The organism is Streptomyces sp. NPDC002623 (assembly GCF_053592635.1).
Window position 1 is genome coordinate 99,486 of sequence record NZ_JBSFWB010000004.1, and the last position, 57,455, is coordinate 156,940.

At 70.6% G+C, this 57,455-nt stretch carries 48 protein-coding genes and 2 pseudogenes; 25 read left to right on the top strand and 25 right to left on the bottom strand.

Annotated elements, in window-relative coordinates:
- From ACWD4O_RS08505 to ACWD4O_RS08520, 4 genes are all read left to right on the top strand, one after another.
- Positions 1-1,575: VWA domain-containing protein (locus tag ACWD4O_RS08505; RefSeq protein ID WP_451278712.1), on the top strand; the 1,575-nt coding region annotated here is incomplete at its 5' end.
- Between the two features lie 119 nt (positions 1,576-1,694).
- Complete coding sequence (gene metG / locus ACWD4O_RS08510; protein ID WP_451278714.1) at positions 1,695-3,416, top strand: methionine--tRNA ligase; 1,722 nt, start codon at positions 1,695-1,697, stop codon at positions 3,414-3,416.
- A gap of 133 nt (positions 3,417-3,549) precedes the next feature.
- Entirely contained in the window at positions 3,550-4,035 is a 486-nt protein-coding gene (locus ACWD4O_RS08515; RefSeq protein WP_451278716.1) for a hypothetical protein, read from the top strand.
- A gap of 107 nt (positions 4,036-4,142) precedes the next feature.
- On the top strand, positions 4,143-6,044 hold the full coding sequence (locus ACWD4O_RS08520) for a pentapeptide repeat-containing protein (RefSeq protein WP_451278718.1): 1,902 nt from the start codon (positions 4,143-4,145) through the stop codon (positions 6,042-6,044).
- A 66-nt stretch (positions 6,045-6,110) separates the two neighbouring features.
- On the opposite strand, the gene ACWD4O_RS08525 is transcribed toward ACWD4O_RS08520, so the two are convergent.
- Positions 6,111-6,320 carry a DUF397 domain-containing protein gene (locus ACWD4O_RS08525; RefSeq protein ID WP_451278720.1) on the bottom strand — a complete coding sequence of 70 codons (210 nt, stop codon included), beginning with the start codon at positions 6,318-6,320 and terminating at the stop codon, positions 6,111-6,113.
- Positions 6,317-7,195: a helix-turn-helix domain-containing protein gene (locus ACWD4O_RS08530; RefSeq protein ID WP_451278722.1), complete on the bottom strand. Its 879-nt coding sequence runs from the start codon at positions 7,193-7,195 to the stop codon at positions 6,317-6,319. Before ACWD4O_RS08530 ends, ACWD4O_RS08525 begins: the two co-directional genes overlap by 4 nt.
- Before the next feature lie 154 nt (positions 7,196-7,349).
- Between ACWD4O_RS08530 and ACWD4O_RS08535 the strand changes: the two genes are divergently transcribed.
- Complete coding sequence (locus ACWD4O_RS08535) at positions 7,350-7,823, top strand: ATP-binding protein (protein WP_451278724.1); 474 nt, start codon at positions 7,350-7,352, stop codon at positions 7,821-7,823.
- Positions 7,824-7,849: 26 nt separating this feature from the next.
- Here the strand turns inward: ACWD4O_RS08535 and ACWD4O_RS08540 are convergent.
- Positions 7,850-9,487: pseudogene (locus tag ACWD4O_RS08540) on the bottom strand (IS200/IS605 family accessory protein TnpB-related protein).
- Between the two features lie 399 nt (positions 9,488-9,886).
- Between ACWD4O_RS08540 and ACWD4O_RS08545 the strand changes: the two are divergent.
- A pseudogene (locus tag ACWD4O_RS08545) lies at positions 9,887-10,051 on the top strand (Uma2 family endonuclease); the annotation flags it as partial.
- A 79-nt stretch (positions 10,052-10,130) separates the two neighbouring features.
- Here ACWD4O_RS08545 and ACWD4O_RS08550 read toward each other — a convergent pair.
- On the bottom strand, positions 10,131-11,474 hold the full coding sequence (locus ACWD4O_RS08550) for a pectate lyase family protein (protein ID WP_451278726.1): 1,344 nt from the start codon (positions 11,472-11,474) through the stop codon (positions 10,131-10,133).
- Positions 11,475-11,671: 197 nt separating this feature from the next.
- On the opposite strand from ACWD4O_RS08550, the gene ACWD4O_RS08555 reads away from it, so the two are divergent.
- Positions 11,672-12,037, top strand: coding sequence for a PH domain-containing protein (locus ACWD4O_RS08555; protein WP_351905804.1), 366 nt, complete (start codon positions 11,672-11,674; stop codon positions 12,035-12,037).
- A gap of 49 nt (positions 12,038-12,086) precedes the next feature.
- Here the strand turns inward: ACWD4O_RS08555 and ACWD4O_RS08560 are convergent, their stop codons facing one another.
- From ACWD4O_RS08560 to ACWD4O_RS08570, 3 genes are read right to left on the bottom strand one after another with little or no spacing between them, the layout of a single operon-like run.
- Positions 12,087-13,970 carry a carbohydrate-binding domain-containing protein gene (locus tag ACWD4O_RS08560; RefSeq protein ID WP_451278729.1) on the bottom strand — a complete coding sequence of 628 codons (1,884 nt, stop codon included), beginning with the start codon at positions 13,968-13,970 and terminating at the stop codon, positions 12,087-12,089.
- On the bottom strand, positions 13,967-14,767 hold the full coding sequence (locus tag ACWD4O_RS08565) for a VTC domain-containing protein (protein ID WP_451278731.1): 801 nt from the start codon (positions 14,765-14,767) through the stop codon (positions 13,967-13,969). The genes ACWD4O_RS08560 and ACWD4O_RS08565 overlap by 4 nt, the downstream gene beginning before the upstream one ends.
- The gene (locus ACWD4O_RS08570) at positions 14,764-15,375 is read right to left on the bottom strand and encodes a DUF4956 domain-containing protein (RefSeq protein WP_451278733.1); all 612 of its coding nucleotides are present in this window, start codon (positions 15,373-15,375) and stop codon (positions 14,764-14,766) included. The genes ACWD4O_RS08565 and ACWD4O_RS08570 overlap by 4 nt, the downstream gene beginning before the upstream one ends.
- A 216-nt stretch (positions 15,376-15,591) precedes the next feature.
- On the opposite strand from ACWD4O_RS08570, the gene ACWD4O_RS08575 reads away from it, so the two are divergent.
- Positions 15,592-16,260 carry a hypothetical protein gene (locus ACWD4O_RS08575; RefSeq protein ID WP_451278735.1) on the top strand — a complete coding sequence of 223 codons (669 nt, stop codon included), beginning with the start codon at positions 15,592-15,594 and terminating at the stop codon, positions 16,258-16,260.
- 48 nt (positions 16,261-16,308) lie between these two features.
- Here ACWD4O_RS08575 and ACWD4O_RS08580 read toward each other — a convergent pair whose 3' ends face one another.
- Positions 16,309-17,337 carry a dioxygenase family protein gene (locus ACWD4O_RS08580; RefSeq protein ID WP_451278737.1) on the bottom strand — a complete coding sequence of 343 codons (1,029 nt, stop codon included), beginning with the start codon at positions 17,335-17,337 and terminating at the stop codon, positions 16,309-16,311.
- Positions 17,338-17,440: 103 nt separating this feature from the next.
- Positions 17,441-17,875: a hypothetical protein gene (locus ACWD4O_RS08585; RefSeq protein WP_451278739.1), complete on the bottom strand. Its 435-nt coding sequence runs from the start codon at positions 17,873-17,875 to the stop codon at positions 17,441-17,443.
- A gap of 233 nt (positions 17,876-18,108) precedes the next feature.
- On the opposite strand from ACWD4O_RS08585, the gene nadD reads away from it, so the two are divergent.
- The gene (nadD, locus tag ACWD4O_RS08590) at positions 18,109-18,690 is read left to right on the top strand and encodes a nicotinate-nucleotide adenylyltransferase (protein WP_451278741.1); all 582 of its coding nucleotides are present in this window, start codon (positions 18,109-18,111) and stop codon (positions 18,688-18,690) included.
- Here the strand turns inward: nadD and ACWD4O_RS08595 are convergent.
- Complete coding sequence (locus tag ACWD4O_RS08595) at positions 18,675-19,484, bottom strand: SIR2 family NAD-dependent protein deacylase (RefSeq protein ID WP_451278743.1); 810 nt, start codon at positions 19,482-19,484, stop codon at positions 18,675-18,677. The genes nadD and ACWD4O_RS08595 overlap by 16 nt on opposite strands.
- A 383-nt stretch (positions 19,485-19,867) precedes the next feature.
- A complete protein-coding gene (locus ACWD4O_RS08600) occupies positions 19,868-23,341 on the bottom strand; it encodes an ADP-ribosylglycohydrolase family protein (protein WP_451278745.1) in 3,474 nt (1,157 codons plus the stop codon).
- A gap of 261 nt (positions 23,342-23,602) precedes the next feature.
- Here ACWD4O_RS08600 and ACWD4O_RS08605 point away from each other — a divergent pair, with 261 nt between their 5' ends.
- Complete coding sequence (locus ACWD4O_RS08605) at positions 23,603-24,817, top strand: glycosyltransferase family 4 protein (protein ID WP_451278747.1); 1,215 nt, start codon at positions 23,603-23,605, stop codon at positions 24,815-24,817.
- Between the two features lies 1 nt (position 24,818).
- Here ACWD4O_RS08605 and ACWD4O_RS08610 read toward each other — a convergent pair whose 3' ends face one another.
- Both ACWD4O_RS08610 and aspS read right to left on the bottom strand, forming a co-directional pair.
- A complete protein-coding gene (locus ACWD4O_RS08610; protein ID WP_451278749.1) occupies positions 24,819-25,784 on the bottom strand; it encodes an intradiol ring-cleavage dioxygenase in 966 nt (321 codons plus the stop codon).
- A 117-nt stretch (positions 25,785-25,901) separates the two neighbouring features.
- Positions 25,902-27,665, bottom strand: a complete 1,764-nt coding sequence (gene aspS, locus ACWD4O_RS08615; protein ID WP_451278751.1) for an aspartate--tRNA ligase — start codon at positions 27,663-27,665, stop codon at positions 25,902-25,904.
- 189 nt (positions 27,666-27,854) lie between these two features.
- On the opposite strand from aspS, the gene ACWD4O_RS08620 reads away from it, so the two are divergent.
- The gene (locus tag ACWD4O_RS08620; protein WP_451278753.1) at positions 27,855-30,032 is read left to right on the top strand and encodes an ATP-binding SpoIIE family protein phosphatase; all 2,178 of its coding nucleotides are present in this window, start codon (positions 27,855-27,857) and stop codon (positions 30,030-30,032) included.
- Here the strand turns inward: ACWD4O_RS08620 and ACWD4O_RS08625 are convergent.
- Positions 29,978-31,048 (bottom strand): AI-2E family transporter, encoded by a 1,071-nt coding sequence (locus ACWD4O_RS08625; RefSeq protein ID WP_451278754.1) that lies wholly within the window; start codon positions 31,046-31,048, stop codon positions 29,978-29,980. The two genes, ACWD4O_RS08620 and ACWD4O_RS08625, sit on opposite strands and share 55 nt — an antisense overlap.
- A gap of 171 nt (positions 31,049-31,219) precedes the next feature.
- On the opposite strand from ACWD4O_RS08625, the gene ACWD4O_RS08630 reads away from it, so the two are divergent.
- The gene (locus ACWD4O_RS08630; RefSeq protein WP_451278755.1) at positions 31,220-32,113 is read left to right on the top strand and encodes a BRO-N domain-containing protein; all 894 of its coding nucleotides are present in this window, start codon (positions 31,220-31,222) and stop codon (positions 32,111-32,113) included.
- Positions 32,114-32,194: 81 nt separating this feature from the next.
- On the opposite strand, the gene ACWD4O_RS08635 is transcribed toward ACWD4O_RS08630, so the two are convergent.
- Both ACWD4O_RS08635 and ACWD4O_RS08640 read right to left on the bottom strand, forming a co-directional pair.
- Positions 32,195-33,175, bottom strand: a complete 981-nt coding sequence (locus ACWD4O_RS08635) for a pirin family protein (protein WP_451278756.1) — start codon at positions 33,173-33,175, stop codon at positions 32,195-32,197.
- A gap of 192 nt (positions 33,176-33,367) precedes the next feature.
- The gene (locus ACWD4O_RS08640) at positions 33,368-33,853 is read right to left on the bottom strand and encodes an SseB family protein (protein WP_351905766.1); all 486 of its coding nucleotides are present in this window, start codon (positions 33,851-33,853) and stop codon (positions 33,368-33,370) included.
- 191 nt (positions 33,854-34,044) lie between these two features.
- Here ACWD4O_RS08640 and ACWD4O_RS08645 point away from each other — a divergent pair, with 191 nt between their 5' ends.
- The 4 genes from ACWD4O_RS08645 (at position 34,045) to ACWD4O_RS08660 (ending at position 38,885) form a co-directional block, all read left to right on the top strand.
- On the top strand, positions 34,045-35,886 hold the full coding sequence (locus ACWD4O_RS08645; RefSeq protein ID WP_451278758.1) for an acyl-CoA dehydrogenase: 1,842 nt from the start codon (positions 34,045-34,047) through the stop codon (positions 35,884-35,886).
- Positions 35,887-35,996: 110 nt separating this feature from the next.
- Entirely contained in the window at positions 35,997-37,295 is a 1,299-nt protein-coding gene (locus ACWD4O_RS08650) for a M18 family aminopeptidase (protein ID WP_451278760.1), read from the top strand.
- A 214-nt stretch (positions 37,296-37,509) separates the two neighbouring features.
- Positions 37,510-38,658 carry a glycosyltransferase gene (locus tag ACWD4O_RS08655; RefSeq protein WP_451278762.1) on the top strand — a complete coding sequence of 383 codons (1,149 nt, stop codon included), beginning with the start codon at positions 37,510-37,512 and terminating at the stop codon, positions 38,656-38,658.
- Positions 38,659-38,720: 62 nt separating this feature from the next.
- Complete coding sequence (locus ACWD4O_RS08660; RefSeq protein WP_334578730.1) at positions 38,721-38,885, top strand: hypothetical protein; 165 nt, start codon at positions 38,721-38,723, stop codon at positions 38,883-38,885.
- Positions 38,886-39,001: 116 nt separating this feature from the next.
- Here ACWD4O_RS08660 and ACWD4O_RS08665 read toward each other — a convergent pair whose 3' ends face one another.
- On the bottom strand, positions 39,002-39,391 hold the full coding sequence (locus ACWD4O_RS08665; RefSeq protein WP_451278764.1) for a cupin domain-containing protein: 390 nt from the start codon (positions 39,389-39,391) through the stop codon (positions 39,002-39,004).
- A 52-nt stretch (positions 39,392-39,443) separates the two neighbouring features.
- On the opposite strand from ACWD4O_RS08665, the gene ACWD4O_RS08670 reads away from it, so the two are divergent.
- On the top strand, positions 39,444-40,445 hold the full coding sequence (locus ACWD4O_RS08670) for a helix-turn-helix domain-containing protein (protein WP_451278766.1): 1,002 nt from the start codon (positions 39,444-39,446) through the stop codon (positions 40,443-40,445).
- Positions 40,442-40,939: an LURP-one-related/scramblase family protein gene (locus ACWD4O_RS08675; protein ID WP_451278768.1), complete on the top strand. Its 498-nt coding sequence runs from the start codon at positions 40,442-40,444 to the stop codon at positions 40,937-40,939. Before ACWD4O_RS08670 ends, ACWD4O_RS08675 begins: the two co-directional genes overlap by 4 nt.
- A gap of 11 nt (positions 40,940-40,950) precedes the next feature.
- On the opposite strand, the gene ACWD4O_RS08680 is transcribed toward ACWD4O_RS08675, so the two are convergent.
- From ACWD4O_RS08680 to ACWD4O_RS08690, 3 genes are read right to left on the bottom strand one after another with little or no spacing between them, the layout of a single operon-like run.
- Positions 40,951-41,538: a hypothetical protein gene (locus ACWD4O_RS08680; RefSeq protein ID WP_451278770.1), complete on the bottom strand. Its 588-nt coding sequence runs from the start codon at positions 41,536-41,538 to the stop codon at positions 40,951-40,953.
- Positions 41,535-43,118 carry a sensor histidine kinase gene (locus tag ACWD4O_RS08685; protein ID WP_451278772.1) on the bottom strand — a complete coding sequence of 528 codons (1,584 nt, stop codon included), beginning with the start codon at positions 43,116-43,118 and terminating at the stop codon, positions 41,535-41,537. The genes ACWD4O_RS08680 and ACWD4O_RS08685 overlap by 4 nt, the downstream gene beginning before the upstream one ends.
- On the bottom strand, positions 43,115-43,804 hold the full coding sequence (locus tag ACWD4O_RS08690; protein ID WP_451278774.1) for a response regulator: 690 nt from the start codon (positions 43,802-43,804) through the stop codon (positions 43,115-43,117). Before ACWD4O_RS08690 ends, ACWD4O_RS08685 begins: the two co-directional genes overlap by 4 nt.
- A 171-nt stretch (positions 43,805-43,975) precedes the next feature.
- Here ACWD4O_RS08690 and ACWD4O_RS08695 point away from each other — a divergent pair, with 171 nt between their 5' ends.
- The 4 genes from ACWD4O_RS08695 to ACWD4O_RS08710 all read left to right on the top strand — a co-directional run bounded on the left by ACWD4O_RS08695 (position 43,976) and on the right by ACWD4O_RS08710 (position 48,342).
- Positions 43,976-44,863, top strand: a complete 888-nt coding sequence (locus ACWD4O_RS08695) for a hypothetical protein (RefSeq protein ID WP_451278776.1) — start codon at positions 43,976-43,978, stop codon at positions 44,861-44,863.
- Between the two features lie 79 nt (positions 44,864-44,942).
- The gene (locus tag ACWD4O_RS08700) at positions 44,943-46,310 is read left to right on the top strand and encodes a peptidoglycan-binding protein (RefSeq protein WP_451278778.1); all 1,368 of its coding nucleotides are present in this window, start codon (positions 44,943-44,945) and stop codon (positions 46,308-46,310) included.
- Positions 46,307-47,107 (top strand): ABC transporter ATP-binding protein, encoded by an 801-nt coding sequence (locus ACWD4O_RS08705; protein WP_451278780.1) that lies wholly within the window; start codon positions 46,307-46,309, stop codon positions 47,105-47,107. The genes ACWD4O_RS08700 and ACWD4O_RS08705 overlap by 4 nt, the downstream gene beginning before the upstream one ends.
- Before the next feature lie 47 nt (positions 47,108-47,154).
- A complete protein-coding gene (locus ACWD4O_RS08710; RefSeq protein WP_451278782.1) occupies positions 47,155-48,342 on the top strand; it encodes an ABC transporter permease in 1,188 nt (395 codons plus the stop codon).
- A gap of 116 nt (positions 48,343-48,458) precedes the next feature.
- Here the strand turns inward: ACWD4O_RS08710 and ACWD4O_RS08715 are convergent, their stop codons facing one another.
- Positions 48,459-49,265 (bottom strand): carbon-nitrogen family hydrolase, encoded by an 807-nt coding sequence (locus ACWD4O_RS08715; protein WP_451278784.1) that lies wholly within the window; start codon positions 49,263-49,265, stop codon positions 48,459-48,461.
- 203 nt (positions 49,266-49,468) lie between these two features.
- On the opposite strand from ACWD4O_RS08715, the gene ACWD4O_RS08720 reads away from it, so the two are divergent.
- Entirely contained in the window at positions 49,469-50,293 is an 825-nt protein-coding gene (locus ACWD4O_RS08720; protein ID WP_351905719.1) for a maleylpyruvate isomerase family mycothiol-dependent enzyme, read from the top strand.
- Between the two features lie 87 nt (positions 50,294-50,380).
- On the opposite strand, the gene ACWD4O_RS08725 is transcribed toward ACWD4O_RS08720, so the two are convergent.
- Positions 50,381-51,283 carry a D-alanyl-D-alanine carboxypeptidase family protein gene (locus ACWD4O_RS08725; RefSeq protein ID WP_451278787.1) on the bottom strand — a complete coding sequence of 301 codons (903 nt, stop codon included), beginning with the start codon at positions 51,281-51,283 and terminating at the stop codon, positions 50,381-50,383.
- A gap of 224 nt (positions 51,284-51,507) precedes the next feature.
- Here ACWD4O_RS08725 and ACWD4O_RS08730 point away from each other — a divergent pair, with 224 nt between their 5' ends.
- Positions 51,508-52,248: a GntR family transcriptional regulator gene (locus tag ACWD4O_RS08730; protein WP_451278789.1), complete on the top strand. Its 741-nt coding sequence runs from the start codon at positions 51,508-51,510 to the stop codon at positions 52,246-52,248.
- 62 nt (positions 52,249-52,310) lie between these two features.
- Positions 52,311-53,558, top strand: a complete 1,248-nt coding sequence (locus ACWD4O_RS08735; protein WP_358802749.1) for an MFS transporter — start codon at positions 52,311-52,313, stop codon at positions 53,556-53,558.
- 102 nt (positions 53,559-53,660) lie between these two features.
- Here ACWD4O_RS08735 and ACWD4O_RS08740 read toward each other — a convergent pair whose 3' ends face one another.
- From ACWD4O_RS08740 to pdhA, 3 genes are read right to left on the bottom strand one after another with little or no spacing between them, the layout of a single operon-like run.
- A complete protein-coding gene (locus ACWD4O_RS08740; RefSeq protein ID WP_451278791.1) occupies positions 53,661-55,178 on the bottom strand; it encodes a dihydrolipoamide acetyltransferase family protein in 1,518 nt (505 codons plus the stop codon).
- A 10-nt stretch (positions 55,179-55,188) separates the two neighbouring features.
- The gene (locus ACWD4O_RS08745) at positions 55,189-56,181 is read right to left on the bottom strand and encodes an alpha-ketoacid dehydrogenase subunit beta (RefSeq protein WP_451278793.1); all 993 of its coding nucleotides are present in this window, start codon (positions 56,179-56,181) and stop codon (positions 55,189-55,191) included.
- A 1-nt stretch (position 56,182) separates the two neighbouring features.
- On the bottom strand, positions 56,183-57,376 hold the full coding sequence (pdhA, locus tag ACWD4O_RS08750) for a pyruvate dehydrogenase (acetyl-transferring) E1 component subunit alpha (RefSeq protein ID WP_450946508.1): 1,194 nt from the start codon (positions 57,374-57,376) through the stop codon (positions 56,183-56,185).
- Positions 57,377-57,455 lie beyond the last annotated feature (79 nt).

The window sequence follows — 57,455 nt, forward strand, 5'->3', positions numbered from 1 at the left end:
CCGGCTGAGGCGGAAGCCGAGGCGGAGGTGACGCCGACGGCTGAGGCGGAAGCCGAGGCGGAGGTGACGCCGACGGCTGAGGCGGAAGCCGAGGCGGAGGTGACGCCGACGGCTGAGGCGGAAGCCGAGGCGACGGCCGAGGAGCCGGCAGCGGAGGCTCAGGCCGAGGCGCCGACAGCTGACTCCGAGGCTGAGGCCGAGCCTGTGGCTGTGGCCGAGGCCGAGGAGCCCGAGGCGGAAGCCGCCCCGGAGGCGACCGCAGAGGCGGCGGCGTCCGAGGAGCCCACGTCCGAAACGGCGACCGAGGTCGCCGAGCCCGAGGCGGAAGCCACGCCGGTCGCCGAGCCCGTCGCCGAGGTCGCCGAGCCCGAGACCGAGCCGGTCGTGGAGACGGCGGAGCCGGCGGCCGAGCCCGAGGCGGAGAAGCCCGCGCCGGAACCGACGGCCGAGACCACTCCCGAGCCCGAGGCAGAGGCAGAGGTCGAGGTCGAGGCCGCTCCGGAGGCCACAGCAGCCGCCGAGCCCGAGGTCGAGGCCGAGGTCGCCCCTGAGCCGGACCCGGAGCCCGAGCCTGCCGCCGCCGCCGAGGCGAAGCCCGAGGCCGAGCCGGTCGTCGAGGCAGAGGCGGAGCCCGAGCCGGTCGTGGCTGCCGTTGCCGAGGAGGCAGAGGCGGAGCCCGTTCCCGCGCCGGCCGCCGAGGCCGAGGCCGAGCCGGTCGCGAACGCCGTCGCCGAGGCGGCGGAGCCCGAGGCCGATGCGGAGGCCGCACCCGCCTCCGTCCCCACCCCCACCCCCGTCGCCGCGGTCGCCGATGGCGGGGACGCCCCACAGGGGCCACCCGCACCCGACGACGAAAGCGTCACGGGTGGTGCGGGTGGGAGCGCGGGGGCCGAGGGCGGAGCCGAGGCGGGGGTGGCGGGCAACACCCCCGACCTCCCCCCCGGTCTCGCCACCGCCTACGAAGCCGCAGCAGCAACCCTCGCCAACACCCACCTCACCGACGCCCGAGCCAAGCTCTACCTCGTCCTCGACCGCTCAGCGTCCATGCGTCCGTACTACAAGGACGGCTCCGCCCAGGCCCTCGCCGAGCAGACCCTCGCCCTCGCCGCCCACCTCGACCCCGAGGGCCCGGAGAAGACGAAGGTCCACGTCACCTTCTTCTCCACGGAGGTGGACGGCACCGGCGAACTCACCCTCGCCGACCACGAGAACAAGATCGACGACCTGCACGCAGGGCTCGGCCGCATGGGCCGCACCAGCTACCACGCCGCCGTCGAGGACGTCCTCACCCAGCACCAGAAGGAAGCCCCCGGCACCCCGGCCCTGGTCGTCTTCCAGACCGACGGCGCCCCGGACGCGAAGACCCCCGCCACCCAGGCCCTCACGGACGCCGCGAAGGCCCACCCCGCGGTGTTCTTCTCCTTCGTCGCCTTCGGTGACCCGGAGAACAAGGCGTTCGACTACCTCCGCAAGCTGAAGCTGGCCAACACGTCCCACTTCCTCGCCGGCGAGACCCCGCGCGAGCTCACGGACACGGAGGTCTACGAGGGCATCCTGGCGAACTGGCGCCCGTAGCCCCCGCTCAGTGGCCGCCCGTCTCCCACCCCGTAAAACGGGAGGCGGGCGGCCCACCCATGTCGGCTACGATTTCAAGTTCAAGCCTCACAAAAACGACCGACTGGGAGCAGCCTCCGATGGCTCGACACCTCATCACCAGCGCCCTTCCGTACATCAACGGAATCAAGCACCTGGGCAACATGGTGGGGTCCATGCTCCCGGCGGACGTGTACTCCCGGTACCTCCGCCAGCGCGGCCACGACGTCCTCTACATCTGCGCGACGGACGAGCACGGCACCCCGGCCGAACTCGCGGCCAAGGAGCAGGGGCTCCCGGTCGCCGAGTTCTGCGCCCAGGCGCACGACGCGCAGAAGGCCGTCTACGACGGATTCGCACTCGCGTTCGACTACTTCGGTCGCAGCTCCTCCGCCCAGAACGTGGACATCACGCAGCACTTCGCCCGCCGCCTGAACGAGAACGGCTTCATCGAAGAGCGCGCCATCCGCCAGGTGTACTCGCCCGCCGACGGCCGTTTCCTCCCGGACCGCTATGTGGAGGGCACCTGCCCGCACTGCGGCTACGACAAGGCCCGCGGCGACCAGTGCGAGAACTGCACCCGCGTCCTGGACCCCACGGACCTGATCAACCCCCGCTCGGCGATCTCGGGATCCACGGACCTCGAGGTCCGCGAGACCAAGCACCTCTTCCTCCTCCAGTCGAAGCTCCAGCACGAGGTCGAGGAATGGGTCGCCCGGCACGAGGCCGACTGGCCGCAGCTGGCCTCCTCCATCGCCCGCAAGTGGCTCACCGAGGGCCTGCACGACCGCGCCATCACCCGCGACCTGGACTGGGGCGTCCCGGTCCCGGCCGACACCTGGCCGGAGCTGGCGGCGGACGGCAAGGTCTTCTACGTGTGGTTCGACGCCCCGATCGAGTACATCGCGGCGACGAAGGAATGGTCGGACGCGGCGCCCGCCGGTGAGACCAGGGACTGGAAGTCCTGGTGGTACGAGGCGGACGACACCGTCCGCTACACGGAGTTCATGGCGAAGGACAACGTCCCGTTCCACACGGTGATGTTCCCGGCCACCGAGCTCGGCGTGCGCGAGCCGTGGAAGAAGGTCGACTACGTCAAGGCCTTCAACTGGCTGACGTACTACGGCGGCAAGTTCTCCACGTCCCAGAAGCGCGGCGTCTTCACCGACCAGGCCCTGGACATCCTCCCGGCGGACTACTGGCGCTACTTCCTCATCGCCAACGCCCCCGAGTCGGACGACTCCTCGTTCACCTGGGAGCACTTCACGGCCACGGTCAACAAGGACCTTGCCGACACCCTGGGCAACTTCGTCAACCGCGTCCTGTCCTTCTCCAAGAAGCGCTTCGGCGACGAGGTCCCGGCGGGCGACGCGCCCGGCGAGGCGGAGGCGAAGCTGGGCGAGCAGATCGCCGAGCTCCTCGCGGAGTACGAGTCCCAGATGGAGTCCCTCCAGTTCCGCAAGGCGGCTGCCGCCCTGCGCGCCCTGTGGTCGGCCGGCAACTCCTATCTGGAGGAGAAGGCCCCCTGGCTGGAGATCAAGACGGACAAGGACGCCGCGGCCCTCACCCTGCGCACGGCGATGAACCTGATCCACCTCTACGCGGTGGTCTCGGAGCCGTTCATCCCGTCGACGGCGAAGACCATGCGCGAGGCCTTCGCCCTGCCGGACGACACGGCGACCTGGATCACTGCGGACGAGGCCCGAGCCCTGACCGCCGTCCCCGCAGGCACCCCCTTCACCGTCCCCCCGGTCCTCTTCGCCAAGCTCACGGACGAGGACCTGGAGGCGTACAAGGAGCGCTTCGGCGGCACCGAGGGCTGACGTCTTCCCGGCAAGCCCCGCCAGGCAAGGACCTGGCGGGGAAGGGAAAACGAAGACGGAGAAGATGTAGAGGAAAAGACGAAGGTCTTCCCCCGGCTTCGGCATGTTCTCGCCAAGCCGTATGGTTTCCGCCATGGCAGTCCCCGAGGTCATTCCGATCGCCTATGAGCCGAAGCACCGCACCGAGTCCATCGGACGGTACGCGGACGGCCAGTTCCTCGCGTCGGTCACGTACGCCTTCCCCCAGGGTTTCCGTCTCGACGACGGCTGGGAAGAGCACAAACGCCTCTACACCGTGCTGCACACCTTCGACGCCGCGGGCCACTACCGCGACTCGGACATCTGGTGCGCCGGCACCTGGGCCGAGCAGCAGCGCAACCCGCACGGCGACGACTCGGTCCTCACCCGCGCCCGGGTCCGCCTGGCGACCCTGCTGCGCAGCCTGCCCCGCCGCTCCTACACGGACATCGCCGTCCGCCCCTTCCAACTCACCTACGAGAACGTCCTGTTCGGCCTCGTGATCCGCAAGGACGACGAGACCGAGGACGAGGACTGGGCAGAGCTCTACCCCGACCGCCTCGCCTTCGGCCCCCCGTGGAACGGCACCTACGACACCTGAGCGGGCATACTCCACGAGCACTGGTTCGACGACGGTGATCGCGGGGGCGAGAGAACGCTATGGACTTCACATCCTGGGCTGACTGGATACGCGCAGCGTTGGGCGCGGTGACGGCATACGCCGTGACGATGGCGGCCTGGCCGCTGGTCGTACGGGCAGCAGCCTTCCGCGACCCGCACCGGCACACGGGGCGCCGTATCGCTCTCGTGCCGCGCCGTGCCGCCCGCCCGCACACCGAGGACGTCCGTCGCAGACTGCGTGCCGCGCTGGCCCTGCGCCGGTATCTGGGAGTGGCCGCAGCGACCCCGTCCGACCAGCTCCTGCGCCGTCTCGTGGAGGCGGACCGCTCGGACCGTGTGCTGTCGGCAGGCCGCAGAGTGTGGAGTGTGGCGGTCCCGCTCACGCTGCTGCTTTGCGGCCTCCTGCTCGGGGCCTGGATGATCGTCTCCAAGTACTTCCGCGACGGTCCTTTCATGGAGATGCCAAGCTTCTATTCCGTCCTGGCCAGGCTCCTCGGCTCAGGCGGCTGGTACACGGACAGGGAGTCCTGCGCCTCCTGGTCCCTGCTGACCGGGTGCGAAGAGGGCAGTGAGCCCTGGTGGGACGGTGCCGAGTCGGGGCTGTTCTTCGGATTCGCCCTGTCCCTGCCCGTGGCTGCGTGGCGCATCCGGCGGACGGCGCTCCGCAGCTTCGACCTCTGGGCACGGCAGGAGCCTCCCCTGCTCGTCTGCCTGGACGTCCTGACCGCCTGCCGCGATGCCTTGCGCGTGCCGCCACCGGAAGCGACCGTCCTCGACCAGCGCTTGTCCGAACTGCGGGCCGCCCTACAGGACTTCGCGGTAGACGGCCTGCCTCTCGCCGCACAACGGCGGGCCGAGCTGGAGGAACACGTCGCTCGCGTGGGCGAGGCCCTGGGAGAGGCGGCGGGGCAGGTCCTGCGGGACGGGAACACGGCTCTGCCCGCCCTCGTAGACCTGCTGGCCACCGTCCAAGACCGGCTGCACGCCTCCCGGTGGTTCGTCCTGCTCGATCCCGCCCAGCTCGCCCCGGCCCCGACGCCCCCATCGCCGGCCGCGGCCGCACCCGCTGCCGACGCCGGTCGCTGGCAGCGCTACATGTGGATCGCCACGGCCATGCCGGCCGTTCCGGCCCTGCTGGCGCTCGTCTTCACCTATGTGACGATCAGCCAGGCCAGTGAGACGCTTGGTCTCACCAGACGAGACCAGGTGGCCACCACCTACAGCGAGACCGTCTCCAGCCTGGGCGACGACTCGGTCGACGTAAGGATCAGCAGCATCTACGCGCTGCAGCGCATCATGCGGGAGTCACCGAGCGAACAGCCGGCGATCGTCAAGATATTGAGCGCCTATGTCAGGGAGCGCGCGAAGATGCCGGTCAAGGCCACGGCCGACCGCCTGCGCAAGGATCCGAAGACACACGCCGCCGAGGACGTACAGGCAGCACTCGACGTGCTGGGGTCACGCACCCAGGTCGTGGACGGGGAGCCCTTCATCAACCTGCGCGACACCTTCCTGGTAGGCGCTGACCTCTACGGCCTCGACTTCGCCGACGCGGATCTGCAGGGCGCGGACCTGAGCAGGGCCGACATGCGGGAATGCGAGTTCCAGTATGTCTGGTTCAACAATGCGCGCATGGAGGAGACCTTGTTGAGCTCCGGGAACTTCACCGAAGCCGAATTCATCGGAACAGATCTCAGCGGAGCCTGGCTGGACGGCGCGTACCTCTACAGGGCGAATCTGACCGGCGCCATCCTCATCGGCGCGCACGCGCAGGCCTCGGAGGACGGCGCCCGCACCAACTTTGAATCGGCTGAACTGACCGGCGCGAACCTGACGAACGCGGATCTGACGGATGCCTACCTTACGAGTGCCGACCTCAGCAAGGACGAAACCCACCCGGCGACGGTAGTCAAGGGCGCGATCTTCACCGGCGCCGGCCTCGATGGCGTACGGCTGGACGGCGTCGATCGGACTACTGCCACCTGGTGAGCGGGAGCACGTGCTACTGCAGGACGCCTGCGGCATCAACCAGGCTCGGGCCACGAGCAGTTGAGGTCAGCTCCCCGACGCGTACGTCACAAAGTCCGCCCACGCTTCCGGGGCGAAGCCCAGGCGGGGGCCCTGGGTGTTCTTTGAGTCGCGGACGTGGATTATGCGGGGGGTGGTGGCAACCTCGACGCAGTCGTTGGGGTTGCTGGTGTCGCTGTAGCTGCTCTTGAACCACGCCAGCTCGGAAGGGTCCCCGGCAGAAGCCTCGCGGATCATGTCTCTCCCAGCAGTTGTTCGATGAAGGCCACTGACTCCCGTGCGGTCAGAGCCTCGGCCCGGATGATGCCATAGCGCAGTTCGAGGATCCTGAGCTGCCTTGGGTCGGAGACGGGACGGCCGCCGAACTCGTCGTCCATGCGACCAACCGCCGTTCCGTCCCCGAACTTCAGCACCTGGATCCGTCCGCCTGTACCAGGGTGGTCCCAGCGGTCCATCGGCATCACCTGAATTTCGACGTTCCGCAACTGCGCCAGCTCCAGCAGACGTTCGAATTGCCTACGCCTCACCATCTTGCCTCCGACTGGCCGCCTCAGCGTCGCCTCTTCCAAGACGAAGCTGAGCTCGGGAGCCGGTGAGCGCTGGTAGATGTCCCGCCTGGCCATGCGTGCAGCCACCGCCCGCTCCAACTCCTGCTCCGGAGGCGAAGGCCGCCGCGTCCGCAACAACGCCCACGCGTACTCCTCAGTCTGCAACAGGCCGTGCAGAGCATGGCTTCCGTACGAGAGAAGCTCGACCGCCTTGGCCTCCATCTTCGCCAAGTCTCGAACGGTCTTCGGATACCGGACCTTCCTCACGTCCTCCTTCATCGCCGAGATCAGCCCACCCGCCCCCAACACCTCGTCCGCCTTGTCCAGGAACTCAAGCTGTGGGATCCGCTTACCCCCCTCGATCTTGTAAACCATGTCCTCCCCGTACCCCACCGCCACCCCGAACTCGGCGGCCCGCATCCCCTTCGCCTCCCGACGCAGCTTCAACTGCCGCCCCACCGTCGCGACGACCGCCACACCCCAGTCGTCGTCCGGGTCCACCTCCCAGCCCGGCTCGTCCGCCTCGCTCTTGAGCCGACCCGTGTCGCCGTTGACCTGCTGCATTCCGCGCCCTCCGTCGTCCGTACGCGCCGCAACGCCCCGTACCCGTACAGCCCGCGCCGACAGCCCCGACAGCACCGGACAAACTCCGGACAGTCACGGTACGGACCGGCTGAGTCACTCCTCACGGTAAGCACACGCCGCCACGCTCAGTGATGTGAACCAGAAAAACTCCACCCAACTCCACCCCCGCACCCGTCACTTCAGCGTCCTGCTGTCCCCCACCCCACGCGGTGCCCGCCTCGCCCGTCTCCTCGCCACGGAGTGGCTACGCACCTGGGATCTACCGGCCGGACTCACCGACACCGCCGCACACCTCGTCGCCGAGCTCGCCTCGAACGCGGCGACCCACGGCCGGCTCCCCGGCCGCAGCTTCCGTCTCGCCCTCCACGCCACCACCGACGTACTCCGCATCGAAGTGGCGGACACGCGCGGTGACGACCTCCCGTGCCCCCAACCCCCGACCCCCGAGGCCGTTTCGGGGCGCGGCCTCCTCCTCGTCGAGGCCCTCGCCGACCGCTGGGGCGTGGAGCCCGGCCCGGTCCCCCGCAAAACCGTCTGGGCCGAACTGAGCCTTCAGACACCGGAGCACAAGGAACCGCGCTCCGGTGCGACCGGCGGTCTTTTCTAAGAACCACTGGGAGAAAGAAACCGTCCCTAAAGACTGAGCGGGAGTGAGTCCTGTTGCCAGGTCTCGTGCTCGGCCGAACGCCCCGGACGGTGTTGGGCGTTCTGGTTGCCCGCGTTCGCTCCGCGTCCGGCGCCGGCGGATCGTGTCCGTGGTCCGGGGATACGGGGGCGGGTTCCCTCACGCCCGGGGAAGCCTGGTCCGGCCTGGACGGTCCGATGCCCCACCGCATCGCTCCGGTGTGGTGGGGGCGGTGCCGTCCGTCGCCGGATCGGGTGTCCCTGGGCGCGCCTTCCGATCGCCACGGCGGCAGCGTCATGGCGGGTGGTCTGACGAGTCGTGCTGGTGAGGGGTTTCTGCCAGTGCTGGGCGCCCCAGCGGCTGGTGTAGGCCGGGTCCACGGCGATGATCGCGATCCCCGTGGCGTCGGCCATCGAGGCCAGCCGGGCGCGGAGTCTGCCGGTGGGCATGCCGGAGATCAGCTGCCGGAAGCGTTTCCTGCGGCCGTGCTTCTCCCGGGTCTTCTGCGCACCGAAGTCCAGGTCCTCCACCGCAATCGCCTTCACACCGCACGCCCGGGCCCAGTGCAGCAGGCGGGTCAGGGCGTGGCGGACCTGGGCGTCGCGGTGTCCGGCGGTGCCGGTCAGGTCGTAGAAGAAATGGCGCGGGGCGCCGGTCGGGTTGCCGTGGGTGTCCAGGTGCCAGGCGGCCAGGTGGTCGGCGTTCATGTCCACACCGATCACGCCGTGCGCGAGCGCGGCCTCCAACGGGATGGCGGGAGTGGGCGGGATCTGCCAGGAGGCGGTCAGATACCAGCGGTCCCGGCCGGTATCGAGGTGGATGCGGTAGGCGATCGCCCTGTCGGCCGCGACCCGGTTGGCCCACTCCTCGCGCCGGTGCGCGAACACGGCCCGGCAGGCCAGAACGTAGCGGCCATGCGGGGCGTTCGCCAGATACGCGAGCGGCGCGGGGAGCTTGATGCTCACCTCGCCGTCCGGGCTGATACGGATCGTCTCGTTGCCGTAGCGCTTGCCGGACTCACCGTCCGCCTGGCAGAACCAACGCTCCGCCTCCCACCGCCCCCGCCATCCGGACTCGGTCAGCCCGGCGGCGTCCAGGTGGTGGCGGGTGCGGGCCAGACGCTTGCCGCCGCGTACGACGTGGACGAGTCCGGCCTCACGGTCGGCCCGCGCACCGGCCAGCCGGTCCTGCAGGACCCGCACCCGCCGCGACTTCGCATGCCACTCCCGCGAGGACCGGTAACCCCCGGGTGCCTTCCTCGTCCCCTTCTGCCCGACCGGCAGCGACAGCCGGCCCTCGATGGTACGAACACCCGCTTCCAGGTTCTGGATGTGCGCCAACTGGCAGCGGCGGGCCAGTGCCCACTGGTCATGCGTGGCCTTGGTGATGCTGCCCGCCCACCGCGACGACGACAACGGCGTCAGCTCCCGCTTGCGCACCGCCCACGCCTCGGTGGAATGCGACAGGCCGTCCCGGCAACGCGCCTTGAGGTCCTTGGAGGCCAGCGACCCCAGATGTGCACCCACCAGACGCAACACCTGCTCATCGTCCGGTGTCAGCTGCTTGAGGCGGGTCCGGACAGCCACACCGCTCGGACCGGACGCGACGAACGGCTCCCCCACCCCGTCACCCCCGCCCGATACCACCGAAGAACCCTGTCGCCATGGCAAACGAGCACCACCCAGGAAGGTCACGCATTCGAGGCGAGAACGTCAGTTCCCCGCCAAAACAGCGACCCCACGGCCGAGATACACGACACGACACCGCCCACCCACACTCACTCCCGCTCACCAGAACACTCTTGAACGCACTCCAGCGTCAGCAGCTCCAACCCCTGCACCGCCCGGTCGCCTTCCTGGCCCACCGCCCAGCTCCCACCACTCCCGCCGTACCGCGCCCCCGAGCCGCCACCGACCGTCCGGCACCGGCTCCGGAACTGCGACGGCTGTGACCGGGGAATCCGCGCGGCCGAGCCCGGACTGTGTCGCGACTGCGCAGACAAGGAGCGGGCGCCATGACCGCCTCGGACAACGCGCAGCAGGGCGCCTCCCACCGGCACCGGAGCCGTCCTCACTGACATCCACTCCACGCCCGACGGCCCCCGCTACGCCACCCGCAAGGACTTCGTCTACGGCGAGGACGTCACCATCGCCGACTGGACGATCTCGACCCAGAACCTGCCGCGCTACGGAGGCGGGGCGGGCGAGTGAATCGTGTTCGCGCGTCGCTTCCGGCAGGGACGCGAGGGCCGGGGGCTCGTGGTCTCCCGGCCCTCGCGCGATTTTGGGGTTACTGCAGGACGCCTGCGCCCGTGGTCGTGGACAGGGTCGTCGGCAGGTTCTTTGCTGACGTCTCCAGGCCCGCGGTGAGGGTCGGGGTCCAGTTGACCGTCGTCTTCAGGTCCTTCGACGAAGCGGCGTTGTACGCGGCGACGACGTCCGTGACCGTGCCGTTGACGACGTTGCCGGAGCCCTTGACCGAGCCGGTGCCGTCGCCGCTGAGGAGCTTGGCGATCTTGCCGCCGGTCGGCACCTTCCAGTAGTTGTTCTCGGCGACGACCTGGGCCTTGGCGCGGGAGTTGATGCTGTACTGCGTCGCGTAGCCGTTGAGGGTCGTGACGTCGTAGTAGTTGTTGTAGATGTGCACCTGGCCGACGCGGGCCAGCGGGGCGCGCTGGACGATGCCCTTCCAGATGTTGTGGTGGATGGACACCCGCAGCTTGCCGGCCGGCTCGCTGTCGCTGCTGCCGATCAGCATCGTCTTGTCGTGGTTGGTGAACTGGTTGCGGGACACCGTCACCAGGTCCGAGCTCTTGGTGATGTCCAGGGCGCCGTCGTGGATCTGGTACTCGCGGCCGTAGTACTTGGGGTTGGCGCTGTCCAGGTGGGGTGCGTCGGTGAACGTGTTGTGGTCGGCCCACACGTGGGTCGCGCCGCGCAGGGTGACGGAGTCGTAGTTGGAGTTCCAGTTGCCGTCGTCGCCGTCGGTCGGGTCCCACTGCGGGAAGCAGTCCTCGGTGGCGCCGAAGGTCAGGTTGCGGACGACGACGTTGTCCACGTTCTGGATCTGGAGCATGCCGCCGGAGATCCCGGCGGCCGTGCCCGGCACGCCCACGATGCTCGTGTTGGCGGGCACCTTGAAGACGATGTTCTTCGCCTGCTTGGTCTGCGCGGCGGCGCGCGCCTTCTCCTGGGTGCCGGAGGGCAGCTTGGAGGTGCCGTAGGAGGCGGGGTCGTACGCCTTCAGGTAGGCCGAGAGCGAGTAGCCCGTGCCCGACGCGTAGTTGGCGCAGGTCAGCTCCTTGCCCGCGTCGTCGGTGTTGGCGTCGATGGTGCCCTTGACCTTGATGATCCGCGGGGTGGTGTCGGACGCGGAGCCCAGCGCCTTCACGAGCTGGGCGCGGGTGGAGACGGTGAAGGTGTGTGCGGCGTCGGCCTTGGCGCCACCGGTCGTGCCCGTGCCGGAGGAGGCCCAGCCGTCCTTCGCGGCGAGCGTCTGGTGGTACAGGTCGACGGTCCCGGCGTTCGCGTTCATCACGACGACGCCGGCGCCGACGGCCGCGGCCACCGCGGCGGCGGAGATCACGAGGGTGCGGCGCGAGCGGAGGGACCGGCGGTGGGAGGTAACTGCCACGGGGGATCCTTACGGGGAGGAGCGGGCTTACGTCCTGTCAGTGGTCGCCGCCGTGTGAAGAGTTGCCGCCCGTCAAGAATTTTTTCTGCCGACTCGTGCGCCGCCCGCTCAAACGCCTTCACGATTCCCTCACCTGCCCCTTAAGGTGCCGCGAGGGGGGCAAACGCCGCCCATGGGGACGAACTTGGGGGACATCCATGGCACTTTTCGGGAACGCGCACCCGATCGATCCGGCGCAGGCCCAGCAGGACTACGCGCGGCTGCTGGGGCAGGGTGAGCAGGTCCAGGCCGCCTTCCTGCTGATCCGGGACACCATCATGTTCACGGACCGTCGGCTGATCCTCGTCGACAAGCAGGGGATCACCGGCAAGAAGACGGAGTACCACTCCATCCCGTACCGCAGCATCACCCACTTCGCGGTGGAGACCGCCGGCACCTTCGACCTGGACGCGGAGCTGAAGATCTGGGTCTCCGGCTCGTCCGTGCCGATCGAGAAGACGTTCACGAAGGGCGTGGACATCTACGAGGTGCAGGCGATCCTCACGCAGTTCGTGGCGAAGTAGAGAAGCAGAGAAGTAGCGCCGGTCCTTCAGGGAGCGGGGGCCGCCGGTGTCACTGGCGGCCTCCGCCCGGACCGCCACCGCCGCCGCCCCCGCCGAACCCGCCGCCCTCCGGGGCCTGGCCGGCCGTCGCCGTGCCGATCTGCTGCGCCGAGCCGAGCGTGCCCGGCTTCGCCGCGAGGCCGCCCGTGCCGTCGGCGCCTTCGGCACCGGTCGGCGCTGTTCCGCCGGAGTAGATCCGGTACTCCTTCCCGGACGTGATCGCGGACGACGAGAAGACGACGTTCTGGATCTGCTTGGACGTGACGTACGTGGCCACGACCTTGCCGTCGGCGTCGACCACGTGCAGGGTCGTGCCCGCCGGGACGGAGGAGTCGAGGGTCGCCGACAGCCAGCCCTGCGCCGAGTCCTCGTCGGGGGCGACGACCATGCTCGAACTGCCGGCGGCGAGCAGGGTGCCGCCGCTGACGCGGAAGTCCCCGTTGACGTCGAGCGCGCCGTTGCCGCCCCGCTGGGGGCCGTTGACGACGACCGTGCCGCCGCTGATCTCGGCGGTGCCGTTGGAGTCGAGGCCGTCGCCCTCGGAGTCGACGAGCAGCGTGCCGCCGGTGACCGTCAGCTTGAACGCGCCGACGTTCTCACCGCCGCCCCCGCCACCCCCGCCGCCCGGACCGCCACCCCCGCCTTCCTGGGAACTCCCGCTGCTGCCGGACGCGTTGATGCCGTCGTCGCTGGCGACGAGCGAGACCGCCCCGCCGCTCACGACGATGTCGGCGCCTTCCAGGCCCTCTTGCGCCTTCGTGACCTTCAACGTGCCCTTGTCGATGACGAGGTCGCCCTCGGCGTGCACCCCGTCGTCGCCGCTCGCGGCCGACACCGTGGCCCCGGCGAAGTGGACGGCGCCGTCGCTGTGCACGGCGTCGTCGGCGGCGTCCACCGCGATCGTCCCGCCCGCCAGGACGTCGATGACGCCCGCCTTCAGCCCCTTGGCCGAGACGTCGTCGGAGGGCTCGGCGCCGCTCCCGCCCCCGCTGCCGACGGTCAGCCGGCCGCCGGAGACGACGAGGTCGGTGGCCGCGTCGACGCCGTCGCCCTTGGCGGTGACGTCGACCGCGCCGCCCGCCACGGACACGTATCCGGAGTCCGCGTCGTCGGCGTTGTCGGCCTTGAGCCCGTCGCCGCCCGCGTCGACGGTGAGCGTGCCGCCCTGGACGACCAGGTAGTCCTTGCCCCGGACGCCGTCGTCGGCGGCGGTGACCCGCACCGTCCCGGAGGCTAGGACCAGCCCGTCCTTGCTCGCGATCCCGTCGGCGCCGTTTCCGCGCACGGTGAGCGTGCCGGCGCCCGCGAGCGTCAGGTCGCCGGCGCTGAACAGGGCGGCGTTGACCTCGGCGTCGTCGGCGTAGGAGTCGGCGTCGGAGAGGGTGTTCGCGCTGCCGTCGGCGAGGACGACGACCAGTTCGTCCACCGCGGTGGCCGCGACGGCCGCACCACTGGAGCTGGAGATCTTCGCCCCGTCGAGGAGCAGCTTCACCGTCGCGTCGGGCGCGTCGACGACGATCCGCCCGTCGGTGAGCGTGCCGCTGAGCCGGTAGACGCCGGCCGCGGTGATGGTCACCGTGGAGCCGTCGGCCTTGGCGCCCGCGCCGCCGACGGTGGCCGAGTCGCCGTCGAGCGTGATGTCCACGGCGCCCGATACATCGGCGTCGGCGTCGTGGGCCTTCTTGTTCGCGGCGAGCACGGCGGCGGCGCTCTGCGTACCGTCGACGGCGACGCCCGCCGAGCTCGACGCGGACGCCCCGGAACCGCCGTCGGCCTCCTCGGAGCCGCCCGACGAGCAGCCGACGAGCGCGGCGCAGGCCAGGGCTGCGGAGGCCAGGGCGGCGGAGGCGAGGCCGGCGGCCGACTTCCGCCGAACCGTTGTTCTGATGCTCATCCGGGGCTCCCGTCGAGGGCGGTGGGGAAGTGGCGCCGCAGGACCGGCAGCCAGCGGTGGGCGGGGAGTTCGGGGCGCAGGGCGGCGAGGCCGGTGCCGTACTTGGAGACCGTGCAGGGCCGGTGGCCGAGCGACCACAGCAGCCGGTCGGCGCCGGACCCGGCCCGTCCGGCCTTCGTCTCGACGACGGCCCGGTCGGCGGCGCCCAGTGCCCGGGATCCGTCCGGCAGGGCCCAGCGCAGCCCGGTGTCGACGGTCACCCGGCTGCCGTCGTCGGGCAGCAGCAGGGTCGTGCGCCGGTATGTCGTGGTCAGCGCGGGCCGGAGGCGGAAGCCGCGGGAGTCGATGCCGGCGGCGGCGAGGACGGCGTCGACGAAGGCACGGCCGGCGCCGTCGAGACCGTGGTCGTCGCCCTCGTCGCCCTCGTACGGGATCCGCTGTTTGACGGTCGTTCCGCGCGGTCCGTGGGTCTTGACCTCCAGGAAGTCGAGCCCGGAGTCGAGGTAGCTGCGGATCCGCACCTTGAAGCGGCGGCGGCGACCGCGCGCCGCGCCCAGGTAGGCGTCGAGCTGCGGGGTGTCGAAGTAGCGGGAGCGATACCCGAAGTCGCGCTCCCCGGCGATCTCCAGGACCCGTACGTCCGTGTCGAGCCCGCCGAGCACGAACGGCAGGTCGGGGAGGGGGAGTACGTATTTGCGGTCCAGGCGGGTCAACAGCTCGGCCTGTGCGACGAGTTCGTCGAGTCCGACGGGTCGCAGGGCGCCGACGGCCGTGCCGAGGGAGTCGAGCGCGGTCACGCCCGCACCCCGGGCCGCGGCCGCGCGGACTCCACGGCCGAGGGGGCGGCGGCCCGCGCCTTGCCCGGCAGCACGTATCTGACCTCGACCTGGGTGATGTCGTTGACGAGGTCGATGCTCTTGACGGACAGGTTCACCACCCGCCCGCCCAGCAGCACTTCGAGGTGTGCGCGCAGGGCGTCCTCGTCGGTGTACGCGGAGTCGAGACGCAGGCTGCGCGAGCGGTGCCGGGCGAAGAGGCGGGGGTGGTCGGCGACGAACAGCGTGCCGACGATCAGCGCCGTGAGGGAGACGGGCAGCGCCGTCGCCTTCTCGGGGATGCCGTTGAGCAGGCCGATGGCCAGCGCCGAGAAGTAGTAGGCGATCTCGTGCTGGGCGATCTCGTACGACCGCAGCCGAATGATCGACAACACCCCGAACAGGCCCATCCCCAGCCCGATGCCCACCGAGGCGGAGCTCAGCGTCATCGCCACGGCGAGCACGCCGACGTTGATGCCGAGGAACGCGGTGATCATGTCCCGGCGGTGGTGGCGGGGGAAGTACACGCCGAAGGCCAGGACGGAGATGGCGACGAGGTCCGTGACCACGAGGACCGTTTGGGTGCTCATGACACGACGATGGGAGAGCTTCCTGTGCCCTGCCTTGGAGATTCCTTAAGCGACTTTGAGAAGTGCAGAGAAAGTCCGGAGGAAGTTCAGATGAAGTGTGGAGAAACTACAGGTGGATTCTTTGCAGTTGACAGACCTCCATCTGTTTCGCCCGACGGCGGCGCGCGCCCGTGGCGTTGCGGACCGTACGGCCGCCCGGTCTGCTACGACTGCCCGGTGGACCTCATCGAGCAGCACCTGCGCCTCCTCGTGGACGTCTTCGGCGTGCCGTCCGCCCCGTTCTCGCTGGCCGGCGGCTATGCCCTGGAAGCCCACGGCCTGCTCCGACGCCCGCACGCGAACGTGGACCTGGCCACGGAGAGCGCCGAGCCGATGGCGGAGATCGCCCGGACACTGGGGGAAGAGCTGACGGGCCGGGGGCGTGAGGCGACCGTCCAGGACACGGACCCGCTGTCGGCGCGGCTGACGGTCCTGGACCCGGGGACGGGCATCGCGCTGCATCTCGCCCTGCACAAGGAGACCCTGTGGAGCCCGCCCGTGCCGACGGTCTACGGCGAGACGCTGTCTCTGCCGGACGCTGTGGGCACGAAGATCCGGGCGCTGTACGACCGCGGTCTGGCGGTGGACCTGATCGACGCCCGGGCCGCGGCGGCCCGCTTCAGCCACCCGGACCTGGAGGAACTGGCCCGCCGACACGCGCGGGACGCGTTCGATCTGCCCACGCTGCAGACCCGGCTGGAGGGCACGGACCACTACCCGGACACGGCGTTCACGCGGTACGGACTCACGGAGCCCGACATCGTCGACCTGCGGGCGTGGGCCCAGTCCTGGTCAACGGACATCGCGGAACGACTGCTGGAGGAGGGGGCGTCACCGGACGAGTGACCGGGACGCCCCCTGCCGCGAATCGGCTGAGCGACTCAGCCGGCTGATTCAGCTGGCCGAGGCCGAAGCCGTCGCGGACTCCGTGCTGGACGCGCTCGGCTGGGAGGCGTCGTCGGTGCCCTCGTGGGTCGCGTCGGGCTCGACGCCCATGGTGATCGACCCGATGACACCCTTGGCGATGTTCTTCTTGTTGTACTTCAGCTTGAGCAGACCGCCCTGGACACCGCTCTGGTCGTAGATCGTGTCCTCGGTGAGGGTCGTGCGCTCGGTGGTGCTGGTGGAGTACGGCTCCACCGTGGCCGAGAGGAGCACGGACTCCTCGTCGAAGAAGAACTGACCGGTGTGGCAGGTGTTCCCGCCCTCGTAACCGGCGTCGGTCCACTCGCCGTTCACATGCACCTTGGTGTGGATGTGCACGGTGCGGCCGCGGTACCAGCCCGGGAAGATCGTCTTGAAGGTGACCAGGCCGTGCTTGTCGGTCTTCCAGGTGCCGCGCAGGTAGCGCTCGTCGTCGGTGGGCTCCTCGTGCCCGCCGCCACCGCCGCCACCGCCGGCCGGCGGCTCACCGGTGGGGGTGCCGGTGGGGACGTCGGTCGGCGTGCCGGAGGGCGCGTCGGTCGGCGCGGTGCCGCCACCGCCACCGGTGGACAGGCTCTCGTAGCCGGAGTAGATGCCGAGCGCGTCGCAGTGCCACACGTCGACGGCGGCGTTCGCGATGGGCTTGCAGGTCTCGGAGTCGATCACCTTGAGGGCGAGGGTGAGCGGGATGCCCTCCTTGTCCTCGGTGATGTCCTTGCGGATCTTGTCCGCGTCGATGTAGTACGGGCCCTCGGTGGTCTCGGAGGTGAGCTTGTAGCACTCACCGGCGCTGGCCGAGGCCTTGGCGGGCTTGCCCGTGGCCTTCTTCTCCCCGGCGAAGGCGCCGGCGGCGAGCGCACCGCCCGCACCGACGGCGACAGCCGCACCCGCACCAGCGACGACGACCTTGCGGCGGGTCAGATCACGCTTGTGCTTGGGGCCTTGCTGGTCGTCCGCGACGCTCTGCTCGTTGTCGTTGTTCTCGATGTTTCCCGTCATGAGCGCGAAACTAGGCAGCGGCCCTGTCAAACCCGTGGGAAAGGCCTGTGGAATTCCATGGCCAGGCAAAAAGGCTTCGGACGGGGGCCCGTTTTCGGCCGACTCATGATATTGAATCCGCCAAGGCAAGCCTTGCCTTACTGAATTCCGGGTCGGGTCCCAGTGCCGCGCGCGCCGTCCGGAGATGGTCCAGGCCCTCCTTCGCCACCCGTGTCACCTCCGCGTACTCCGCCGCCGTGCGGGCCTGCGCCAGCTGGGCTCGCGCCGTGCGATGGCACTGCGCCGCGCTGGTCAGCGCCTGGCCCGCCGTCTCGTCCGCCCGCGCCCAGGCCCGCACGTCCGGGGGGACCAGGCCGCCGCCCAGCCGGACGAGCCAGTGGTTCGCCTCCGCCTCCGCGTCCAGGTCGGACGGACGACGGCTGCGCCGGGCGCGCCGCTGAGCCACCACCCCCACCACCGCGCCGACGATCAGCAGCACCGAAAGCATGATCATGAACCCCGTGGATCCCATCGACCCGATCGATCCCATCGATCCCATCGCCGGCTTCCTCCCTCGCCCCGCCGACCCATGTCGACGCTTGTCGGCCCTTTGTCTGCCCTCTTCCCCTATGAGACGACAGGCCGCTGTGGGCGCACCCCGGGATCCCTGTGCGCTTCCGGTGAGGTCTCCAGGTGGGGACGACACCCGTGGCGGACGTAGGATGACCTGCCGTCAAACCACGGGTGAGCAGGGCGTGTTGCGGTAGCGGACGCATTGGGGGGTGCGCCGGCATGCGGATCGGCATCATGGGCGGAACCTTCGATCCGATACACCACGCCCATCTGCACAACGCCGTCATCGCCGCGTCCGCCCACGGCCTCGACCACGTCGTGCTCGTGCCCACCGGCGAGCCCTGCCACAAGGACCCCCGCGCGGTGTCGCCGGCCGCGGACCGGCTCGCCATGGCGGAGCTCGCCTGCCGGCCCAACCCACTGCTCTCCGTCAGCCGGGTCGAGACCGACCGTCCCGGGCCCAGTTACACCGCGCCCACGCTCCGGGCGTTCCGCCGGGCGCTCGGGCCTGCCGCCGAGCTGTTCCTCATCGTCGGGACCGACGCCGCCGAGGGCATCTCGCAGTGGTACGAGGCCGAGACGATCCCCCGGCTCGCCCGGCTGATCGTGTGCGGGCGGGCCGACCACGTACCGGACCCGGCCCGGCTGCCCCGGTCGGGGCTGTACGTTCCCGCGTCCCCGTGGCGGATCTCGTCCACCCAGATACGCGCCCGCGTACGCGCCGGCCGCCCCGTCCGCTACCTGGTCCCGGACGGCGTCGCCGCGTACATCGCCGAGCGCGGCCTCTATGCCGTCGACTGAGCCAGTGCCGTCAGGCCCGCGTCGGAGTCGGTCACCGGGACGACCAGCGCATCGCGGGCCCGCATGACGCGCAGGGCCGGGTCCGTCGGGGGGCCGCACTGCAGCCAGAACGTGCGCCGGTCCGGTCGCGCGGTCCGCTCCAGGGCCTGGCGCAGGGGGATGTCCCAGCTGGCCGACCAGCCGCAGACCAGCAGATCGCACGCGCCGAGCACGGTCTCCAGGAAGGCCTCGATGACGGGGTGGTAGGTGGCGAAGCCGCACGAGGTGTCACGGATGCGGATGTCGAGGTAGTCGCCGTGCAGCTTGACCAGCTCGCGGCCACGCGTCCGGGCCGCGATCCGCCGCGTCGCCGCCGCGATCCCGCCGAGCTCCAGGGCGACCTCGGCCGGTGCGCCGGCCTCGCCCAGCGCCGTCTCCAGGAGGCGGTCGAAGTTCGTCGTCAGGACGGGTCCCAGCAGGCCGTCGGCGACCATCGCGGCGAGGGCGCGGTGGGCGGGGGTGGGGCGGGTGGGACCGCCGTCCGGCCGTCGGTCGAAGTGGCGGCTGGGCAGGGCGAGGGTGTCATGGGAGACGTCGCCCTCGCTCTGCAGCATGCGGATGTAGTTGGGGAACGCGCCGTGCCGGCCGAGATACCAGTCGACGGGGTCGCCGTCGATGTCCTCGCCCCGCCGCGCGGCGATACCCCGCAGCAGTTCCTGCCCGGTCGACACCCCCGCCGAAGCGGACACCCCGGCCCCGGCCAACACCGCCACGGCCCGACCGCCCCCGACGATCCCCCGCGCCACCCATGCCATGGACGCAACCCGCGGCTTCCAGGGGCCCCCGGAACCCGGGGAACCCACGGAGAACCCGGTGCCTGGGGAGCCCGCGGGAATCCCGGAACCCGGGGAACCCGGGGAAATCCCGGAGCCCGCGGAGAACCCGGAACCCGCGGAACCCGCGGAAATCCCAGAACCCGGGGAGACCCCGGGCCCGGGGCCCGCGGGAACGTCCGTGCCTGCGGAGACCGCCGGCATCTCGGACGCCCCCAGGGCCGAAGTGCCGCCGCCGGGGACCCCCGAGCCCTCGGCTCCCTCCGAACCCCCGGCCCCCTCCGAGCCCCCGGCTCCCTCCGAACCCTCAGCCCCCTCCGAGCCCCCGGCTCCCTCCGAACCCTCAGCCCCCTCCGAGCCCCCGCTCATGAAGTCCCCGGGCGGTATCGGACGCACCGCATGTCCGCCAGCCTTCCGGCCTGGGTCTCGGCCTGGGCTTCCTCCTCGAAGCGCACCGTCGGCCACCAGGGCAGGCCCGTCGCCCCGTCCGGGTCCCGGCCGCCCAGTACTCCGCCGGCCAGGGCCGCCACCGTGTCGGTGTCGCCGCCGAGCAGGACCGCGCGCAGCAGGGCCTCGGCCAGGCCTTCGCCGCCCGCGGGACCCTCCCCCCGCGTCAGTACGTACGCCACCGCCGCGGCCGTCTCCCCGGCGGCGAGGCCGATGCCCTCGGCCGGGGGACGCCAACGGCCGTCCAGCGCGTCGAGGAACTCCCGGAGGCCGCCCGCGCCGGTGAAGTGGCGCAGGGCCCACTCGGCCTCTTCGCGGCCGGCGTCCAGGACGGTGTCGAGGCTCACCGACTCCACGGACCAGGCGGCCAGCGCGGCCAGCACACAGGCCGCGGCGATGGACTCCTCGTCGGCGTGCGTGGCCCTGGCCAGGGATTCCGCGTGGCGGCGGCGCAGGTCGGGGCGGGAGACGGGGACGGCCCAGCCCACCGGCATGACCCGCATCGCCGCCCCGTTGGTGCCACGTCGCCCGGACGGCGCCGAGTCCGGGGGGCGGCCGGTGGCGCGGAAGTGGTCGAGGGCCGCCGTCGTCGTGGGGCCGATGCCCCGCATACCGGCCGCGGCCCGGTCGGCGAGCAGGGCGAGGAACCCCTCGGCCGAGACCGTCCCCCGCCCTGCCTCGTCCGTCAGATAGCCCGCCACCAGCAGCGTCTGTTCCGTGTCGTCCGATGTGCAGCCGCGCGGCCAGTCGCCCTCCCACTGCGCGGCCGGGAGTTCCGCCACCCGGTCCCGCTCGATCAGGGACGGATGCTTCCCCTCCCAGGGCACGCCCAGCGCGTCCCCCGCGGCGAAGGCGCGCAGCGCGCCCGCGATACGGCGGGCGTCGGCCGGCCGGACCTCGGGACAGCGCAGGTAGAGGCTGTGGAAGCTGTCGTGTTCGATGACCGAGCGCACCTCCTCGACCGTGCCGAGCCAGCCCGCGTCGTCGCCGAGGGCACGCTGCACACGGGACTTCGTGATCCGGCCGTGGACGACGTCGTAGGGCACGCCGAGCCGGTGGAACTCGCTCAGGGCCTGGTCGGCGAGCCGGTCCGCGTCGGCGAGCCGGCCGTCGAGGACGGCGGCCTCCGCGCGGCCGCGGGCGGTCTTGGCCAGCAGGAGTTCCTCGCCCAGGTCGCGGGCGGCGACCGCGGCCGCGGTGAAGCAGCGCTCCGCCTCGGCGGGATCCGCCAGCTGGAGCGCGGCGAGGCCGAGCCCGTTCGTGGCGTGGGCGGCGCCCCGCGCGTCCGCTATGGCACGGCGGATCCGCAGCGCGTCGCCCTGTCCGGCGCGGGCGTCCAGCGGACGGTCGTCCGCCTCCGCGACGACGGCCTCGTCCACCCGCAGATTGGCGTGGCTCACCGGGTCCCACTCCGTCTCGGGCAGAGCGGCCAGCTGCTGCCGGGCGAGCCGCAGCTGCTCCTTGGCGCGCTCCATCCCGCCGGAGAAGAACTCCAGCTCGGCGAGGAGGACGTGCCAGCGGCAGAGCTGGTTGGCGTCGCCGTCCGCGCCGAGCAGCGCCAGGCCCTCCTCGGTGAGCGCCCGCCCCTCGTCGAACCTGCCGAGGAACAGCCGGAGCTCACCCGCCCGGTAGAGGACGGGCAGCCGCGCCGGGCCGGCGCCGGCCCGGGTCAGGGCCTCGGTGGAGCACTCCATCGCCTGGTCGAAGTCGCCGCGCACAAAGGCGAGGTCCGCTCTCAGCAGCAGTGCGTGGGCGGAGTCCTGGGGAAGGCCGGCGAGCACCTGTTCGGCCTGTTCCCAGTGGCCGAGCGCGATCTCGCCCTTGGCGACCAGATAGGAGCAGGCCCGGGCGAGGGGTTCCGGCGCCGGTTCCATGCTGCCGTGCAGCACGATCAGGGCCCGGCAGCGGTCGAAGCGGCTGGTGGCGAGCGCGCGCTCCATCTCCGTACGCCATTCGCCCATGCCCCCGGCCGCGTCGAGCCTGCCGCGGTGGTAGACCCGCTCCAGCCGTGCGGTGAAGTCGTCGGCGGGCATGGCGTCATAGTAGGCAGCGAGGGCGGCGTGGGCCTGGGAACTCGCGCCGGGGTCCATCCGCGACAGCGCCCTGCGCAGCAGCGCGTGCACGGCGAACCGGCCGGCGGCGCCCTCCTCGCGGTAGGGGGTGACGAAGGAGAAGCCGGTGATGCGGCGGAATATCGCCGTCGAGGTCGGGAAGTCGAGCCGTGCGCCGAGGTGGTCGAAGACCTCCCGGCCGAAGGAGCGGGCGGCGGCCACCGCGAGCACGGCTTCGACGACGTCGGGCCCGACCCTGGACAGCAGCCGGGCGGCCAGTTCGCGTTCCTTGGTCAGCAGTTCGCGGGTGCCGGCCAGCTCCGTGGCGCGCAGCGGGCTGCCCTCGGCCGCCGCGGCCAGCGCCACGTCCGCGCAGAGCGCGAGCACCAGCGGGTGCACCTGGTCCGGTTCGACGGAGGCGTATGCCACGAGGGCCGCGCGCAGTTCGGGGTCGTCCACGCCGGACTCGGCCAGATAGCGGTGGGCGAAGCCGGCGTGCAGCGGACCCAGGGGCACGAGTTCGACGTACTCCTCGGGGATCGGGTCGAGCAACGCCTCGTGCCAGCGCGGCGGGGTGCGGCCGGCCATGACCACGAGGACGCCGTCCCCCAGCGGCAGGTTTCCGAGCAGGGTCCGGATCCAGCGGGGGCCCGCGGTGTCGACGAGGAGCGGGTGGCCGGCCTGGGCGACCTCGCCCGCGAACGACTCGTAGGTGTCGAAGAGCAGCGCGATCCGCCGGGGGCCGCGCCGGGACGCGAGGGCCGCCCGCAGGTCCTGGGCGAAGAACCGCGGCAGCTGGTCGGCGAGATCGGGGTCCGGCGGCAGCGCCATGACCTCCGCGATCACCTCCCGCGGCACATGCCTGCGGATGCGGCGCTGTTCCAGCAGGCCGGAGAGCCGGCCGCGGACGGACTCCACGAGGGCGGTGCCGATCTGGAAGGCGGGCACCTGCAGCAACGCGTCCGCGACGACGGCGGCGAAAGCCAGCTCGGAGCGCGGAAAGACGTCCTCGATCAACGACCGGACGTCGGCTCCCGACTTGTGCAGATAGGCGATGGCCGCGAAATCAAAACCGGGCGTCCTGATTCCGTACCGCTCGAGTTGCCGTTTGAGCATGAAAAGGGCGCTGAAACATTCCTGAGGACGATTCTCCCCGGACGGCGCGGCGCCGAAGTCGAGAAAGGCGTGCGGGATGCGCACCGCGTCGGGCGTCCCCTCGATCGCGTCCACGAAGTGCTCCTCCGGGACCGTGCGCAGCCGTTCCCACTGCTCGGCGGGGAGCCGCAGGCAGCATCTGCTTTCGAACAGGCGTAACAGGGACGTCTTTCCGGCGCCGCCCACCGCCCAATAAAATGTGATCGTTCGCGGCGGCGGATCCTCGTTGACCCGTTCTATGAAACGGCGACTGAGTTCATAGCGGTCCGCGAAGATCCGTACTGCCGATCGTCGAGCCCGGTTCGTGTCATCGAATATCGACAAGGCCCCTCCCCCCGTCGCAGGCATCGTGAGGTTACCGCCGGAAAGTCCCGTACGGGAGACGGCACTTGTCGCACGGAAAGGGCGCGCGAGCGCCCCCGTCAGTTGCGAGGTGGCCGGTTGAGAGTGCTCTTCGTTCCCACGTTCACGCAGTTGCCCGGCAGCGGGCGGGCCCGCGCGAGCGACGCCATGGGATTCGGGGTGACCTGCTCCGACGCCCTCGTCCGCGGGCTCGCCGCGCACGGCGATGACGTCGACGTCCTCGCCGTGGCGCCCACCGCGCACCAGACCGCCTGGACGGCACGGTGTCTGGAAGCGTTCGACGCGGCGGTGCGCGGTCCGCGCCGGCCCGACGCCGTCCTCGCGTTCCACGCGTTCTGGCCGTTCACCTGCGACCTGCGCCGCATCCTCGACGACGCCGGCGCCCGTCTCCCCCTGGTCACCTACACCCATGGCACCCACTGGGATCCCACCGACCTGTTCCGCTTCGAGCGCTACCCGCGGCTGCGCTGGGCCGACCTGGGCAATCTGCTCGCCGCCGACCGGGTGCTGCTGGTCAGCGACTGTCTGCACCAGACCCTGCTGTCCTCGCTGGCCGAGGCCGGCCCGGTCGCCGCGAAGGAGCTCACCGCCCGGCTGCGCCCGGTCGGCCTGCCCCTGGACCTGGCCCGCATCGACGCCGCCCGACCGCCGGAGCACGGGGAAAGCGAGGGGAGCGAGGGGAGCAATCGTGACAGCGACAGCGGTGACGGTGGCGATGGCGGTGGCGGTGGCGGTGGCGGTGGCGTGACCATTGTCTTCAACCACGCGCCCATCCCCGCGAAACGGCCGGAACTCTTCGTCGCCGCGGCCGACGAGGTGCTGCGCCGCACCTCCGCCCGCTTCGTCGTCACCCGGCACTTCCCCGCCGGCGGGCCGGCCGGCACGGCCCTGCGGGAGCTGTGCCGCCGGTACCCCGGCCGGGTCACGCTCGGCGAGGACCTCTCGCTCGACGCCTACTTCCGCACCCTGTGGCAGTCCGACATCCAGGTCAGCACCGCCCTCCACGAGAGCCTCGGCGTGGCGACCCTGGAGGCCATGGCCACCGAGACCTGCCCGCTGCTGCCCGCCACCGGCGCCTATCCCGAGATCACGGACGGCGACCCGGACGTGCTCTACGACCGTCCCGAGGACGTCGCCGACCGGCTCTGCGCCCTGGTCGCGGACCCCGCCCACCGCCGGCGCACCGCCCGCCGCCACAGCGCCCGGACGCGTACGGCATACGCGCCGGAACGGGTGGCGGGGGCGGTGCGCGAGGTGCTGGCGGAGGCGATCGCGGAAGTGCGGGAGACCCCCGGCTGAGCTACGAGGCCGAGGCCGACGGGGATGCCGACGCCGATGCGCTGGGCGCCGGCGGGGTGTCCTGGCCGTCCTCGGTCACGTCCGGATCCACGCCGACCGTGATCGACCCGCGGACGCCCCTCGAGATGTCCCGCTTGTCGTAACGCAGCTTCAGCAGACCGCCCTGGACACCGCTCTGGTCGTAGATCGTGTCCTCGGTGAGGGTGGTGCGCTCGGCGGTGTTGCTCGCGTACGGCTCCACCACCGCGGAGGCCAGCACGGACTCCTCGTCGAAGAAGAACTGACCGGTGTGGCAGGTGTTCCCGCCCTCGTAACCGGCGTCGGTCCACTCGCCGTTCACATGCACCTTGACGTGGATGTGCACGGTACGGCCGCGGTACCAGCCCGGGAACACCGTCTTGAAGGTGACCTGGCCGTGCCGGTCCGTGCGCCAGGTGCCGCGCAGATAGCGGGTGTCGTCCGTGGGCTCCGCGTGGCCGCCGCCGGGAGGCGCGCCCGTGGGTGCGCCGGTGGGCGCGTCGGTCGGGGGCTCGCCGGTCGGCGCGGGGCCGCCGCCTCCGCCGCCGCCGTTGCCCATGTCCTCGTAGCCCGAGTACACGCCCGCCGCGTCGCAGTGCCAGATGTCGACGGCCGCGTTCCGGACCGGTTTGCAGCTCTCCGAGTCGATCACCTTCAGGGCGAGGGAGAGCGGAATGCCCTCGCGGTCCTCCGTGACATCGCGCCGGAGCTTGTCGGCGTCGATGTAGTAGGGGCCTTCGGTGGTCTCGGTGGTGAGCCGGTAGCAGACGCCGTCCTCGACCGGCGGCGTGCCCCGGTCGCCTCGGCCGCCGCGGCCGTCCTTGCCGAGCGCGTCGGCCGCGAACGCCGTGCCGCCGAGACCCGCTGCGGCGATACCGCCCGCGCCCACGGCCACGACCTTGCGACGCGTTAAGTCCTGTTCACTGTGTGGTTTCTGAGTTCCCGTCATGAGGCCCGGACGCTAGGGACGAAACCTGTCAGGAGCATAAGGAAGAGCTGTCAGTTGCCGTGGAAAACGAATGTGGCCCGGAACCGACGTCGGTTCCGGGCCATATCCATGGGCGTACTACTTCGGCTGCGGCTTGCGCACCGTGAGGTGCAGCTCCCTCAGCCGGGCCTCCTCCAGCTCCGTCGGCGCGCCCATCATCAGGTCCTGGGCGTTGCCGTTGAGCGGGAAGGCGATGGTCTCGCGGATGTTCGGCTCGTCGGCGAGGAGCATCACGATGCGGTCGACGCCGGGGGCGATGCCGCCGTGCGGCGGGGCGCCGAAGCGGAAGGCGCGCAGCATGCCGGCGAACTTGTCCTCGACGGTCTCACGGTCGTAGCCGGCGATCTCGAAGGCCTTGAGCATGATCTCGGGCTCGTGGTTCCGGATCGCGCCGGAGGACAGCTCGACTCCGTTGCAGACGATGTCGTACTGCCAGCCGAGGATGTCCAGCGGGTCCTGGGTCTCCAGGGCCTCCAGACCGCCCTGCGGCATCGAGAACGGGTTGTGCGAGAAGTCGATCTTCCCGGTCTCCTCGTCCTTCTCGTACATCGGGAAGTCGACGATCCAGCAGAAGCGGAAGACGCCCTCCTCGAAGTGCCCGGCGCGCTTGGCGGCCTCGACCCGCACCGCGCCCATGATCTTCGAGACCTCGTCGAACTCGCCCGCGCCGAAGAACACCGCGTGACCGGCGGCCAGCGAGAGGCGCTTGGTCAGCTCGGCGACGTTCTCCTCGGTGAGGAACTTCGCGATCGGGCCGGTCAGGGAACCGTCCTCGGCGACCCGGACCCAGGCCAGACCCTTCGCGCCCTGCGAGACCGCGAAGTCACCGAGCTGGTCGAAGAACTTCCGCGACTGCGCGGCGACGTCCGGCACCGGCAGGGCCCGCACATGCTTGCCGGCGAAGGCCTTGAACTCCGAGCCCTCGAAGATGTCGGTGATGTCGGCGAGCTCCAGCCGGGCCCGCAGGTCCGGCTTGTCGGAGCCGTACTTCAGCATCGACTCGCGGAACGGGATCCGCGGGAAGGGGGAGGTGACATGGCGACCGCCGCCGAACTCCTCGAACAGCTCCGTCATGAGCTTCTCGATCGGCTGGAAGACGTCCTCCTGCTCGACGAAGCTCATCTCGACGTCGAGCTGGTAGAACTCGCCCGGCGAACGGTCCGCGCGCGCGTCCTCGTCACGGAAGCAGGGCGCGATCTGGAAGTAGCGGTCGAAGCCCGAGATCATCAGCAGCTGCTTGAACTGCTGCGGAGCCTGGGGGAGGGCGTAGAACCGGCCCGGGTTCAGCCGGGACGGCACGACGAAGTCCCGCGCGCCCTCGGGGGACGTGGCCGACAGGATCGGCGTGGCCATCTCGTTGAAGCCCAGCGCCGTCATCTTGTGGCGGATCGCCGAGATGACCGACGTCCGCAGCAGGATGTTGCGGTGCATGCGCTCACGGCGCAGGTCCAGGAAGCGGTACTCCAGGCGCCGCTCCTCGTTGACCCCGTCCTCGGCGTTGATCGTGAAGGGCAGCGGAGCGGCCGCGCCGAGCAGCTCGACCTCGCCGACCTCCACCTCGATCTCACCGGTCGACAGGTCCGCGTTCACGTTCTCGGATCCACGGGAAACGACCTTGCCGTCGACGCGGACCGTCGACTCCTTGGTCAGCTTGTCGAGCGCCTCGTACGCGGACGTGCCCGGACGGGCGACGAGCTGCGTGATGCCGTAGTGGTCGCGCAGATCGATGAAGAGGATGCCGCCCAGGTCGCGCCGATTGTGCAGCCAGCCGCTCAGCCGGACGTCGGTGCCGACGTCAGAGGCGCGGAGCTCGCCGCAGGTGTGGGACCTGTACCGATGCATCGTCGTTCATCCAGTCTTCGCGGATCGGGGGGCACGTGCCGGGCACGTTTCACGTGAAACAACCCCAGCCTACCGGGCACGCCAAGATCACCTCCCCTCAATACCGGCCCGGCGATCACAAGGAGATCAAGGAGACGAGGCGGCAGTCTTCGGTGGCACTCTTCGTTGTCATCTTCCTAAAGTGGGGCAATGCGCACTGGTGAGCCACTGCCCGCCGTGGGGGAGGTCCTCGCCGCCCTCGCGACCGGTCTCTGGCACTGGGACACCGCCACCGGGCTGGTCACGGTCGACGCCGAGGCAGCCCGGCTGCTCGGGCTGCCCGCGAAGCAGACGGTCCTCACGGAGGCCCAGACCCGGGCCCGGCTGCACCCCGTCGACTGGAACGAGATCACCGGAGTGGTCCAGCTCGCCGTCGCCGAGGGCACCCTCGCCGAGGTCCGGATCCGGATCATGGACGACCAGGGGCGGGTCGTCCGGGTCGTCCGCAGCCGCTCCAAGCCGTCCTTCGACCCGGTGAAGAAGGTGTACGAGCTGATCGGCACCCTCCAGGAGGTCACCGAGCCGACCCCGGGCACCCCCGCCGGACGGACCGCCGTCACCGGCGACTGGCGGCGCTCCCGGGAGGCGTTCCTGCTGGACGCGGGCCGTGCGCTGGCGGAGGCGCGGTCCACGGAGGAGGTGCTGCGGGTCGCGGCGGCCCTGTCGATGCCGGGCTTCTCACCGGACGGACTGGCCGTCTTCGGCGTCGAGGGCGACCGGCTGACGATCATCGGCCACCACGGGCAGGAGCCCGGCGACGAGGGCCCCTTCAGCCAGATGTCCATCCATACGGACTATCCGGCCGCCGAGGTCGTGCGCACCGGCCGGGCCGTGTATCTGTCCTCCCCCGGGCAGTACAAGGAGCGCTATCCCCTCACCTGGCCGCTGGCCTCGCACTTCGGCCGCCACTCATGGGCGTTTCTGCCGCTGACGGTGGCCGGTCGCACGATGGGCGCCTGGATGGCCGGTTTCGCCTACCCGGTCGCGTTCACCCCGGACGAGCGGTCCGTGCTGACGACGGTCGCGAGGATGCTCGCCCAAGCCCTCACCCGCGCGAGCGCGGCGGAGACCCAACGCGAGCTGACCGACGGCCTGCAGCGCTCCATGCTCCCCAGCCTCGGCCCCGAGATACCGGGCATGACACTCGCCGCCCGCTATATACCGACCGGCGGCGGCCTCCAGGTCGGCGGCGACTGGTACGACATGATCCCGCTGCCGGGGGGCGCCTCCCGGACGAAGTCCGGGGGAGGGGGGTTCGCCCTGGTCATCGGCGACGTCCAGGGCCACGACGTCCGCGCGGCGAGTCTCATGGGCCAGCTGCGCATCGCCCTGCGCGCCTACGCCGCCGAGGGCCACCGCCCCGACGCCGTCCTCTCCCGCTCCTCCGCCTTCCTGCACGGCCTCACCGACGCGGAGGGCGGCACCGACCTGCGCTTCGCGACCTGTCTGTACATCGAGGTCGACCCGGTGAGCGGGGTCCTGGAGACCGCCAGGGCCGGCCACCTCGACCCGGCGATCCGGATGGCCGACGGGACCGTACTGGTCCGCGCCACCGCCGGAGGCCTGCCGCTGGGCATCGACCCGGACGCCGACTACCCCACCACCCGGCTCGCCCTGGAACCCGGCGAGGCGCTGATGATGTGCACCGACGGCCTGCTGGAGACCGGCGGCCACGACCTGGACACCGGCTGGCAGCGCATCCGCAAGACCCTGGAGACGCACGAGGGCGACCTCGAGGAACTGGCGGACGCCTTGGTCCAGGCGGTGCACGGCCCCTCCTCGCACCACACCACCGGCCCCCTGTCCGACCGCCGCGAGGACGACATCGCCGTCCTGCTGCTCTGCCGCCAGGGCGTGGGCGGCTGCGGTCCGGGCGCCGCCCCGCCGGTCGCACAGCCGGTGCGCCGCTCGATGCTCACGGTCGCGCAGGCCGAGCCCGAGCAGATCGCCGTGGCCCGGCAGCAACTGCGCGAGCTGCTGCACGACTGGACCTGCGAGGACCAGCTCGACTCGGCGGTCCTGCTGGTCTCCGAGACCCTGACGAACGTCCTCGTCCACACCGACGCCGACGCCCTGCTCGTCGCCGAGGTCATCGGCACGCCCGGCGAACGCCGGCTGCGCATCGAGGTCACCGACACCAGCGACGACCTCCCCCACAAGCGTCGCCCCGGCGAACTGGCCTCCTCGGGCCGCGGCCTGGTCCTGATCGAACTCCTCGCGGACACCTGGGGGGTGGCGCCGAGGGGAGACGGCAAGAGCATCTGGTTCGAGCTCTACGAACCCGGCGACTCGGAAGAGAGCGGCGGCGGCTCGGCCGTCGGGGCGTAACGCTCGCGCAGTTCGTGCAGCACCGCGAAGGCGGCGGCGGTGACCGGCACGGCGAGCAGCATGCCCAGCACCCCCGCGACGGAGGCCCCGGCGGTGATGGTGACCATGACGACCGCGGGGTGCATCTGCACGGTCCGGCTCTGGATCACCGGCTGCAGCACATGCCCCTCCAGCACCTGCACGGCGAGCACCACCCCGAGCACCCACAGCGCGATGACGAAGCCCCGGTCGGCGAGCGCGACCAGCACGGCGACGGCCCCGGAGACGAAAGCGCCGAGATAGGGGATGTACGCCCCGACGAAGACGAGGGCGCCCAGTCCGACCGCCCCCGGCACATCGAGCACCAGCAGCCCGACGGTGATGCAGACGGCGTCGATGAACGCGATGAACGTCGTCCCGCGCATGAACCCCTCGACGGCCCGGAACGCCCGCCGGGCCATCGCCTCCAGGGTGTCGCCGGTGCCGCGCGGAGCGAGCGAACGCAGACCGTCGACGGCCCGGTGCGAGTCACGCAGAAAGAAGAAGACGAGAAACAGCGCGAGGACGGCCACCGCGAGGCTCTCGCCGACGACGCTCACCCCGCTGATGACGTTGGACGCGGCCGTCCCCCCGAACTTGGTCAGCAACTCCTTGGCGTTGGAGGCGAGGTCGTCCACGGAGGTGCCGGCGGCCCCGAACCGAGCGGCGAGATCCTGCCCGGCGTTCTTGAGCGAAGCGACGATCTGATCCCCGGTCTCGATCAGCGCGGCGACGACGATGTACACGGCCCCGCCGACGATCGCGACGACCGCGACACACGTCAGCCCGGCCGACACCGACCGCGGCACCCCCGCCTTCACCAACCTCCGGTGCAACGGCCCGAGCAGAGCGGTCCCGAGCAACGCGAGCAACACGGGAGTGACGGCGGTACGCAACTCCGAGCAGAGCAGAACCCCCACATACCCGACGCCGGACGCGAGCAGAACCACGCCACACCAGGCGGCGAACCGACGCACGGGAAGGGGGAGCAGATGCACGGGTTCAGCGGATCACGGGCGGCGACAGCTGTCCTGCGCGGACGGCCGCTTGGGTGACGCTCTGTCATGTGTATGCAGAATCGATGCATCAATCCTTTCGGATGAACATCCTTGCTACATACGTGCGTTACCCCTGCATATGCCTAGCTTTCGAGGCGGAGGTGATGCTCGATGTACGAGCAGAACAACACACTGCCGCCGAACAAGTCGGCGGCACAGCAGGACGCGATCGAGATCAGTGACTTCGTGTACGCGGCGACAGGCGCGCGGGTACGGAGGCTGACCATGCCCGACGGCACACACTGGTTCCCGGCCGTCGACGTGTGCAGGAACCTGGGCTACGCACACGTCGGATCCGCTCTGCGGAACATCGCGGACGCGACCAACTTCGCAAGTATCGAGAGTGTGCTCCTGAAGCACACTCTCAGCATTCCCGCAGGTCGGGAGTGGCGACGAGACATGAATCTCGTCAATCTCCCAGGCCTGATCCGCTTGGTCAACGGCTGCACGAAGCCGGAGTCCCAGCCCTTCAAGGCCTGGGTCTCGGAAGTCATCGCCACCATCCAACGCGACGGCTCCTACTCTCTGGAGCCGGCCGCCGTGCAGCCCTCTCCCACCGGCGGCACGGCGTACGTCATGCCGCAACAGGTCACCGACGCCCTCGTCGCACTCGAACAGCGCAGCATCCGGACGGAGAACCTGCTGCAGCAGATCAACAACACCCAGCACGCGATGGTCGAGGTGCTCCAGGGCATCGCCCAGACACTCCGATCCCCGAACGACCGCTCTCGCCCTGTCCAAGCGCCCGAGCTGACGCCCGAGCAGCTCCTGATCAACTGGAAGACCAGGAACCTCGTCGTCACCGAGGACATCCACACGGTGGCCGCCCACATCGTCCCGGCACTGCTGCACGGCGGCGCCGACTACAACGTGGTGGAGATCGCCGTCTGCACCGGGCTGACGCCCGCCCGCGTCCAGGACGCCCTGGAGATGCTGGTCGAGCAGGGCTGCGTGCGACAGGTGGGCTGCGCTCCGGACGGCTCGGCGTTCTACGTGCTGCCGTAACCCGGTAGCACCGAACACAAGACAGGCCCGAAGTCGCAAACCAGAGTTGCGGCTTCGGGCCCTGTCGTAACGTACCGGAACTCACGCGCCCTGCGGGCCGCCCTCGCCCATTCCGTGCACCGCCGGGATCGTTCCCAGGCGTCCCTTCTGGAAGTCCTCGAACGCCTGCTGCAGCTCGTCCTTGGTGTTCATGACGAACGGGCCGTAGTGCGCCATCGGCTCACGGATCGGCTGCCCGCCCAACAGCACGACCTCCAGGTCCGGCGTGTTCGAGTCCTGCCGCTCGTCCGCGCGGACCGTCAGCGAGGAGCCCGCGCCGAAGACCGCCGTCTGCCCCATGTGGATCGGACGCCGCTCCGCGCCCACCGCGCCCTTGCCCGCCAGCACGTACGCGAGACCGTTGAAGTCCTCGCGCCACGGCAGGGTGAGCTCGGCGCCCGGCGCGAGCGTCGCGTGGACCATGGTGATCGGGGTGTGGGTGATGCCGGGCCCGGCGTGGCCGTCCAGCTCGCCGGCGATGACGCGCAGGAGCGCGCCGCCGTCCGGGGTGGTGAGGAGCTGCACATGGCCGCCGCGGATGTCCTGGTACCGCGGCGCCATCATCTTGTCCTTGGCCGGCAGGTTCACCCACAGCTGGAGGCCGTGGAAGAGACCGCCGGACATGACCAGCGACTCCGGCGGCGCCTCGATGTGGAGCAGGCCCGAACCGGCCGTCATCCACTGGGTGTCGCCGTTGGTGATGGTGCCGCCGCCGCCCTGGCTGTCCTGGTGGTCGAAGATGCCGTCGATGATGTAGGTGACGGTCTCGAAGCCGCGGTGCGGGTGCCAGGGCGTGCCCTTGGGCTCGCCCGGCGCGTACTCCACCTCGCCCATCTGGTCCATCATGATGAACGGGTCGAGGTGACGGTAGTTGATCCCGGCGAACGCACGGCGTACCGGGAAGCCCTCGCCCTCGAAGCCGCTGGGCGCGGTCGTGACGGTGAGCACAGGGCGTGCCACGGCGTCCGCCGGTGCGATGACGCGCGGCAGGGTCAACGGGTTCTCGACGGTCACTGCGGGCATGTCCGTACCTCCTTGGGCGACGTGCGTCCACTTTAGTTGAGCATTGAACTTTCTGCTACCCGTAACGACGGAAGCCCGGAGGACATTCCCTCCGGGCCGCGCGGCCGATCTCGACAAAGTTGTGGGAACCCTATGGCATGCCTGTGACAGCCAGGGGGCGGGAGCGTTCGGGGAGCGGACCCGGGAAGGTCCTCAGCCGTACATCCGCCGCATGGCAAATTCGACCATCTGTTCGACGGCCTTGGCGTCGAACACCATCCGGTGCTCGCCCTCCATGTCGAGGACGAAGCCGTAGCCGGTGGGCAGGAGGTCGATGACCTCGGCCCCCGTGATCACGAAGTACTTGGACTCCTTGCCCGCGTACCGGCGCAGTTCCTTGAGGCTGGTGAACATCGGGATCACCGGCTGCTGGGTGTTGTGCAGGGCGAGGAAGCCGGGGTTGTCGCCGCGCGGGCAGTAGACCTTGGACGTCGCGAAGACCTGCTGGAAGTCCTCGGCGGCCAACTGCCCGGTGGTGAAGGCCCGTACCGCGTCCGCGAGGGACGGCGGGGACGGCTCCGGGTAGAGCGGCGGCTGCTGGCCGTACCCGCCATGACCGCCGGGCATCTGCTGCTGCGGCGGCGGGGCGTACTGCTGCTGCGCTGCGCCCCCGTCCATGGGCTGGCCGTATCCGTACATGAGCGCAAGCGTACCGAGACGGGTCCGCCGCCGGGCCAGGTAGACCCTTCTCACACTTGGCCGAGTAGGGGTTGCGACTTATTACCGACGGGTAGCATCATCGTAGGTACTTGCTACTTGTTGGTACGTGAACTAGCGCGAGGATCCACCAGTGCCTCGCCGATCTCTCTACGGATCATGGAGCCGTCGCCATGGGGCACTACAAGTCGAATCTCCGCGACATCGAGTTCAACCTCTTCGAAGTACTGGGACGCGACAAGCTGTACGGCACCGGCCCGTTCGAGGAGATGGACACCGAGACCGCGAAAAGCATCCTCGACGAGCTGACCCGCCTCTCGGAGAACGAGCTGGCCGAGTCCTTCGCCGACGCCGACCGCAACCCGCCGGTCTTCGACCCGGAGACCAACACCGCGCCGGTCCCCGCGTCCTTCAAGAAGAGCTACCAGGCGTTCATGGACTCCGAGTACTGGCGGCTCGGCCTGCCCGAGGAGATCGGCGGCACCACCGCCCCGCCGTCGCTGATCTGGGCGTACGCGGAACTGATCCTCGGCGCGAACCCGGCCGTGTGGATGTACTCCTCCGGCCCGGCGTTCGCCGGCATCCTCTTCGACGAGGGCAATGACGTCCAGAAGAAGATCGCGCAGCTCGCCGTCGACCGGCAGTGGGGCTCCACGATGGTCCTCACCGAGCCGGACGCCGGCTCGGACGTCGGCGCCGGCCGCACGAAGGCGGTCCAGCAGGAGGACGGCTCCTGGCACATCGAGGGCGTCAAGCGCTTCATCACGTCCGGCGAGCACGACATGTCGGAGAACATCCTCCACTACGTCCTCGCCCGCCCCGAGGGCGCCGGCCCCGGCACCAAGGGCCTGTCCCTCTTCATGGTCCCGAAGACGCTCTTCGACTTCGAGACCGGCGAGCTGGGCGAGCGCAACGGCGTCTACGCCACGAACGTCGAGCACAAGATGGGCCTGAAGGCCTCCAACACCTGCGAGATGACGTTCGGCGACCAGCACCCCGCCAAGGGCTGGCTGATCGGCGACAAGCACGACGGCATCCGCCAGATGTTCCGCATCATCGAGTTCGCCCGGATGATGGTCGGCACGAAGGCGATCTCCACGCTGTCGACGGGCTACCTCAACGCGCTGGAGTACGCCAAGGAGCGCGTCCAGGGTTCCGACCTCGCGGCCTTCGGCGACAAGGCCGCGCCCAAGGTCACCATCACCCACCACCCCGACGTGCGCCGCTCGCTGATCACGCAGAAGGCGTACGCGGAGGGCATGCGCGCCCTCGTCCTCTACACGGCCTCCGTCCAGGACGCGATCGCCGTGAAGGAGGCGAACGGCGAGGACGCGAAGACCGAGCACGCGCTCAACGACCTGCTCCTGCCGATCGTCAAGGGCTACGGCTCCGAGAAGGGCTACGAGCAGCTCGCGCAGTCCCTGCAGACCTTCGGCGGCTCCGGCTTCCTGCAGGAGTACCCGATCGAGCAGTACATCCGCGACGCCAAGATCGACACCCTGTACGAGGGCACCACCGCGATCCAGGGCCAGGACTTCTTCTTCCGGAAGATCGTCCGCAACCAGGGCGCGGCGCTGAACTCCCTCGCCGAGGACATCAAGAAGTTCCTGGCGCTCGGGACGGGCGGCGAGGAGCTGTCCTCGGCCCGTGAGCACCTGGCGAAGGCGGCCGTCGAGCTGGAGGCCATCGTCGGCCTGATGCTCACCGACCTCGCCGCCACCGAGCAGGACGTCAAGAACATCTACAAGGTGGGTCTGAACACCACCCGCCTGCTGCTCGCCTCCGGTGACGTGATCGTCGGCTATCTGCTCCTCAAGGGCGCGGCGGTCGCCGCCGAGAAGCTGGAGACGGCCTCGACGAAGGCGGTGTCCTCCAAAGATGTGGCGTTCTACACCGGCAAGATCGCCGCGGCGAAGTTCTTCGCGGCCAACGTGCTGCCGGGCGTCACGCTGGCCCGCAAGATCGCCGCGGACGTCGAGCTCGACCTGATGGAGCTGGACGAGGCGGCCTTCTAAGGCTCATCCTCCGGCCCCCTCCCGCAACCGGGCAACACTCCACATCGTCCTCACGAGGGCCCGCTCCCATCGCCGGGAGCGGGCTCTCGTACGTCGTTAAGGTGAACACCATGAGCGAACCCCACCGCTTCGACCGCGGCCACACCGACGATCTCATGACGTTCCTGACGGCGAGCCCGTCACCGTACCACGCCGTGGCGAACGCGGCCGAGCGCCTCGAGAAGGCCGGTTTCCGACAGGTCTCGGAGACGGACGCCTGGGACGGCACGTCGGGCGGCCGGTATGTACTGCGCGGGGGCGCGATCGTGGCCTGGTACGTCCCCGAGGGCGCCACTCCCCACACACCGTTCCGGATCATCGGCGCGCACACCGACTCCCCGAACCTGCGCGTCAAGCCGCTGCCCGACACCGGCACGCAGGGCTGGCGCCAGGTGGCCGTGGAGATCTACGGCGGCCCGTTGCTCAACTCCTGGCTCGACCGTGACCTGGGGCTGGCCGGCCGGCTGACCCTGCGCGACGGCTCGACCCGCCTCGTCGACGTGGGCCGTCCGCTCCTGCGGGTCCCCCAACTGGCCATCCACCTCGACCGGTCGGTCAACAACGACGGCCTCAAGCTCGACAAGCAGCGCCACCTCCAGCCCGTCTGGGGCCTGGGCAACGACGTGCGCGACGGCGACCTCATCGCCTTCCTGGAGCAGGAGTCCGGGCTCGCTCCGGGCCAGGTCACCGGCTGGGACCTGATGGTGCACTCCGTGGAGCCGCCCGCCTACCTGGGCCGCGACCAGGAGCTGGTGGCCGGCCCGCGCATGGACAACCTGCTGTCGGTGCACGCCGGCACGGCGGCGCTGACGGCGGTGGCGACCGGCGGTCAGAAGCTGCCGTACATCCCGGTGCTGGCCGCCTTCGACCACGAGGAGAACGGCTCGCAGTCGGACACGGGCGCGGACGGACCGCTGCTGGGCAATGTGCTGGAACGTTCGGTCTTCGCGCGCGGAGGCTCGTTCGAGGACCGGGCGAGAGCCTTCGCGGGCACTGTCTGTCTGTCCTCCGACACCGGTCACGCCGTCCACCCCAACTACGCGGAGCGGCACGACCCGACGCATCACCCGCGGGTCAACGGCGGGCCGATCCTCAAGGTCAACGTCAACAACCGGTACGCGACGGACGGCACCGGGCGCGCGATCTTCGCCGCCGCCTGCGAGAAGGCGGGCGTGCCGTTCCAGTCCTTCGTCTCCAACAACTCCATGCCCTGCGGCACGACCATCGGCCCGATCACCGCTGCCCGGCACGGCATCCGCACGGTCGACATCGGCGTGGCCATCCTGTCGATGCACAGCGCACGGGAGCTGTGCGGCGACGCCGACCCGTACCTGCTGGCCAACGCCCTGGTGGCGTTCCTGGAGGGCTAGGGCACCCGGATGCGGTGGCCGGGACCTCCGGCCACCGCCGACGTCCGACGATCCGCAGGGTGTCTGACGACCCGACAGATGGGACATCTTTAAGCATTTTGTAAGACTGGGGACCTTGTGCCCTTGTGTGAATATCGTGAAGACTTCGAGGCCTTGAGGCCCGGGGGGTGGAGCTACCGGGCCGGCACACCAGTACCTCGGGGGGACGCGCACCGTGCTCGAACTCGCGGCCTCCCACGGCCCGCGGCCGCGCCGTGCGCGCCGACACGCCGCCCGCCGCGCCCACGCCGCCCCCGAGGCGCCGGACGGCAGACCGCGCCTCGCGGTCCTGATACCGGCCCACAACGAGGCGGACCGCATCGCCGCCGCCGTCGAGGGCCTGTGGGACCAGACCCGACGGCCGGACCTCATCGTCGTGGTCTGCGACAACTGCACCGACGAAACCGCCGAGATCGCCGCCGCCCACGGAGCGCAGGTCTTCCACACCGAGGGCAACACCCACAAGAAGGCCGGCGCGCTCAACCAGGCCATCGCCTGGATCCTGCCCCACATGGACGACCGGGACCTGCTGCTCGTCCAGGACGCCGACACCGTCCTCAACCCGTGGTTCGCCGAGACCGCCCTCGCCACCTTCAACCGCAAGGTCGGCGCCGTCGGCGGCGTCTTCTACGGCGAGGCCGGCGGCGGCTTCCTCGGCCTGCTCCAGCGCATGGAGTTCCACCGTTACGCGTGGGAACTGGAGCGCACCGGCGGCAAGGCGCAGGTCCTCACCGGCACCGGCACCATGTTCCGCGCCCGCGTCCTGCGCGAGGTGCGCGCCGCCCGCCGCGCCGGGGTCATCGGCGGCGGCACCGGCTACTACAGCCTCGCCTCGCTCACCGAGGACGACGAGATGACCAAGGCGGTCAAGACCCTCGGCTACCGCGCCATGTCCCCGGCGGGCTGCGAGGTCACCACCGAGGTCATGCCCAGCCTGGGCAAACTGTGGCACCAGCGGCTGCGCTGGCAGCGCGGCGCCCTGGAGAACCTGCGCGACTACGGCTGGACCAAGGTCACCGCCCGCTACTTCCTCCAGCAGTTCCTGATGGGCTTCGGCGCGCTGTCGTTCCTGATCTACCTCGTCTACATGACGACGTACACGACGCTGTACGGCTGGCCCGGCTTCTCGCCGTTCTGGACGGCGATCGGCCTGATCTTCGTGGTCGAGAAGACCGTCTCCGTACGCCGCGCCGGGCCCAGGGCCGTCCTGGTCGCGGCGCTGATGATCCCGGAGATGCTCTACGACCTCTTCCAGCACGCCGTCTACTTCTCCTCGCTGTGGGGGCTGTTGCGCCGCAGCGAGGAGAAGTGGGTGGCCACCTGATCCCGCCCCCCACGCATCCACCCCGAACCCACCCCGAACCACATCCCGCTAGGAGAAGCACGATGTACGGAAGAGTGATCGGCGCCGGCACCACCGGCGCGGGCGGCGCCACGCTGGCGGCCACCGGTCTGTGGCTGAACAGCATGGCGCTGCTCGTCACGGCCACCACCCTGGTGGCCGCGGGCATGGCCCTCTACAAGCTGGCCCCGCGCCCACGCCGCCGCTGACCCCCGCACTTTCGGGGGGCCGTTCAGGGAGTCAGCACCGTCCCGGCCGGCTGTGGTCGCAGGTCAGGGAGAAGAAGGTGCGGGAAATCCACTCCCCGGTCGGCTCCCCGGAACGCTCAGAGCGCGTGACCCGTCGTCGCGTCCACATGCGCCGGGACGGCCTCGTGGCGGTCGCCGACCGTTGAGGTGCCGGTCGGTTCGAGCAGGAGGATCTCGGTGGCCACGGGCGCGTACGGCTTGTGCTCGATGCCACGCGGGACCGTGAAGACGGAGCCCTTGGGAAGAGTCACGGTGCGCTCGCCCTCCGCCTCGCGCAGGGAGATCCGGAGCTCCCCCTCCAGGACCAGAAAGAACTCGTCCGTGTCGTCGTGGACGTGCCAGAGGTGCTCGCCCTCGACGTGGGTGACACGGACGTCGTAGTCGTTGACGGTGGTGACGATGCGGGGGCTCCACTGCTCGGTGAACGAGGCGAGGGCGGCGGGGAGGGAGACGGGTTCGCTGGTCATGTCCCTCATCGTGGGGCTGCCCCTGGAGTCCGGCGAGTGCTAGGAATCGCACATGCCGCAAGGATCCTCGCACCGCACCCCGCACAGAGTGGCCGTCGTCGTCGACGAGGGGACGAATCCCTTCGAGGTCGGCGTCGCCACCGAACTGTTCGGGCTCCCGAGGCCCGAACTCGGACTGCCCGGACCGCTGTACACGGTCACGCTCTGCGCGCCCACCCCCGACGTGCGGATGAACCACGGCTTCTTCACCGTCACCGGAGTGCCGGGGCTGGACGCCGTGGACGACGCGGACACCCTCGTCGTGCCCGGCCGCCCCGACAACGTCGTACCGCGCGGGGACGACGTCCTCGACGCGATCCGGCGCACCCACGCGCGCGGGGCACGGGTCATGAGCCTGTGCACCGGCAGCTTCGCGCTCGCCGAGGCGGGGCTGCTGGACGGCCGCCGCGCCACCACGCACTGGATGTGGGCCGACCTCTTCCGCACGCTGCATCCCGGCGTACGGCTCGAACCCGACGTCCTCTTCATCGACGAGGGCGACATCCTGACCGCCGCCGGCAGCGCCGCCGCGCTCGACCTCGGGCTGTACGTCGTACGGCGGGACCACGGCGCGGAGATCGCCAACGCGGTGTCGCGCCGGCTGGTGTTCGCCGCGCACCGCGACGGCGGCCAGCGGCAGTTCGTGGAACGGCCGCTGCCTGACGTGCCCGACGAGTCGCTGGCACCCCTGCTGACCTGGGCACGGAAGCGGCTGGGGGAGCCGCTGACGGTGGCGGGGATGGCGGCCCGCGCGGCCGTCTCCCCCGCCACCCTGCACCGCAGGTTCCGCGCCCAGCTCGGCACGACCCCGCTGGCCTGGCTCACCGGGGAACGGGTCGCGCTCGCCTGCCGGCTGATCGAGCGCGGCGAGGAGCGGCTGGACGTGGTGGCGGCGAGGGCCGGGCTGGGGACGGCCGCCAACCTGCGCGCACGCGTGCGGCGCGAGACCGGACTCAGCCCATCGGCCTACAGACGGCGTTTCGGACCGGCTGCCGGGGAACCGGTGACGACATGAGATTCCTCGTACGCGACCGGCTCCTCGGCATCGGTGACGACTACTGGATCGAGGACGACCGAGGCGACAGGGTGTACCTGGTCGACGGCAAGGCGATGCGGCTGCGGGACACCTTCGAACTGAAGGACACCAGCGGGCGGGTCCTGATCGACATCCGCCAGAAGATGTTCGCCCTGCGGGACACCATGGTGATCGAACGGGACGGCGCGCCGCTGGCCACCATCCGGCGCAAGCGGCTGTCGCTGCTGCGCAACCACTATCGGGTCGCCCTGGCGGACGGCCGCACCGAACTCGACGTCAGCGGCAAGATCCTCGCCCGGGAGTTCGCGGTCGAGTACGACGGCGAACTGCTGGCCGTCGTCTCCCGGCGGTGGCTGCACATCCGGGACACGTACGGCGTCGACGTCGTCCGGGAGGACGCGGATCCGGCGCTGCTCATCGCGGTGGCGGTGTGCGTGATCCACCTGGCCGAGAAGGAGCGGGGGCACGACTGACACCGGGAGGGCTAGGAGGCTTCTCGGGGGCACGCGGCGTCCGACTGAGTCATCGTCCATCCGTCCCCGAGCACCTGGACGATCGTGGGTGCGGAGGCGGTTTCCGCATCACCGCCGGAAGGAGCCGCGACGGCGCCGTCGCCCTGGTTCACTTCCGCAGGCTGCGCGGCGACCGGCTCGGCCGTGACAGCCACCGTGCAGGCCAACTGCAGCATGGCCGGATGACTGAGCGGAGGAACGCCCTCGGGGAGCTGGACGGAGATGGTGAGATCGCCCCCGATCGCGACGTCCGGTGTGTCCGTCAGGCGGGGCAGTTCCGTGGTGGCCGTCCCGGCCTCGCCCGCGGTCGGTCCGCCGAACAGCAGGCGTACGACGACCCCGAGGTCCCCGCGGTCGTCGACCTCGCGGGGGTAGGGCGTCAGATCGCCGTCGTGCAGGAAATAGAGGCGGATGACGCTGGGCACCTTCGGGCGCGGAGGAGCCATGCCGCTCGCCGGCGGGCCGGCCCGGATGACGTCGGACGGGGGGACCCCGCACGCCGCCAGCGTGAGCACGGCCGTGAGCCCGACCAGCAGCGCCGGTACGCGCGAGCCCTTCACCGGTCGCCGCCTCCTGTGGCATCGACGGCGTCGTCAGCGTCGGGGTCGGCTGCGGCGTCGGCGTCGGCTGCGGAGTCGCGGTGCAGGGGGAGTTCGACCGTGAACGCCGAACCGCCCCCGGCCGGATTCGCCGCACTGATGCGTCCGCCGTGCAGACGAACGTTCTCCGCCGTGATGGCCAGGCCCAGTCCGCTGCTCTCGCTCCGGGTCCGTGAGGTGCTCGCCTTGTAGAAACGTTCGAAGATATGCGGCATGGCGTCCTCGGCGATCCCCGGTCCGTCGTCGGTCACTGTGATCACGGCCCACGCCACGTCCGCCCGCTCCTCCCGCACGCCCAGGGTCAGCCGCACCGGCGGCGCCCCGTGCCGCAGCGCGTTGCCGACCAGATTGGCCATCACCACGTCGAGCCGGCGCGGATCCACGCGCGCCCTGAGCACGCCCGGTGGGGGCAGCCGGGTCTCCACCCGGTCCTGCCAGCCCCGGGCGGAGAGGGTGCGCCGTACGGACTCGGCCAGGTCGATCTCGTCCAGGTTGAGTTCGGCCGCGCCCGCGTCGAAGCGGGAGACCTCCATCAGGTCTCCCACCAGCCCGCTCAGCCGACTCGTTCCCTCGCTGATGAGCCGCAGCGCGTCACTCGTCTCGTGGTCCAGGTTCAGCGCCTTCTCGTCGAGTACGTCGGTGACCGCCGACATCGCCGCCAGCGGCGTCCGCAGTTCATGGGAGACGTCCGCGACGAAGCGGCGCGCCTGGGCCTCCAGACGGCGCAACTCCGCGACCGACTGCTCCAGTGCGGCCGCCGTGTCGTTGAAGGACCGCGAGAGGTCGGCCAGCTCGTCGGAACCGTTGACGGCCAGCCGGACGTCGAGGTGCCCCTCGGCCATCCGGTCCGTGGCCCGGCGCAACGCCCGCACGGGGCGGAGCACGCCGCTCGCGGCCAGCAGCGCCAGGCCGACGGCGAGGCCCAGGGTCACCAGGGTGGCGCGCTCGATGCCGCTGACCATCGCTTCGACGTAGGCCTGTTCGGTGTCCTGCGGCACCACCAGGTACAGCACGAGCCCCGAGAGCCTGGACTCCGTGCCCTCGCCGGGGTTGTACGTGACCGGCATTCCGACGACGAGAAAGGGACGCCCGTCGGCGCTCACCCGCTGGAACACCGCGGCGCGCTCGGCCCGTACGGACCGGAGCAGTCCCGGACTCAGCTTGTCGAACTCGGGACTCGGCGCGGCGGCGCGGAGGCCGCCGTACGTGGCCATGACCCGCCACCCCTGTGACTGGTTGGCCTGGAGCAGCTGGTCCACCACCCTCTGCAGGTCCGACTGGCCCGGCTCCGGCGGGGCGTAGGCAGCCACGGCGTTGTGAACGCCGGTGCGGAACTGCTGGATGACGGAGTCCTGGCTCTGCTGCAGCACCCCCGTGCGCGCCTCCCGGAAGGCGAGGGCTCCGGTGCTCAGGGCACTGGTCACAGCCACCAGGGCGAAGGCCGCCACCAGGCGGCGGCGCAGTCCGCCCCACGCCGGCGGGACGCGCGCCAGGACCGCCCGGACGACCCGCACCGGCCCGGGGCCCCGCCCGCCGCTCACGGGGAACCGAAGCGGTAGCCGAAGCCGCGTACGGTCTGGATGTACCGGGGGTCCCCGCCCAGCTCACCGAGCTTGCCGCGCAGGCGCTTCACACAGGCGTCCACGAGCCGTATGTCCCCGTAGTAGCTGTGCTCCCAGACCGCTTCCAGCAGCTCCTGGCGGCTGAACACCCGGCCCGGCGAGGCCGACAGGGTCAGCAGCAGCCGGAACTCGGAGGGGGCGAGTGGGACGGGTTCACCGCGGTGTGTCACCGCGAGCCCGACGCGGTCGATGACCAGCTCGCCGTGCGACTCCGCCCTGGGACGGACGCCGTCGGAGAGCGACGCGTCGTGGCTGCGCAGTACGGCCCGTATGCGCGCGTCGAGCACCCGGGCGTGCACGGGCTTGACGACGTAGTCGTCGGCGCCGGCCTCCAGCCCCGTGACGACGTCGGCGTCGTCCCCCTTGCCGGTCACCATGATGATCGGCACCTGGCCGCGCTCCCTTATCCGCCGGCACACGTCGAGGCCGGAAATGCCGGGCAGCATGAGGTCGAGCACGACGACGTCCGGGCGGAAGGGGCGGAGCTGTTCCAGTCCCTCTTCACCGGTTCCGGCGGCGAAGACCTCATGTCCCTGGTGTCGCAGCGCCAGGCGGACGGCATCACGGACGTCCAAGTCGTCTTCGATCATCAGGACTCGCGGCACTCCGGGAGTGTAGGCAGATCGCGTTCGGCGACCGTCCCGGAAAGAGCCCCTCCCCGAAGGCCGTTACAGAAGGGTCATCATCCGGGCCAGAGGCGATCAACTCCGGTCACCACGCTGGAAGTCATGGAGAGAATGCCTGGATCCCGCACTGTTCGGAAACTGGCCGTGGCGGTGAGTCTGCTACCGCTGCTGGCGGCTTGCGGAGCGGACGGCGAGACCGCCTCCGCCGGGAAGCAATCGGCCGGGTCGGCGGGACAACTCGACGTTCCCGCGGACGCCGGTGCGGAACTCAAGAACCAGTACCTCGTGGAGAACGCGATCGCGGACTGCATGACGGAGCAGGGGTTCACCTATACCGCCGTCGCCCCCATCGATCCCGCGTCCACCTGGACCACCGACGGGGCGGACTACGAAGTCACCAAGAAGTTCCGGCAGAAGTACGGCTTCGGCTACACCGCGCGCGCCGTCTACCCCGACGACCCCGAGCTGATGGGCGACAGGTCGGCGAACGAGCCCTCGGAGAACGCGAAATACGTCGAAACGCTCACTCCCGCACAGAAGACCGCCTACGACAAGGCGCTCGGATCCGTCCCGGGCTCGGAGGAGGGCCAGAACGACTGGACCGGTTGCCTGGCAACGGCCAACAAGAAGGTGTACGGCTCCACCTCGCCCAAGGAGCTGCTGGACGCGTCGTCACGGAGTCAGGAGAACGCGCAGGCACTCAACGGTGATCAGAAGCTGGTCGGCCTCGCGCAGTCGTACGCCTCGTGTCTGAAGCGGGACGGCATCCCCGTCACGACCACGCAACCGACCAGCATCGGGGAAATGGTGAAACTCCAGGCGTCCGCGTCTGCTCCCCCCGGTGGCGGGGGCGGGGGCGCGGCCGCCGCGGAGAACCCCGACGGGACCACCACGGAATCCCTGAGCAAGGAGGAGGCTCTGCCGCTGCTCACCAAGGAGATCGCCCTGGCGATGAAGGACCTGGAGTGCGGCAAGGACTTCCGGGCCGCCTACTTCCCGAAGTTCTTCAAGAACCCGGGATCCACCGGTGCCGGGTGAACCGTCGTCCCGAGCACCGAGGCGGCGGCTGAAGCGTGAGAGCAGCCGTCCCAGGCAGCTGGGGATCATCGTCGCCGCGGTGGCGCTGGTGGGAGCCGGCGGGTGGTTCGCCGGATCGCGGATGCAGTCGCCGGCCGATGCCGCCGCCGCACGTCAGCCCCCGAAGGCCGGACCGGTCACCGTCGCGGTCGAGCGCCGGTCGCTGACCGCGAGTGTGGTGGCCCAGGGCTCGGTGGAGTTCGCCTCACCGCAGAGCCTGGCCCTGGCCGGGCCCGTCGGCCCCCCGGATTCCGGCTCCGGGGGATCCGGGTCCACCGACACCGTCGTCCAGCGCGTCACCAAAGCTCCGGTCGCCGGGTCGGAGGTGAAGGAGGGCGACGTGCTGATGCAGGTGAGCGGGCGACCGGTCCTGGTGCTGCGCGGATCCGTACCGATGTACCGCACGCTGGGTCCCGGCACGTCCGGAGACGATGTCAAGCAGCTCGAACGGGCCCTGACCCGGCTCGGATTCAACCCCGGTGGGGCCACCGGGCAGTACGGGCAGGAGGATGCCGCGGCCGTGAGCCGCTGGTACAAGAGCAAGGGCTTCGTCGCGCAGGAGCCCGGCGTTGCGGACAAGCAGCAGTTGGGAACGCTGGAAGCGGCTGTGACCACCGCGCAGCAGTCCCTCCTCTCGGCCCGGAACCCGGGCGACGACACCGAGGGGTCCGGCAGCGGCACGGACACCAGTTCCGCCAGCGGTACGGACACCAGTGGCGAAGCCGGAAAGCTCCAGCTCAAGGCAGCACAGCAGCAGTTGGACGCGGCCAACGACGCACTCTTCGCCTTCCGGGCCGGCTACGGAACCAAAGTCCCCGCGGGTGAGCTGGTCTTCCTGCCGGACCTGCCGGCCCGGCTGGACAAGGTGGCGGTGAAGACCGGTGACACCCCGTCCGGACCGGTCGGCACCGTGACCAGCTCCAAGGTCGTGGTGCGGGCCGTGGTGCCGGCCGGCGACGCCAAGTTGCTCCACAAGGGCATGACAGCGCAGGTGGAGACGCCCGACGGCAAGAAGGTGGAGGGCGAACTCGTGGCACTGGGCGACGATGTGCCGAAGATCGACACGACGGGCGGTCAAACCCAGCAGGGAACGACGAATGACGGGAGTGATGACGCGTCGGCTCCCGTGCCGGTGCAGATCTCCATCCCGTCGGGGGATCTGGCCAAGAACGCCAACGGATCCGCGAAGGTGACCATCAAGGTGGGCTCGTCGGACGGTGACGTGCTGGCCGTGCCCATCGCCGCGCTGCACACCTCGGCCGACGGACAGGCCAAGGTGCGGGTCCGACGCGGCGGCAAGGTGGTGGACGTCAAGGTCAAGGCGGGTCTCTCGGCGGAGGGACAGGTGGAGGTCACACCGTCCGGTGACGCCCTGAAGGCGGGCGATCAGGTGGTGATCGGACAATGACCGGCCCACCGGCGTCCGTCGTGCCCGACCCGTACCCGTACCCGGACACGGACCCGGACCCGGACCCGGACACAGACACGGTCATCCGACTCGTCTCCGTCGACCGGACCTTCGACTCCGAACCGCCGGTGCACGCCCTGCGGGACGTGAACCTGACCCTCCGGCGTGGCGAACACCTGTCCATCGTCGGCCCGTCCGGCTCCGGCAAGTCGACGCTGCTCAACACCCTGGGGCTGCTGGACCGCCCCACCTCGGGCGCCTACTGGCTCGACGGGGTGGAGACCAACCGGCTCGGCGACCTGGAGCGCACCTCGCTGCGCGGCAGCCGGATCGGGTTCGTCTTCCAGTCCTTCCATCTGCTGCCCTACCGGACGGTCGACGAGAACGTCATGCTCGCCGAGGCCTACCGCCGGCCGCGCCCCGGGCGCGGCCGGGCCGGCCGCCGCACCAGAGCCGGGGAGGCGCTGGAACGGGTGGGCCTGGCGCACCGGTCCGGCTTCCGGCCCGACCGGCTCTCCGGTGGTGAGAGGCAGCGGGTGGCGATCGCCCGGGCGCTGATGAGCGAGCCCGCCCTGCTGCTCTGCGACGAGCCCACCGGCAACCTCGACAGTGAGAACACCGAGTCCGTGCTCGACCTCTTCGACCAACTGTCCGAACAGGGCATGACCCTGGTCGTGATCACCCATGAGGAGGCGGTCAGCAAGCGGGCCGACCGGCGGGTCAGGATCAACGACGGCCTGCTCACGGAGGAGAGCCCGCTCACGGAGGAGAGCCTGCTCACGAAGGAGAGCCGGTGAGGGCCGCACGGCGCCGCGGCAGGGCCAAAGGCATCGAGCGTCCCTGGATGGACTTCAGGGACCTGTGGACCGAGGCGCTGGCAGGGGTGCTCGCCCGTCCGACCCGCTCCGCCCTGACCACACTGGGCACGGTTCTGGGCATCACCACCCTGGTCATCACCATCGGGGTCTCGGCCACGGCGGGCAATCAGATCGTCGGCCGGTTCGACGCCCTCACCGCCACTTCGGTCACCGTGGAGGTACCGGGGCAGGCCGGCTCCGTCCCGCTCGTCGACTGGTCGGGGGTGAACGCGGTCCAGCGGCTGGCCGGGGTCGATTCGGTGGCGGCGATCGCGGACTCCACCGACACCGCGAGCGTCCAGGTACGGGCGAACGACGTGGTCTCCCCGGGGGACGTCACCGACCAGACCATGGCGGTTCTCGCCGCGTCCCCCACGCTGCCCGCCGCGGTGCGCGGCAGGATGACCACCGGGCGTTTCTTCGACGACGGCAACATCGCCCGGCACGACCGAGTGGCGGTGCTCGGCGACCAGGCCGCACGACTCCTCGGCATCACCTCGGTACGGGACTCCCCCGCGGTCTTCCTGAAGGGCCAGGCCTACACCGTGATCGGGATCCTCGGCGACGCCGAGCGGGAACAGCAGGTCTCCACCGCCGTGATCCTGCCGCCCACGACGGCCGAGGACCGGTTGGGCCTGGGAACGGTGACCCGGGTGCTGATCAACACCGCGCTCGGCGCGGCGGACCAGGTCGCCCACCAGGCGCCGATCGCGCTGGCCCCCGGCGCCGAGGACGCCCTCGCCGTCACGGCGCCGCCGGACCCGGCCAAGGCACGCAAGGGAGTGCAGGGCGACGTCAACGGCCTGTTCCTGGTACTCGGACTGGTCTCGCTGGTGGTCGGGGCCATCGGCATCGCCAACGTGACACTGGTGACGGTCATGGAGCGGATCGGGGAGATCGGACTGCGCCGCGCGCTCGGCGCCTCGCGACGACAGGTCGCCGGCCAGTTCCTGGTGGAGTCGACGACCATCGGACTCCTCGGCGGCGTCATCGGCGCCGTGCTGGGCATGGTCGTCGTGGTGGCCGTCTCCGCCGTCAGGGACTGGACTCCGGTCCTGGACGTCCGTCTCGCTCTCGGAGCCCCGGTCGCCGGAGCCCTCGTCGGACTCCTGGCGGGTCTCTACCCGTCACTGCGCGCCTCCCGCATGGAACCCGTCGACGCCCTTCGCTCCTAGTCGACGCTCTTCGCGGCTAGGGGAGTACCTGGCTGCCGGGCAGGTCCCGGCCGGGACCTGCCCGGCCGGGCGTGCCGCGGACGGACCGGAACCGAGGCCGGCCGTCTGCGGATCCGTCAGGGACTACGGCGCACCGGCCGTCGCAGGCCCAGCACCCGGTCCTTCAGGGCCGGGAACTGCTCCCTCGTCGTCGCGACCTTCGCGGGGTCGAAGTCGACCGTGAGGATCTCCTCGCCGGCGCCCGCCTCCGCCAGTACCTCGCCCCACGGATCGACCACGATCGAGTGACCCGCCTGTGGAACCCCGGCGTGCGTGCCGGCCGTTCCACACGCAAGCACGAACGCCTGGTTCTCGACCGCCCGCGCCTGAGCCAGCAGCGTCCAGTGCGCCCGGCGGCGCTCCGGCCAGCCCGCGGGGATCACCAGGGTCTCGGCTCCGGCGTCGACGAGACCGCGGAAGAGTTCGGGGAAACGGAGGTCGTAACAGGTGGCGAGGCCGACGGTCGTCTCGGGAAGGCGGACGGTCACGAGCTCCTCGCCCGCGCCCATCAGCACGGCCTCGCCCTTGTCGAAGCCGAAGCGGTGGATCTTGCGATAGGCGGCGACCGGCTCACCTGAGGGGGAGAAGACGAGAGACGTGTTGTACAGGGTGCCCTCGGGGTCCCGCTCCGGGATCGAGCCCGCGTGCAGCCAGACGCCCGCGTCGCTCGCGGCCTTGGCCATCGCCTCGTACGTCGGCCCCTCCAGGGGCTCGGCCTCGCTGCCGAACTCCTCATAGGCGAACGCGCCGGTCGTCCACAGCTCCGGCAGCACCACGAGGTCGGCGGCGCCGGCCTGCTCTCTTACCAGCGCGGCGACCCGCACCCGCCGCGATTCGACCGATTCGCCCTCTTCTACGGCGATCTGGATCAGAGAGGCGCGCACAGTACCACCGTCCTGGCATTCGAGTAGTCCACACAGGCCTACGATCGTCACACGAAAGCACTGCCGGGGTGCCTCACAGCAGCGTAACTTAGCGTTTCAAAACACCCGTCGACACCCGCCGACATCCGCCGACATCCGCCACCTCCCGCTGGCAACGCCGCCACAACCCACCCGAGTACCGACCGCCGAGGGGTCCCGTTTCCGTGAGTCTGCATCCCACCCTCCAGCCCTACGCCGACGCCTGGACCCACTCCATCGAAGCGATATCCGAGCTGGTGCTGCCGTTGGTCGAGGCGGACTGGAACCGCCGGACACCGTGCCCCGGCTGGTCGGTACGCGACATCGTGTCGCATGTCATCGGGCTGGACTGCGAGATGTACGGCGACCCGCGCCCCATCCACACCCTCCCTCGTGACCTGTACCACGTCACCAACGACATCCAGCGCTACATGGAGATGCAGGTCGACGTCCGCCGCCACCACACGGCGCCGGAGATGACGTCCGAGCTGGAGTACACGGTCATCCGCCGCAACCGGCAGCTGCGCAACGAGTCGCGTCAGCCCACCCAGGTGGTGCGCGGCCCGCTCGGCACCGAGCTCACGCTCGAGGAGTCCATGCGGGGCCACGCGTTCAACGTGTGGGTGCACGAGCAGGATCTGCGCGCCTCCCTCGGCCGCCCCGGCAACCTCGACTCCCCCGGCGCGCACATCGCGCGTGACGCGCTGCTGGCCGCGCTCCCGGCGGTCGTCGCCGAGAAGTCCGGCGCCCCGCGCAGCTCCGCGGTCGTCTTCGACGTGCACGGGCCGATCGAGTTCCTGCGCACCATCCGCGTCGACATCAACGGCCGCGGCACCCTGGAGACGGCCCCCGCGCTCGGCCCGGCCGCCGCGTTCACCCTCGACTGGGAGACGTACGTCCGGCTGGCCTGCGGCCGGGTGACGGCGGAGGCGGTCGCGGACCGGGTGAAGGCGGAGGGGGAGCCGGAGCTGACGGCGGCGATCCTGCGGAACTTCGCGGTCACGAAGTAGGACACGCTCACCGGGGGGTGCGGTGGCGAACAGAACGGGCCCGTCGTGAGAAACACGACGGGCCCGTTCTGGATGTACCTGCGAGCGTCAGCCCAGCCTGGCGAAGCCGTAGTCCAGCAGCTTCTTCGCGTCGGCGGCGCGCACCGACGCCGACGTGGACGCCAGCACCGTGCCCGTGACGGTCTTGCCGTTGCGGGTGGCGGAGAAGACGAGGCAGTACTTCGCCTCGGGGCCGGAGCCCGTCTTCAGGCCGATCGCGCCGCTGTAGGTGGTGAGCAGCGTGTTGGTGTTGGTCCAGGCCGCCATGGTGCGGGTGGAACCGGTCTTGGTGATCGTCTTGGCCGTGTACGACTTGGTCTTGACGATCGCGCGGAAGTTCGCGCCCTTCATCGCGTTGATGCCGAGCTTCGTCAGGTCCTGGGCGGTCGAGTAGTTCGAACCGTTGCCGATGCCGTCGAACGAGTCGAACTTCGTGTTCGTCATGCCCAGCGCCTTCGCCGTGGTGTTCATCTTGCCGATGAACGACTTCACGCGAGCGGCGCGGGTGGTGCCGGTGCCGAACTTGTCGGCCAGCGCGTACGCGGCGTCACAGCCGGACGGCAGCATCAGCCCGTAGAGCAGCTGACGGACGGTGACCTTGTCGCCGACGATGAGTCGGGCCGACGAGGCGCCCTTCGCGACGATGTAGTCGCTGTACGCCTTCACGATGGTGACCTTGGCGTCCAGGTTCAGGTTCGCCTGGGACAGCACGATCTTGGCCGTCATGATCTTCGTGGTGGAGCCGATGGAGAGCTTGGTGGTTCCAGCCTTGTTGTACAGGGCGGCACCGGTCGCGTTGTTCGCCACGAAGCCGGTCTTGGCGGCGATCGTGGGAACCGTGACTGCTTGTGCGGGTGCCGCGGTGAGGGCTCCGGTCGCGAGCACTGCGCCGGCCGTGAAGGCAACGGCTGCGGCCCTGCGGACTCGGAAACCCTTTGTGGCGGTTATCAACTTAAATACCCCGATTACGTCGGAATGCCCCTGCGGTGCGGCCGAGTTGGAAAGACAAAGAAGAAGGGGCCGCACGTGTGTGACACGTAAGTAGCACACAAGGTTGTGCGCCTGCTGGGTCGAATTTCCGATTACTCGCCGAAACTCTTACCCGTCACTCACCGTTGGTCCCGCATTCTGGACCGGTCCCCCCGATGCGTACGTGTTGTATCTATCCTGTGGGCATGCAGTCCTCCGCCCCGCCCGTCCCCACTGCTTCCACCCCCTCGGCCACGACCGTTCCCGCACCCGTTCCCGCACCCACGCCCGCACCCGCTTCCGTCGCCGTCAAGCAGCCGCCCGCCGCCGACCGTGTGTACGCCCACGTCAAACAGGGCGTCCTGGACCGCCGTTACCAGGGCGGCACCCTCCTCACCGAGGGAGAGCTCGCCGAGGCCGTGGGCGTCTCGCGCACCCCGGTGCGGGAGGCGCTGCTGCGGCTGGAGGTGGAGGGGCTGATCAAGCTCTACCCCAAGAAGGGCGCCCTGGTCCTGCCGGTCTCCGCACAGGAGATCGCGGACGTCGTGGAGACCCGTCTGTTGGTGGAGGAGCACGCGGCGCGCAAGGCGGTCCCCGCGTCGGCCGCGCTGATCGAGCGGCTGGAGGAGCTGCTCGCGAAGCAGAAGGAGCAGGCCGCGGCGGGCGACCTGGCCGCGGCCGCCGTGACCGACCGCTGCTTCCACGCGGAGATCGTCCGCAGCGGCGGCAACGAGATCCTGTCGAGGCTGTACGACCAACTCCGCGACCGTCAGCTGCGGATGGGCGTCGCCATCATGCACTCGCACCCCGACCGGATCGCCAAGACGCTCACCGAGCACGAGGAGATCCTCTCGGCCCTGCGCGCCGGCGACGCCGAGCGGGCCGTCGAGATCGTGCACCGGCACGTCGACTGGTTCTCCCACCTGGCCCGCGGGGAGGTCCGGTGAACGCCGGAGCCCGCAGCGCGAACTCCACCCTTCCGGGTGACCCGCCCGGCGGACGGCGCGCGATCGCCGTCTGGGGCATCGGCGTCTCGGTCTACTTCGTCGCGGTCATCTTCCGTACCTCGCTGGGAGTGGCGGGTCTCGACGCCGCCGACCGCTTCCATGTGAACGCCTCCGCCCTGTCGACCTTCTCGATCCTCCAGCTCCTCGTCTACGCGGGCATGCAGATACCGGTGGGCCTGCTGGTCGACCGGCTCGGCACCAAGAAGGTGCTGACCATCGGCGTCGTGCTGTTCACGGCCGGCCAGCTCGGCTTCGCCTTCTCCCCGTCCTACGGCACGGCCCTCGCCTCACGCGCACTGCTCGGCTGCGGGGACGCGATGACGTTCATCAGCGTGCTGCGGCTGGGCACCCGGTGGTTCCCGGCGCGCCGCGGACCGCTGGTCGCCCAGTGCGCGGGCCTCGCGGGTATGGCGGGCAACCTGGTCTCCACCCTCGTCCTGGCCCGCCTTCTGCACGGCATCGGCTGGACGGCCGCCTTCGCGGGCAGCGCGCTCGCGGGAGTGGTGGTCCTGGTCCTGCTGCTGCTCTTCCTGAAGGACCACCCCGAGGGCCACGAGCCCGAGCCGTTCCCGCACCACGGCGCGGCGTACGTGCGTCGGCAGATCGCCGCGTCCTGGCGTGAGCCCGGCACCCGGCTCGGCCTGTGGGTGCACTTCACCACCCAGTTCCCGGCGATGGTGTTCCTGCTCCTGTGGGGCCTGCCGTTCCTGGTGGAGGCTCAGGGACTGTCCCGGGCGACGGCCGGCGAACTGCTCACGCTCGTGGTCCTGTGCAACATGGTGGTGGGCCTGGTCTACGGCCAGATCGTCGCCCGGCATCACGAGGCGCGGCTCCCGCTGGCCCTGGGCACGGTGGGCGCGACGGCCCTGATCTGGGCGACCACGCTGGTCTACCCCGGCGACCGGGCGCCGATGTGGCTCCTCGTCACACTCTGCGCGGTCCTCGGCGCATGCGGCCCCGCCTCGATGCTCGGCTTCGACTTCGCCCGCCCGGCGAACCCGCCCGAGCGCCAGGGAACCGCGTCCGGCATCACGAACATGGGCGGCTTCGTGGCGTCGATGACGACGCTCTTCGCGGTCGGCGTGCTGCTGGACGCGACCGGCGGCAACTACCGGATCGCCTTCTCCTGCGTCTTCGTCCTCCAGGCGCTCGGCGTCAGCCAGATCCTGCGCCTGCGCAAGCGGGCGGCCCGCCGGGAACGGGAACGTCTGGTGGCAAGCCGGGTGGAGACGGTCCACGTACCGGCGTAGCCACGGCAGACGATTCGCCGCGCACGGCTTGAGGGGGAGGGGACAGCGGCCGCGGACGGTACGAGGTGACCGTCCGCGGCCGCTGTCGCGGTCGGCGCGCCGCTACCCCCAGGTGATCAGCTTCTTCGGCTGCTCCAGGATCGCCGCCACGTCCGCCAGCACCTTCGAGCCCAGCTCGCCGTCCACCAGACGGTGGTCGAAGCTCAGCGCCAGTGTCGTCACCTGACGCGGCTTCACCTTGCCCTTGTGGACCCACGGCTGGAGCTTGATCGCGCCGACCGCGAGGATCGCGGACTCGCCGGGGTTGAGGATCGGTGTGCCGGTGTCGACGCCGAAGACGCCGACGTTGGTGATGGTCACCGTGCCGCCCTGCATCGCGGCCGGGGAGGTCTTTCCGTCCCTCGCCGTCGACACCAACTCGCCCAGGGACTCCGCCAGCTGCGGCAGCGTCTTGCGGTCGGCGTCCTTGATGTTCGGGACCAGCAGCCCCCGAGGGGTCGCGGCCGCGATGCCCAGGTTGACGTAGTGCTTGACCACGATCTCCTGCGCCGCCTCGTCCCAGGAGGCGTTGATCTCCGGGTGGCGTCTGATGGCGACCAGCAGGGCCTTGGCGATGACGAGGAGCGGGTTGACCCTGAGGCCGTGCAGGTCCTTGTCCTGCTTGAGCTCCTCGACCAGCTTCAGCGTGCGCGTCACGTCGATCGTCACGAACTCCGTGACATGCGGCGCGGTGAACGCCGAGCCGACCATCGCCGCCGCCGTCGCCTTGCGGACGCCCTTGACCGGGACCCGGGTCTCACGCGCCGTGTCGTACGACGCCGGTGCGGGCGCCGACGCCACGGGCGCGGCCGCGGGGGCCGTGACCTGCGCCTGTACCGCCTGCGTCACCGGCTCGGCCGTCGGCGCGACCGGGGCCGCCGCCGCGTGGACGTCCTCGCGGGTGATGATGCCGTCCGGGCCGGACGGGGCCACCGTGGCGAGGTCGACGCCCAGGTCCTTGGCCAGTTTGCGCACCGGCGGCTTGGCCAGCGGGCGCTCCTTCACGGCGCGCGCGCTGCCGTGGCCGTTCAGCTCCGTCAGCACCGTGTCCGGGACCTGCGGGAGCGTGATCTCCGGGCCCTTGCGCGGACGCCGCTTGGTCGAGGACACGGCCACGCCGTACCCGACGAGCACCGGCTGGCGACCGGAGCCGGCGGGCTTCGCCGCCTCGGACTTCTTCTCCGCAACCGCCGCGGCCGCCGGTGCCGCCGGTGCCTGCGTCGGCGTCGGCGTCGGGGTCGGCGTCTGCGTCTGTGCGGGAGCCTGCGCCGGCAGTTCGGCGACCGGGGTGCCGGACGGGCCGGTCGCCCCGCCCGCCCCGCCCGCCACGTCCACCGCGATGATCGACGTGCCCACGTCGACCGTGGTGCCCTCGGGGAAGTGCAGCGCGCGCACCACCCCGTCGTAGGGGATGGGCAGCTCGACGGCGGCCTTGGCCGTCTCGACCTCGCACACCACCTGGCCGTCCGTCACCGTGTCGCCGGGCTGGACGTACCACTTGAGGATCTCGGCCTCGGTGAGCCCCTCGCCCACGTCGGGCATCTTGAACTCGCGTACGGACGCTTCCGTCATCGTCGTCACGACCCTCTCCTCAGTACGCCAGGGCACGGTCGACGGCGTCGAGCACCCGGTCCAGGCCAGGCAGGTACTCCTCCTCCAGGCGCGCCGGCGGGTACGGGGCGTGATAGCCGCCGACCCGCAGGACCGGTGCCTCCAGGTGGTAGAAGCAGCGCTCGGTGATCCGGGCGGCGATCTCCGCGCCCGAGCCGAAGAACACCGGCGCCTCGTGGACGACGACCAGGCGGCGGGTCTTCTCGACCGACGCCTGGATCGAGTCGAAGTCCATCGGGGACACCGAGCGCAGGTCCAGGACCTCCAGGTTCTTGCCCTCCTCGGCGGCCGCGGCGGCGACCTCCTGGCAGAGCTTCACCATCGGGCCGTAGGCGACGAGGGTCAGGTCGGTGCCCTCGCGGACGACCTGGGCCTTGTGCAGCGGGCCGGGGATCGCCTCGGTGTCGACCGCGGCCTTGTCCCAGTAGCGCCGCTTGGGCTCGAAGAAGATCACCGGGTCGTCGCTCTGGATGGCCTGCTGCATCATCCAGTACGCGTCGGACGCGTTGGACGGGGAGACGATCTTCAGGCCCGACACATGCGCGAAGAGGGCTTCGGGCGACTCCGAGTGGTGCTCGACCGCGCCGATCCCGCCGCCGTAGGGGATGCGGACGACGACCGGGAGCTTGACCTTGCCCAGGGAGCGCGCGTGCATCTTCGCGAGCTGGGTGACGATCTGGTCGTAGGCGGGGAAGACGAAGCCGTCGAACTGGATCTCCACCACCGGGCGGTAGCCGCGCAGGGCCAGTCCGATGGCCGTGCCGACGATGCCCGACTCCGCGAGCGGGGTGTCGATGACGCGGCTCTCGCCGAAGTCCTTCTGCAGACCGTCGGTGACCCGGAAGACGCCGCCGAGCTTGCCGACGTCCTCTCCCATGATCAGGACCTTGGGGTCCGCCTCCAGGGCGCGGCGCAGCGACTCGTTGATCGCCTTGGCCAGGGCCAGGTTCTTGGACGTCACGCTGTCCGCCATGTCAGTTTCCCCCCTCGTCCGCGAACGACGCCTGGTAGGCGGCGAACTGGGCCCGCTCCTCGTCGACGAGCGCGTGCCCGTCCGCGTACACGTTCTCGAAGATGGCGAAGTGGTCCGGGTCCGGCATGGCACGGACCGCTTCGCGCACTCGTCTGCCCAACGCCTCGCTCTCCGCGTCGAGTTCCGCGAAGAATCCCTCGTCCGTGTGGTTTGAGGCCTCGAGGTGGCGGCGAAGACGCAGGATCGGGTCCTTCGCCTCCCAGGACTCGCGCTCCTCGTCGGCCCGGTACTTCGTCGGGTCGTCGGAGGTGGTGTGGGCGCCCATGCGGTATGTGTACGCCTCGACGAGGGTGGGTCCCTCGCCGTTGCGGGCCCGCTCCAGCGCCCACCGGGTGACCGCGAGGCAGGCCAGGACGTCGTTGCCGTCGACGCGGACGCCCGGGAAGCCGTAGCCCTGCGCGCGCTGGTAGAGCGGGACGCGGGTCTGCTTCTCGGTGGGTTCGGAGATCGCCCACTGGTTGTTCTGGCAGAAGAACACGACCGGGGCGTTGTAGACCGCGGAGAAGGTGAACGATTCAGCGACGTCGCCCTGGCTGGAGGCGCCGTCGCCGAAGTAGGCGATCACCGCGCTGTCCGCGCCGTCCTTGGCGACGCCCATCGCGTAGCCCGTCGCGTGCAGCGTCTGGGAGCCGATGACGATGGTGTAGAGGTGGAAGTTGTTGCTGTTGGGGTCCCAGCCGCCGTTGTTCACACCGCGGAACATGCCCAGCAGGTTGGTCGGGTCGACTCCGCGGCACCAGGCGACGCCGTGCTCGCGGTAGGTCGGGAAGACGTAGTCGTCGTCGCGCAGGGCCCGGCCGGAGCCGATCTGGGCGGCCTCCTGGCCGAGCAGCGAGGCCCACAGACCCAGTTCGCCCTGGCGCTGCAAGGAGGTGGCCTCGGCGTCGAAGCGACGGGTGAGCACCATGTCGCGGTAGAGGCCGCGGAGGTCTTCGGGGGTGACACCGGCGACGTACTCGGCGTACTCGGCGTTCTTGTTGTTCTTGACCCGCTTGCCCTCCGGCGTCAGCAGCTGCACGAGCTCGGGCTCGGCGCTCTTCCTGGCGGCGGTGCGGGTGCGCTCGGTGCCGGTGGCGCCGGCCTTGCCTCCTGCGCTGCGTCGCGGCTTGCGCGCGGCAGTGCTCTCCACGGTCACGTGTGCTCCTCCGTCGGTCCGGCCCCCGGGGTTGCCGGGTGACCAGTGCGGCTCACCTGTATCCGACACCCGTGCACGG

Excerpts from the sequence above, each read along its gene's own strand:
- ACWD4O_RS08660 (WP_334578730.1), top strand. The coding sequence starts at position 38,721 with ATGTACGGAAGAGTGATCGGCGCCGGCACCACCGGCGCGGGCGGCGCC.
- ACWD4O_RS08580 (WP_451278737.1), bottom strand. The coding sequence starts at position 17,337 with ATGACGGGAAACATCGAGAACAACGACAACGAGCAGAGCGTCGCGGAC.
- ACWD4O_RS08585 (WP_451278739.1), bottom strand. The coding sequence starts at position 17,875 with ATGGGATCGATGGGATCGATCGGGTCGATGGGATCCACGGGGTTCATG.
- aspS (WP_451278751.1), bottom strand. The coding sequence starts at position 27,665 with ATGCATCGGTACAGGTCCCACACCTGCGGCGAGCTCCGCGCCTCTGAC.
- metG (WP_451278714.1), top strand. The coding sequence starts at position 1,695 with ATGGCTCGACACCTCATCACCAGCGCCCTTCCGTACATCAACGGAATC.
- ACWD4O_RS08630 (WP_451278755.1), top strand. The coding sequence starts at position 31,220 with ATGTACGAGCAGAACAACACACTGCCGCCGAACAAGTCGGCGGCACAG.
- ACWD4O_RS08650 (WP_451278760.1), top strand. The coding sequence starts at position 35,997 with ATGAGCGAACCCCACCGCTTCGACCGCGGCCACACCGACGATCTCATG.
- ACWD4O_RS08665 (WP_451278764.1), bottom strand. The coding sequence starts at position 39,391 with ATGACCAGCGAACCCGTCTCCCTCCCCGCCGCCCTCGCCTCGTTCACC.
- ACWD4O_RS08710 (WP_451278782.1), top strand. The coding sequence starts at position 47,155 with ATGGACTTCAGGGACCTGTGGACCGAGGCGCTGGCAGGGGTGCTCGCC.
- ACWD4O_RS08515 (WP_451278716.1), top strand. The coding sequence starts at position 3,550 with ATGGCAGTCCCCGAGGTCATTCCGATCGCCTATGAGCCGAAGCACCGC.
- ACWD4O_RS08620 (WP_451278753.1), top strand. The coding sequence starts at position 27,855 with ATGCGCACTGGTGAGCCACTGCCCGCCGTGGGGGAGGTCCTCGCCGCC.
- ACWD4O_RS08745 (WP_451278793.1), bottom strand. The coding sequence starts at position 56,181 with ATGGCGGACAGCGTGACGTCCAAGAACCTGGCCCTGGCCAAGGCGATC.
- ACWD4O_RS08640 (WP_351905766.1), bottom strand. The coding sequence starts at position 33,853 with ATGTACGGATACGGCCAGCCCATGGACGGGGGCGCAGCGCAGCAGCAG.
- ACWD4O_RS08670 (WP_451278766.1), top strand. The coding sequence starts at position 39,444 with ATGCCGCAAGGATCCTCGCACCGCACCCCGCACAGAGTGGCCGTCGTC.
- ACWD4O_RS08635 (WP_451278756.1), bottom strand. The coding sequence starts at position 33,175 with ATGCCCGCAGTGACCGTCGAGAACCCGTTGACCCTGCCGCGCGTCATC.
- ACWD4O_RS08595 (WP_451278743.1), bottom strand. The coding sequence starts at position 19,484 with ATGGCATGGGTGGCGCGGGGGATCGTCGGGGGCGGTCGGGCCGTGGCG.
- nadD (WP_451278741.1), top strand. The coding sequence starts at position 18,109 with ATGCGGATCGGCATCATGGGCGGAACCTTCGATCCGATACACCACGCC.
- ACWD4O_RS08645 (WP_451278758.1), top strand. The coding sequence starts at position 34,045 with ATGGGGCACTACAAGTCGAATCTCCGCGACATCGAGTTCAACCTCTTC.
- ACWD4O_RS08705 (WP_451278780.1), top strand. The coding sequence starts at position 46,307 with ATGACCGGCCCACCGGCGTCCGTCGTGCCCGACCCGTACCCGTACCCG.
- ACWD4O_RS08530 (WP_451278722.1), bottom strand. The coding sequence starts at position 7,195 with ATGCAGCAGGTCAACGGCGACACGGGTCGGCTCAAGAGCGAGGCGGAC.
- ACWD4O_RS08610 (WP_451278749.1), bottom strand. The coding sequence starts at position 25,784 with ATGACGGGAACTCAGAAACCACACAGTGAACAGGACTTAACGCGTCGC.
- ACWD4O_RS08570 (WP_451278733.1), bottom strand. The coding sequence starts at position 15,375 with ATGAGCACCCAAACGGTCCTCGTGGTCACGGACCTCGTCGCCATCTCC.
- ACWD4O_RS08560 (WP_451278729.1), bottom strand. The coding sequence starts at position 13,970 with ATGAGCATCAGAACAACGGTTCGGCGGAAGTCGGCCGCCGGCCTCGCC.
- ACWD4O_RS08555 (WP_351905804.1), top strand. The coding sequence starts at position 11,672 with ATGGCACTTTTCGGGAACGCGCACCCGATCGATCCGGCGCAGGCCCAG.
- ACWD4O_RS08730 (WP_451278789.1), top strand. The coding sequence starts at position 51,508 with ATGCAGTCCTCCGCCCCGCCCGTCCCCACTGCTTCCACCCCCTCGGCC.
- ACWD4O_RS08525 (WP_451278720.1), bottom strand. The coding sequence starts at position 6,320 with ATGATCCGCGAGGCTTCTGCCGGGGACCCTTCCGAGCTGGCGTGGTTC.
- ACWD4O_RS08675 (WP_451278768.1), top strand. The coding sequence starts at position 40,442 with ATGAGATTCCTCGTACGCGACCGGCTCCTCGGCATCGGTGACGACTAC.